The following is a 57,671-nucleotide window of genomic DNA, read 5'->3' on the forward strand; positions in this document are numbered from 1 at the left end:
ACCGCCCCCGCAACTCCCACCCCGCCCCCGCCGATGACTGCCGCGCCGCCGGCCGGTTGGGCCGTCGCCTCGCCCCTCGCGCCGCCCGTCGTCGCGCCCGGGACCCCGTCGGATGCCGCCCCGCCGGCTGTCCCGCCAGCTGCCCCACCGGCTGTCGGCCCGTCTGTCGCGCCGTCGGCTGCCCCGTCGTCGTCTGCCGCGCCGTCGGCTGCCATGCCCGCTGAGCCGCCGGTCGCGCCACTCACCGCCGCACCCGCCGTCGCCCCTGCCGCCTCGGCGGGTGCGCCGCCGACCGGTTGGTCCGTCGCCCCGTCGGCGGTGCCGTCCGCCGACCCGTCCGTCGGCGCGGTCGGGCAGCGGGAGGCGGGGTTGGAGCGGGTGATGGGGTTGTTGGCCGTGCAGGCCGCCTCCTATCGGGCCGGAATTCGGGTGTTGCGGGACGGGGGGCGGGTGATGGCGCTGGTGCCGGTACGGCGGGGGGCTGAGCGGGATGTGCTCGCCCTGGCTCGTGAGCTGGACACCCTGGCGGCGTCGCTGGGAGGTGCGGGGCCGGTGTTCGTGGGGGCGGGCCCGGTCGTGCCGTCTCCACTGCGGGCCGCCGACTCCCGCGCGGACGCCGAGCTGGTCATCCGGGTGCTGCGCGAGCGGGCGGCGAGCGCCGCGCAGGACCCGGCGGCCGGTGGCGGGCCGACTGGTGGCAGGTCGGCCGGTGGTGGGTCGGCAGGCGGCAGGTCGGCCGGTGGTGCACGGGCCGGTGGTGCACGGGCCGGTGGTGGACGGGCCGGTGGTGCACGGGCCGGTGGCGAGTCGGCCGGTAGCGGGTGGGGCGCCGGTGAGCAACGGGCGGCTGGGGAGGGGCCGAGGGTGCGGCGGCATGCGTCGGCGGCTGAGTTGGGGGCGGCTCTGGACGTGCAGCGGGTGTTGGACGCGGTGGGGCCGGTCTGGGAGCGGGGGAGCGGGCCGGTGTACGACCTCGTGCGGGGCGATCTCGCGGCGGGTGGCGAGCTGGTCCGTTCGCTCGCCGCGTACCTGGACGCCTCCTGTGACGTCGGCCGCGCGGCCAAGCGGCTGGTCCTGCACCCCAACACCCTGCGCTACCGCCTGCGCCGCGTCCGCGACCGGTACGGCGTGGACCTGGACGACCCCGACACCCGGCTCATGCTCACCCTCGCGGTCCGCCTGGCCACCCGCCCGCGCTGACCTGATCCTTTGGCCTAACGGACAGAACGGTCCGTGACCTTTGGCCTGCCGGACGAAGACGATCGACGGTCGCATGCCCGAATCTGTTTTCGTACCCATCCGAAAGCCACGCACCCCCCGTGTCCGTCCAGGAGCCCCGTACCGTGATCCACGGCAGTTCCACGCTCTCCCCCGCCCGCACCACCGCCGACCGGGTGGCCGATGTCGTCCGGCACGCGGTCAGGACCGGCGCGGTCGGCCCGGCCCACCCGGTGGCCGGGTTCGTCGACGTCGAGGGGGTGCGCGACTCGGTCGCCGCCCTGCGCGAGGCGTTCGCCCCCGCGCCCCGGGTGCTGCACACGTTCGCCGCCAAGGCCGCGTCCCTGATTCCGGTCCTGCGGCTGCTCGCCGAGCAGGGCATGGGCTGCGAGGTCGCCAGCCCGGGCGAGCTGCGTATCGCGCTCGACGCCGGGTTCGCGCCCGGCGACATCGTCCTCGACTCGCCGGCCAAGACGCGTGCGGAGCTCGCCGAGGCGCTGGCGCTCGGGGTCGCGGTCAACGCCGACAACCTCGACGAGCTGCGCCGCATCGACGAGCTGCGCGCGCCCGGGTCCGCGTCGGTCGTCGGGCTGCGGGTGAACCCGCAGGTGGGCGGCGGCTCCATCGGCGCGATGAGCACGGCGACGGCCACGTCCAAGTTCGGGGTGACGCTGCGCGACCCCGGCAACCGCGAGCGCGTGGTGCGCGCCTTCGCCGAGCGTCCCTGGCTGACCCGGTTGCACGCGCACGTCGGCTCCCAGGGCTGCCCGCTGGAGCTGATCGCGGCGGGCATCGCGGAGACGTACGCGCTGGCCGAGGAGATCAACGCCGTCCTGGGCGAGCGCCGGATCACCAGCCTTGACATCGGCGGCGGCCTGCCGGTGAACTTCGCCGACGACGAGACCACCCCCACCTTCGCCGAGTACGTGGCCGCGCTCCAGGCCGCCGTCCCCGGGATCCTCGACGGCCGGTACGCGCTGGTCACCGAGTTCGGCCGCTCCCTGCTGGCCAAGAACGGCTTCATCGCCGCCCTGGTCGAGTACACCAAGGACGCGGGCGGGCGGCGGATCGCGATCACGCACGCGGGCGCGCAGGTCGCGACCCGGACGGTGTTCATGCCGGAGGCGTGGCCGCTGCGGGTGGCCGCGTTCGACGCCGACGGGCTGCCGAAGGACGGCCCGCTCCTGGCGCAGGACGTGGCCGGGCCGTGCTGCTTCGCCGGGGACGTGGTCGCGCACGCCAGGGAGCTGCCGGAGCTGGCGGAGGGCGACGTCGTCGTGCTGCGCGACACCGGGGCCTACTACTTCTCGACGCCGTGGGCGTACAACAGCCTGCCGTACCCGGGGGTGCACGGCTTCACGGTCGCGGACGGCGGTGAGGTGCGCCTGGCCACCGTACGGCCCGCGCAGACCCTCGACGAGATCGCGGCGACCAGCGGCCTGGCGTACGCGGGCGCACTGGGCGGCCTCCTGGAGCCGGCCGTCTGACCTAGGCTGGCAGCCGTGGCCGAGTTGATCTCCGTCGATGTTCCTGAGGCGTTCGCCGCTTCCTACGGCACGCAGGGCGCCGAGGCGCGGGCGTGGCTCGCCGAGCTGCCCCGGGTGGGCGGCGAGTTCCTGGACCGCTGGGAGCTGCGGCCGGACGGCCCGCCCGCTCACGGCATGGCGTCGCTGGTCCTGCCCGTGCTCCGGGCCGACGGGACGCCCGCCGTGCTGAAGCTGCAGCAGCCGCGGGAGGAGACCGCCGGCACCGCAGCCGGGCTGCGGGCGTGGGACGGCGACGGGATCGTACGCCTGCTCGACCATGACGAGAGCAGCGCCACGCAGCTGCTGGAGCGGCTGGACGCGGCCAGGCCGCTGTCCTCGGTCGCCGACGACGCCAGGGCGCTGCGGATCCTGGCCGAGCTGATGGCACGGCTGACCGCGGTGCCCGCCCCACTAGGGCTGCGGCGGCTGTCGGACATCGCCGCCGCCATGCTCGACCAGGTCCCGGAGGCGGTGCGGGCCCTGCGTGACCCCGCCGAACAGCGGCTGGTGCGCACCTGCGCGTCCGCCGTGGCCGAGCTGACGGGTGAGCCCGGCGACCGCCTGCTGCACTGGGATCTGCACTACGACAACGTGCTCGCCGGGGAGCGGGAGCCCTGGCTGGCGATCGACCCCGAGCCGCTGGCCGGCGACCCGGGGTTCGAGCTGCTGCCGGCGCTCGACAACCGGTGGGACGAGGTGGAGGCCACCGGTGACGTGGCTCGCGCGGTGCTGCGGCGCTTCGACCTGCTGACCGAGGTCCTCGGCCTGGACCGGGACCGGGCGATCGGCTGGACGCTCGGCCGGGTGCTGCAGAACGCCCTGTGGGACGTCGAGGACGGCAAGGCGACGCTGGAACCCGCCCAGGTCGCCATCGCCGACGTCCTACTGAGCCGGCGGTAGGAGCTCACGACGTGGCGGCCTCCCACGTCCGCAGGTACGACTCCGCGCCCGCCGCGAGGTCGCGGACCAGGTCTGGGCCGGCGAGGCGCCGCATGTCCTCGATCCAGTCGGGGACCAGGCCGTAGTGGGCCACCCCGTCCACGTTGACGTCCCAGACGCGTTCGCCGGTGCGCGGCCGGTCCAGCACCACGCTCCCGTCGTAGGAGGTGAACGGGTACGTCACCGGGTTCGCGGCGTTGCCGGCGCGCGGTCCGGGCAGCCGGCCCATGCCGTTGACGTCGAGCCCGTAGCCGTAGCCCGGCACCTGGTAGCGCTGCCGCAGTGGTGCCGTGCGCCGCCACTCGGCGACGAACTCCGTGGCGTCGTGGCCGTACTGGGTGACCATGCCGCCGAGGGCGTAGATGCGGGGGAGGAAGTTCGGGTCGGCCCAGCTGTGCGAGGAGACGACGCCGGGGTAGCGGGCCGCCTCCAGCAGGTCGAGCGTGCGGCCGGCGGCCTTGACGCTCATGTGGTCGAGCTCGATCAGCATGCCGCGCCTGATCATGCCCTGGACCATGTACTCGCCGAGCGCGGTCAGGCCGCGGGTGTTGCAGTGCGGCGCCGGCGGATAGAGCGGCAGCGACACGCCGGGCGGGAGCAGCCGGACGATCTGGTCGGGGAGCACGCCGGCCGGGTCGATCGTGTTGTCGTGCTCGGGGCCGGTGCAGGTGCGGGCCTGCCAGAACGAGCCGGTGCCGAGCAGGTTGCCGACGTTGACGATCGCGCCCTGGGTGCCGGAGTCGAAGCGCACGCCGCACAGCGCGTTGTCGTACTTGTGGCAGACGAACATGGTGCGCACGCCGAGCGCCCGCATCTCGTCCAGACCTTGGTCGATCTGGGCCTTGGTGCACTGCGCGATGCCGAGGATCTGGCGGCAGCCGAACGGCTCGGAGGTCTCGACGCCGAGCACGACGGCCAGCTTGCCGGCCCCGATCACCTGCCTGGCCTCGGCCGGATCGGCGACGATGCGGAACCAGCCCCGTCCGGGGCCGCCCGACTCGGCGTCGATGTGGGCCTGCAGCTCGCGGGCGCGCTGCGCCTGGAGCCTGATGGAGGTCATCTCGTCGCAGGAGTACTTCTTCAGCGGATAGATGGCGCAGAGCTGCCGGTTGGCCACCAGGTGGTTGACCAGCACCCGCAGCCCGCCCCGCCAGGCGCGCTCGACCCAGGTGTAGTACGCCTGCTGGTGGGTCAGCGAGTCGTGTGCCGGCCAGTCGCGGAAGGTGGGCCAGCCGACGGGGTCGTGGGTGCCGGTGGGGGAGCCGGTGCGGGTGAAGTTCTCGTACCAGGCGAGTCGGCCGTCCGGGTAGTGGTCGGGGCAGTCGGCCAGGGCGCGCGCGATGCCGCCGGGATCGAACGGCTTGCCGCACATCAGCATGCCGCCGAACGTCTCGTACGAGAACAGGTGGCTGTGGCCGTCCACGAAGCCGCTCACCGGAGCGGGGGCGGCGGCGGCGGGAGCGGGGGAGGCCGGCGCGACCAGCGCGCCGGCCAGGAGGAGGACGGCCGCGGCCGTCCTGAGCGGGTGGAACACGGGGACCACCTCCCAGGCGGGGTGACCGGGGTCGCCGTCAGCATCCATCGCGCTCGCGGGCTCGGCAAGACGAACATGAGCCTCACTCGTCTAACGGTTCGGCAACTCAGCCGTCCTCACGGGGGCGGTGGTCGGTCCAGGCCGACCAGTGGGCGGCGTACCGGCCGCCCGCGGCGCGCAGGTCGTCATGCGAGCCGCGTTCCACGACCCGGCCGTCCTCCATCACCACCACGCTGTCCGCCGTGGCGGCCTGGGTGAGCCGGTGGGCGACGATGAGCGCGGTACGCCCGTCCACGGCCCGCTCGACCGCCCGCTCCAGCACGCGGGCGCCGACGCTGCCCGCCTCGGCCGTGGCCTCGTCGAGCACCGCCACCGCCGGGTCGGCCAGCACCAGCCGGGCCAGCGCGAGCTGCTGCCGCTGGGCGCCGGTCAGCCGGTGCCCGCCCGCGCCGACGACCGTCGCGAGGCCGTCGGGCAGCGCCTCCGCCCAGGCGAGGGCGTCCACGGTGGCGAGGGCCGCGCGCAGGTCGTCGTCGGTGGCGTCCGGGCGGGCGAGGCGCAGGTCGTCGGCCAGCGTGCCGGCGAAGACGTGCACCTCCTGGGTCACCATGGCGACGCCGGGCGGCGTCTCGACGGTGCCGGCGGTGGGCTCGTGGACTCCGGCGACCAGCTTGGCCAGCGTGGTCTTGCCCGCGCCGCTCGCCCCGACCAGCGCGACCCGCTCGCCGGGGCGGATGTCGAGGTCAACGTCGTGCAGCACCGGGTCGCCGGGCTCGTACGCGTGGGCGAGGCCGCGCACGCTCACCCCGCCTCCGTTCTGGTCCCGGACGGGTACGGGGCCGGCGGGTGCGGCGGCGGCCACGCCGACGACGCGGGCCAGGCTGGCGGTGGCCGCCTGGGCATCGTCCAGCAGGGCCAGGGCGGTGTTGATCGGGCCGAAGAGGTTGTGGAAGTACAGCGCGGCGGCCGTCGCGGTGCCGATCGTGGCCGAGCCGTCGCGGACCAGCAGCACCCCGGCCGCGAGCACCGCGGCCAGGCCGACGTACTCGGCGACGTGCAGGCGGCTGTAGAAGCGCAGCATCAGCCGCACCCCGCGCATCGTCAGCTCCACCGCGGCCCGCGAACGGCCGGCGACCCGCTCCAGGTGCTCCGGCTCGGTGCGGAAGGCCCGTACGGTGGACGCCCCCGCGATCGTGTCGAGCAGTTGCTGCTGCTGCTCGCCGGTCGCCACCCGCTGGGCCGCGTAGAGCGGCACCGCGTTGCGCACGTACCAGCGGGCGGTGTGCGCCTGCACCGGCACGGCGAGCAGCGCCGCGACCAGGAACCGCCAGTCGAGCAGCGCGAGGGCGGCCAGCGTCAGGACGATCGACAGCAGCGACTGGGCCAGCGCGGGCAGCGCCGAGCGCACGGCCTCGGCGACCCGCGCCACGTCGCCCGTGACGCGGGCGGTGAGGTCGCCGGAGCCGGCCCGTTCCACGCGGTCGAGCGGCAGGGCGAGGGCCCGCTCGACGAAACGTTCGCGCAGGTCGGCGAGGGCGGTCTCGCCCAGCCTGGCCACCAGCGTCAGGCCCCAGGCGGTCAGCGCCCCCTGGACCAGGCCGACCAGCACCAGCAGCGCGGCGGGCACGGCCAGCGCCGCCGCCCGCTCGCGGCCGGCCACCAGGTCGACGATGTGGCCGAGCAGCGGCTGGATGAGCAGGCCCACGGAGGTGGCCACGATCAGCAGGCCGAACCCGGCCACGGCGGTCCGCCGGTGCGGGCGCACGATCCGCAGGACGGCCGCCCGGGTACGGGCCGGCGTCGCGGTCGGCAGCAGCTCCCTGGTCATGCGAGCGGTCATGCGAGCACCGCCGCCCGGTAGCCGGGGTTGCGGCGCAGCAGGTCGGCGTGGGGCGCCTCGTCGGCGACGCGGCCCTCGTGCAGCAGCAGCACCCGGTCGGCCACCGCGAGCAGGGCGGGGCTGGTGGTCACCAGCACGGTGGTGCGGTCGCGGCGCAGGCGGCTGATGCCGTCGGCGATCCTGGTCTCGGTGACGGCGTCCACGGCGGTGGTGGGGTCGTGCAGGACGAGCACCGGGCGGGCCGCGGCGAGCGCCCGCGCCAGCGCCACCCGCTGGCGCTGGCCGCCGGAGAGCGAGCCGCCGCGTTCGCTGACCGGGGTGCCGGGCGGGATGTCCCCCGCGCCCGCGGCCTCCAGGGCCTCGGCGACGGCGGCTTCCGGGGCCTGGCCGACGTTGGTGGCGACGGTGCCCTCGAAGAGGACCGCGTCGTGCTCGGCCACCAGCACCGACTCCCGTAGCCGTCCGGGGTCGAGGTCGCGCAGCGGCACGCCGTCGAGCTCCACCGTCCCCGCCTCGGGGTCGGCCTGCCGCGCCAGGCAGCGCACCAGGGACGTGGCCGCCGCGGGATCGGTGGCGGCCACCCCCACCAGCTCGCCGGCCGCGATGTCCAGGTCGAGGTCCCGCAGCGGCCCGTAGCTGACCGAGCGCAGCCGGAGCGCGCCCGCCACGTCCCCGGGCGGCTCGCGGTCGCCGGCGGGCACGGCGGGCGGCGCGGACAGCAGCGCGGCGACCCGCGCGGCCGACGCCCTGGCCTGCGCGAAGTCGGCGTTCACCCAGGCGAAGAGCTGCAGCGGACCCTGGAGGAAGAGCGCCAGCCCGACCGCGGAGACGAGCTGCCCGAGCGTGATGTCGCCGGCGGTGGCGAAGTAGCCGCCGGCCAGCGCGATCAGCGCGATGAAGGCCCCGGTGAGCGCGAGCACCACGCCGTTCTGCAGGGCCTCGGCGCGGGAGGCGCGCAGCGTGGCGGCGAGGGATTCGCGGCTGGTCCGCCGGTAGCGTTCGATCCCGGCCCGTTCGGCGCCGATCCCCTTGAGCACCCGCAGCCCGGTCACCAGGTCGGCGGCCATGCCCGAGGCGCGCGCGGCGTGCTCCTGCTCGACGGCGCTGCGGCGTTCCAGGGGCTTGCCGAGCAGGTGCCCGAGCCACAGCAGCGCGGGCGTGCCGGCCAGCACGATCAGTCCGAGCTGGACCGAGGTGTTGAGCAGCAGCACCCCGGCCACGACCAGGCCGGTGAGCCCGGCGAAGCCGGCCAGCACCGCCATCAGGACCGCGCCGACCCGCCGTACGTCCTCGGTGGCGATGCCGGTCAGCGCGCCGGGCAGGCGGTCCTCGGCGCCGCCGCCGGGGTGCAGCACCCGGGCGACGACGGCGATGCGCAGCTCGTGCGCGGCCTCCTCGGCGGCGCGCTCGCCCACGAGGGCGCCGAAGCGGTAGCTGAACGACAGGCCGACGTAGACGGCGGCGAGCACCGCCAGCCACAGGAGCAGTCGCCCCCAGTCGCCGCCCGCGACGGCCTGGTCGATGGCGACCCCGATGAGGACGGGCACCAGGGCCTCGCCCGCCTGGTGCCCGGCGCCGAGCAGCGAGCCCCCGGCCAGCCTGCGCCATTGGCTCGCGACCGTGCGCAGCAGTACGTCCCGCCCGGTGTGCAAGCGGCGCTCCCCGAAGATCGACAGTAAGGCGAGCCTAACCTAACATGTCCGACTCGTGGCCTGAAGAGGGGAGATGTCGGCTCTGGCCGGGAAGCGACACGGAATCCACCTTCGCCGCGTCTTGACGGTCGCACTTCATCCGTGATGTGTTGTGCGTGGCCGTGAGCTTAGGTAAGGCAAACCTAACTTGGAGGGTGTGTGGACGTGCATGTGGAGGAGGAGGTCGGCGCCCCGCCGATCCCCTCGCTGACCGGCGGATGGCGGGTGGCCCCGATCGAGCCCGGCGCCGACGGCGTCGCCGTGGTCCACGACTGGATGAACCGGCCGCACGTGGCCGGCCCCTGGGACCAGGCCTGGCCGTACGAGCGATGGGCCGACGAGATCGCCCGCCAGGCGGCGGGGCGGCACTCCCGGCCGTGCCTGGCCTACCGGGACGGCGAACCGGTCGCCTACCTGGAGCTGTACCGGGTGCTGCGGGACCGGCTGGCGCCGCTGTACCCGTACCGGCCGCACGACCTCGGCGTGCACGTCGCGATCGGCGACGAGCGCGACCTCGGCCACGGCGTCGGCCGCCGGCTGCTGCGCGCGGTCGCCGAGGGCCTGCTGGCGGCCGACGAGCGCTGCACCCGCGTCGTCGCCGAGCCGAACGTCCGCAACGAGCCCTCCGTCCGGGCCTTCACCGCGGCCGGGTTCGTCCGCGTGGGAGAGGTGACGATGCCGCACAAGACGGCGGCGCTGATGGTGTACCCGCGTGCTCAGGAGGACCTTCCTCAGTGGTGACCCCGGCCTACGACCTCGTCGGAATCGGCTTCGGCCCCTCCAACCTCGCCCTGGCCGTCGCGCTCGCCGAGTCGCGCACGCCCGCGCCGTCCGCCGTCTTCCTGGAGCGGCAGCCGTCGTTCGGCTGGCACCGCGGCATGCTGATCGACGGCGCGACCATGCAGGTGTCCTTCCTCAAGGACCTGGTCACGATGCGGAACCCGGCGAGCCCCCACAGCTTCGTCAGCTACCTGCACGCCAAGGGCCGGCTGGCCGACTTCATCAACCAGAAGACGATGTACCCGACCCGCCTGGAGTTCCACGACTACCTCGAATGGGTCGCGGCCCGCTTCGAGCACCAGGTCGTCTACGGAGCCGAGGCCGTCACCATCCGGCCCGTCACGGACGACGGCACGGTCACCCACCTCGACATCGTGGCCCAGCATGGCGAGCTGACCACCTACCGGGCGCGCAACGTCGTGCTCGCCGCCGGCCTCCAGCCCGTGCTGCCGCCCGGCGTCGTCGCCGGCGAGCGGGTGTGGCACAGCCAGGAGCTGATGCACCGGCTGGCGGAGCTGCCGGACGACCGGCCGCGCAGGTTCGTGGTCGTCGGGGCCGGCCAGAGCGCCGCCGAGGTGACCGAGCACCTGCACAGCCGCTTCCCCTCCGCCCAGATCTGCGCGGTCTTCTCCCGGTACGGCTACAGCCCCGCCGACGACAGCCCCTTCGCCAACAGCGTCTTCGACCCCGCCGCCGTGGACCACTTCTACGACGCGCCGCACGAGGTCAAGCGCATGATCCTGGACTACCACGCCAACACCAACTACTCCGTCGTGGACCTCGACCTGCTGAAGGAGCTGTTCGGGCGGACGTACCGGGAGAAGGTCGCCGGCGTCGAGCGGCTGCGGATCATGAACCTGTCGCGCGCCGTCGGCCTGGAGACCCGCCCCGGCGAGGTGAGCGTGCACGTCAGGTCGCTGGTCAGCGGCGAGGTCGAGGCGCTGCGCGCCGACGTGGTCGTCTACGCCACCGGCTACCGGCCCGTGGACCCGCTCGACCTGCTCGGCGCCGCCGGGCCCTACTGCCTGCGCGACGACGACGGCGCGCTGCTGGTCGGCCGCGACCACCGGGTACGCACCACGCCCGAGCTGACCTGCGGCATCTACCTCCAGGGCGCGACCGAGCACACCCACGGGCTGACCGCCACGCTGCTGTCCACGACGGCCGTACGGGCCGGCGAGATCGCCGACTCGCTCGCCTCGCCGGTCCTGGAGCCCGCTCGATGACCCGCCCGCTCACTCTGGCCGGGCTCATCGACGAGCAGGCCGCCGCCACCCCCGGGCGGCCCGCGCTGCGCTTCCGCGACCGCACGCTCACCTACGCCGAGCTGGACGCGGCCGCCTCCGCGCTGGCCGCCCGGCTCCGGGAGCGGGGGGCGGGACCCGAGCGCGTGGTCGCGGTCGCGCTGCCGCGCTCGGCCGAGCTGGTGGTGGCGCTGGTCGCGGTGCTGAAGACCGGGGCCGCGTACTTGCCGGTGGACCCCGAGCAGCCGGCCGGGCGGACCGCGTCCATGCTGGCAGACGCCGCGCCCGTGGTCACACTGCGCGAGGTGGAGCTCGAACCGGGCGGGCGGCGCGAGCCGGCCACGCCCGTCGATCCGCGCAACCCCGCGTACGTGATCTACACCTCCGGCTCCACCGGCCGGCCCAAGGGGGTCGTGATCGCCCACGAGGCCATCGTCAACCGGCTGCGCTGGATGCAGGCCGAGTACGGACTCACCCCCGAGGACCGGGTGCTCCAGAAGACCCCGGCCGGGTTCGACGTGTCGGTGTGGGAGTTCTTCTGGCCGCTGATCGCCGGGGCCACGCTCGTGGTGGCCGAGCCGGGCGGGCACCGCGACGCGGCGTACCTGGCCGGGCTGATCCGGCGGGAACGGGTCACGACCGTGCACTTCGTGCCGTCGATGCTGCGCGCGTTCCTGGCCGATCCTGACGCGGCGCGCTGCACCGGGCTGCGGCGGGTGATCTGCAGCGGCGAGGAGCTGCCCGCCGGGCTGGCCGCCGAGTTCCACGCGGCGCTGCCGGGGTGCGGGCTGCACAACCTGTACGGACCGACCGAGGCGGCCGTGGACGTCACGTACTGGGCGTGCCGGCCGGGGGAGGACGGACCGGTGCCGATCGGCCGCCCGGTCTGGAACACCGCCGTCCACGTGCTGGACCGCGACCTGCGGCCGGCGGCCGCAGGTGAGCTCTATCTCGCCGGCGTGCAACTGGCCCGCGGCTACCTGGGGCGGCCGGGGCTGACCGCCGGGAGGTTCGTGCCCGATCCGTACGGGCCGCCCGGCAGCCGGATGTACCGGACCGGCGACCTCGCCCGCCGCCGCCCTGACGGGGTCGTCGAGTACGCGGGCCGCGCCGACGACCAGATCAAGATCCGCGGCTTCCGGGTCGAGCCCGGCGAGGTCGAGGCCGTCCTGAACGCCCATCCCGACGTGCGGCAGGCCGTGGTGACCGCCCATGAGGTGCGTCCGGGCGTCACCCTGCTGACCGGGCACGTGGTGCCGGTTGAGGGGGCGGCCGTGGACCCGGACGCGCTGCGCGCCCACGCCGCCGCCCGTCTGCCCGGCCCCATGGTGCCCGCCCTCTTCGTCCCCCTGACGTCGGTCCCCTTGACGGCCAACGGCAAGCTCGACCGCCGCGCTCTCCCGTCTCCGGCGGGGGACGTGGTGGCGGGAGCGGGCGCAGAGAGGGAAAGCTCCGCAGGAGAGGGCGCCGGGGAAGAGGGGGCCGCGAGGGAAGGCGCCGCTGGGGAGAGCGCCGAGGGGTTGCTGGCCGCGCTTGTCGCGGAGGTGCTGCGGTTGCCCGATGTGCGGCCCACGGATGACTTCTTCGCGCTCGGCGGCGACAGCATTCTCGCGCTGCACCTCGTCGGCCGGGCCCGTCGCGCCGGGCTGGCCATCACCGCCCGCCAGGTGCTCGAACTCGGCACCGCCCGCGCCCTGGCCGCCGCCGCAGCGCCGGAGGGCGCGGCCGAGCCTCCGGAGGCGGCGCTCGGCGACGTGCCCGCCACCCCGATCATGGGCTGGCTGCGCGAGCGCGGCGACGGCGCGACCGCCGAGCACTTCGCCCAGTCGATCACCCTGCGCCTGCCCCGCGACGTGGACCGTGACCGCCTGATCCGGGCCCTGCGCGACCTGCTGGACCACCACGACCTGCTCCGCGCCCGCCTCACCGGCACCGGCCTGCACGTGCCGCCGCCCGGCGCCGCGCCCGCCGAGGGCCTGCTGCGCGAGGTGACGGACGACGCCCTCCTGCCGCAGGCGCTCGCGGCGGCCCGCGCCGCCCTCGCCCCGCGCGACGGCGTGATGCTGCGCGCCGTACGGCACCGCGCCCCCGAAGAAGACCTGCTGCACCTGGTCGCGCACCACCTCGTCGTGGACGGCGTCTCCTGGCGGATCCTCGCCGAGGACCTGGCGCAGGCGTACGCCGCCACGACGCCCCTCACCCGCTCCACCTCCTTCCGGACGTGGGCCCGCGCCCTGCCCGCCCTCGACCGCCGCGCCGAGCTGCCGTACTGGACGGACACCCTCACCGCCGAGGAGCCCTGGCGGCTCGACCCGGCGCGGGACACCGCCGCGACCGCCGCCCGGCTCACCGTGAGCGCCCCGCTGGACGTCACGCTCGACCGGGTGCTCGCCGCGCTCGCGCTGGCCGTCGCCGGGCACCGGGCCCGCCACGGCCTGCCGGGCGGCCGCGAGGTCCTGTTCGACGTCGAGGCGCACGGCCGCGAGGACCTGGTGCCCGGCGCGGACCTGTCGCGCACCGTGGGCTGGTTCACCGCCATCTGGCCGGTCCGCCTGGACCCCGGACCGGCAGGCGGGGCCGACGCGCTCGCCCGGGTCTCCGCCCGGCTGCGCGAGGTGCCCGGCAAGGGCGTCGGTTACGGCCTGCTCCGCCACCTCGACCAGGACGCCGGCCCGCGCCTGGCCCGCCTGACCAGACCGGCGGTCTGCGTCAACTTCCTGGGCCGCTTCCCCGAGGAGCCGGGCGACTGGGGGATGGTCCTGGAGCCGGAGAGCTTCCTGGACCTGGCAGACCCCGGCCTGCCGCTCGCGCACGTCCTGACCGTGGACGCGTTCGTGGCCGAGGGCCCGGACGGCGCGCGACTGGAGTCCACCTGGACGTGGGCGTCCCGCGTGCTGGCCGAGCCCGCCGTCCGCGAGCTGTCCGGGCGGTGGCTCGACGCGCTGCGCGCCACCGCGCCGGCCGGCGCCTTCCTGGTCGCGCTCGACCAGGCCGAGCTTGACGAGTTCGAGGAGACCCTGGCGTGACCGGCCCCGAGGCCAAGAAGATCAAGGACGTCTGGCCGCTCACCCCTCTCCAGGAGGGCCTGTTCTTCCACGCCCTGCACGGCGAGGACGACCCGTACACCGTCCACACCACCGTAGAACTGCGCGGCCCGCTCGACGCGGCGGCCCTGCGGGGCGCGGCCGAGCGCCTGCTGGCCCGCCACGACCCGCTGCGCGCGGCCTTCCGCAGCCGGCGGAACGGCCGGCCGGTGCAGGTCATCGCGGCCCGCGCCGCGCTCCGCTGGCAGGAGGCGGACCTGACCGGCGGCGGCTCGGCGGCCGAGGTCGTGGAGCGGGACCGGCGGACGCCGTTCGACCTGCAGTCGCCGCCGCTGCTGCGGTTCACGCTGGTCAAGCAGGCCCCGGACCGGCACCTGCTGCTCGTCGCCAACCACCACCTGGTGCTGGACGGCTGGTCGCTGAACCTGGCGCTGCGCGAGCTGTTCGAGCTGTACGCGGGGGCCGAGCCGCCGCCCGCGCCGCCGTACCAGGACTACCTGGCCTGGCTGGGCGGACGGGACGTCGCGGCGGCGCGTGACGCCTGGCGGGAGCACCTGGCGGGGCTCGGGGAGCGCACTCTGGTGGCCCCGCGAGCGGGCGCGCCCGGCGCGGCCCGCGAGGTCGTGACCGAGCTGAGCGCCGAGCTGACCGGGCGGCTCGCCGCGCTGGCCCGCGGATCGGGCGTCACCATGAGCATGGTCGTGCAGACCGCGTGGGCGCTCGTGCTGGGCGTGCTCACCGGCCGGGACGACGTGGTGTTCGGCACCACGGTCTCCGGCCGGCCGCCCGAGCTGCCCGCCGCCGACCGCATGATCGGCCTGTTCATCAACACCCTGCCGGTACGGGTCCGGCTGCGCCCGCAGGAGCCGGTCACCGCCTGCCTCGCCCGGCTCCGCGACGCCCACGCCCGGCTCGCCGACCACCAGCACCTCGGGCTGGCCGAGATCCAGAGGCTCGCGGGGAGAGGCGAGCTGTTCGACACGCTGGTGCTGTTCGAGAACCATCCGGCAGGCCCCGTCGGCCCGCTGGTCGAGAGCGTCGAGGAGCGCGACGCCACCCACTACCCGATCACGCTCTGCGCCCGCCCGGGCGAGCGGCTGCGGCTGGAGCTGGCGTACCGGGAAGGCCGGGTGAGCACCGCCGAGGCCCGGCAGACGCTGGACCGGACGGTCCGCGCGCTGGAACGGCTGGCCGCCGCACCCGAACGCCCGATCGGCCTGATCGACCTGCTGGACGAGACCGAACGCGCCCAGGTGCTCGGCGCACAGGCGGGCATGGCCGGCCCGTACCCCGCCCGGACCCCGGCCGACGCCTTCGCCGAGCGCTGCGCGGCCACGCCGGACGTGACCGCCGTGGTGGACGCCGCAGGGAACGCCCTCACCTACGCCGAGCTGGCCGCGCGGGCCGACCGGCTGGCCGGGGCGATCGGAGCGGGCCCCGAGGACGTCGTCGCCCTGGCGTTGCCGCGCGGCCTCGACCTGGTCGCGGCCATCCTGGCGGTCTGGCGGTCCGGCGCGGCGTACCTGCCGGTCGACCCCGGCTATCCGGCGGACCGGATCGCGCTCATGCTCGGCGACGCGCGGGCCGCCGTCGTGGTCACCGACTCCGCGACCGCGCCCGGCCTGCCCCTCGCCGGGGACGCCAGGATCGTCCTGGCCGACGACCCGGCACCGGGAACCGCTCGCCGCGAAGCCGCCCGGCCGGAAAATCCCGCGTACGTGATCTACACCTCCGGCTCCACCGGCCGCCCCAAAGGCGTCGTGGTGCCGCACGGAGCCGTCGCCAACCTGCTGGCCGCGCACGAGGCCGACACCGTCGCGGCGGCGGTCGCCGCCGTCGGCGGGCGGCGGCTGCGGGTCGCGCACAGCGCGTCGTTCTCGTTCGACGCCTCGGTGGACCCGCTGCTGTGGATGCTCGCCGGGCACGAGCTGCACGTGCTGGACGACGCCACGTACCAGGATCCCGAGCTGCTCGCCGGCTACCTGGCCGAGCACCGGATCGACTACGTGGACGTGACGCCGTCGTACCTGGCCTCGCTCGTCACCGCCCTGGAGGACGGCCCGCACCGGCCCGTCGTGGTCGCGGTCGGCGGCGAGGCGGTGCCCGGCCCGCTCTGGCGGCGGCTCGGCGCGCTGCCGGGGGTGATCGCCAGGGACCTGTACGGCCCGACCGAATGCACGGTGGACGCCTACGTGCGCAGGCAGGACGGCACCGCGGGCCCCGTGCCCGGCGTCCGCGCGCTGGTGCTCGACCCGATGCTGCGCCCGGCGCCGCCCGGCGTGACCGGCGAGCTGTACCTGGCGGGGGCCGGGCTGGCCCGCGGCTACCTGGGGCGGCCCGGGCTGACCGCCGAACGCTTCGTGCCCTGCCCGTACGGGCCTCCAGGCGCGCGCATGTACCGCACCGGCGACCTCGCGCGGTGGCGGGAGGGCCGGCTGGAGCTCGCCGGGCGGGCCGACGACCAGGTGAAGATCCGCGGGTTCCGGATCGAGCCCGGCGAGGTGGAGGCCGCGCTGACCGGCTGCCCCGGCGTCGAGGAGGCCGCCGTCGCGGTGCGCGCGGACGGCGCGGGCGGGCCTCGGCTCGTCGCCTACGTACGCGGCCGGGCGAGCGAGGATGAGGTGCGCGCGTACCTGCGGGGCGTGCTGCCCCGGCCGCTGGTGCCCTCGGCGGTCGTCCGGCTCGCCGAGCTGCCGCTGCTGCCCAACGGCAAGGTGGACCGGCGCGCCCTCCCCGAACCCGCCGGGACGCGGGCGGCGGGACGTGCGCCGCGCGGCCCGCTGGAGGAGCGGCTGTGCGCGCTGTTCGCCGAGGTGCTGGGCGTGGACCGGGTCGGCGCCGACGACGACTTCTTCGAGCTGGGCGGCCACTCGCTGCTCGCCGCCCGGCTGGTGAGCCGGCTCCGGAGCGAGCTCGGCGCGGCGGCCGGCGTCCGCACGCTGTTCGACGCGCCGACCGTCGCCGAGCTGAGCGGCCGGCTCGGCGTGGCCGCCGCGCGCCCGCCGCTGGTAGCGCGCCCGCGCCCGGAACGGGTGCCGGCCTCGCACGCCCAGCGCGGCCTGTGGCTCCAGCACCGGCTGGAGGGCGGCTCGGCCACCTACAACATGCCCTTCGCGCTGCGGCTGGACGGCCCGCCCGACGTGCCAATCGACGTCGCTGCGCTGGAGCTCGCGCTGGCGGACGTGGTGGAGCGGCACGAGGTGCTGCGGACGGTGTTCGGGGAGGAGGACGGCGAGCCGTACCAGATCGTGCTGGAGCGGGCGGACGTCCGCGTCGAGACCGGGCCCGCCGACCTCGGGCACGTCTTCGACCTGGCCGCCGAGCCGCCGCTGCGGGCGTGGCTGGACGGCGACCGGCTGACCGTGCTGCTGCACCACATCGCGGGGGACGAGCTGTCGCTGCGCCCGCTGGTCGCCGACCTGACCGCCGCCTACCGGGCCCGCGTCGAGGGCCGCGCGCCGGACTGGGCGCCGCTGCCCGTCCAGTACGCCGACTACGCCCTGTGGCAGCGCGAGCTGCTGGGCGACCGGGACGATCCGGCGGGGCGGCCCGCGAAGGAGCTGGCGTACTGGCGGGGCGCGCTCGACGGCCTGCCGCCCGAGCTGCCGCTGCCCGTGGACCGGCCCTTTCCCGACGAGCCCGGCAGACGCGGCGCGACGATCGCCTTCGACCTGCCGCTCGACGCGATCGACGAGCTGGCGGGGCGGCACGGGTGCACGCCGTTCATGGTGCTGCACGCGGCGGTGGCGGCGCTGCTGACCCGGCTCGGCGCCGGCACCGACATCGTGCTCGGCACGCCGGTCGCGGGGCGGGCGGACGAGGCGCTGAACGACCTGGTGGGGCTCTTCGTCAACACCGTCGTGCTGCGGGTGGACACCGGCGGCGAGGTCACGTTCGCCGGGCTGCTCGATCGGGTGCGGGCCGTCGACCTGGCCGCGTTCGACCACGCGGAGACGCCCTTCGACCTGCTGGTGGAGGAGCTGCGGCCGGTGCGCGTGCCCGGCAGGCATCCGCTGTTCCAGGTGATGATCGCGTACGAGCGCGACTCGGGGCTGCCGGTCGAGGAGGTCGGCGGGCCTGGCGTGTCCAAGTTCGACCTGACGTTCGTGCTCGGGCCGGGCGGGGGGCAGGTGGAGTACCGCACGGACCTGTTCGACGCCGCCACCGCCGAAGGGCTCGGGGCGCGGCTGGCGGAGATCGTCCGGCAGGCGGCGCTCCGGCCCGAGCGGCCGGTCGCCGAGCTTTCCGTCGCCCCCATGCGGGCGCCCGCCATTCGCGGCCTGCCCATGGGGACGGGCGGGGCGGAGCCGCGTACGGAGGCCGAGCGTGTGCTGTGCCGGCTGTTCGGCGAGGTGCTCGGGGTCCGCGAGGTGGGCGCGGGCGACGACTTCTTCCTGCTGGGCGGGCACTCGCTGCTCGCCGGGCGGCTGGCCGCGCGGATCAGGGCCGTCACGGGTGCGGAGGTGGCTCTCGCCGACGTCTTCGCCGCCCAGACCCCGGCCGGCCTGGCTGCTCGCCTCGCCCTCCCGACCGCCCGCTCCGCCGCCTCGGACGGGCGCGCCCGGCCCTCGCCGGCAGGCGGGACGCCGCCGTTGGTGGTGCGGGAGCGGCCCGAGCGGGTGCCGTTGGCGGCGGCGCAGCGGCGGTTGTGGTTCCTGGACCGGCTGCACGGACCGTCCGACGCCTACACCGTGCCGCTCGTCCTGCGCCTGCGCGAGCCGCTGGACCCGGCGGTGCTCCGCCGGGCGGTCGGCGACCTGATGGAGCGGCACGAGGCGCTGCGGACCGTGTTCGGGGAGGAGGACGGCGAGCCGTACCAGATCGTGCTGGACCGGGTGGACCCGCCCGTCACCGACGGGCCCGCCGACCTCGGGCACGTCTTCGACCTGACGGCCGAGCCGCCGCTGCGGGTGTGGCTGGACGGCGACCGGCTCACGGTGCTGCTCCACCACCTCGCCGCCGACGAGTGGTCGGTCGGCCCGCTCTGGGACGACCTCGCCACCGCCTACGGGGCCCGCGCCGAGGGTCGCGCGCCGGACTGGACGCCGCTGCCCGTCCAGTACGCCGACTACGCCCTGTGGCAGCGCGACCTGCTCGCCGGCGGTCTCGCCGACCGGCAGCTCGCCCACTGGACCGGCGCGCTCGCCGACCTTCCCGGACGCCTGGAGCTGCCCGCGTGGACCGGCGGGGACGCCACCGCCACCGCCTCGCGCCCCGCCGCGCCCCTGCGGGAGCTGGCCCGCCGTACCGGGACGACCATGTTCATGGCGGCCCACGCGGTCGTGGCGGCCCTGCTGACCAGGCTCGGCGCGGGCACCGACGTCCCGGTGGGCGCGGCCGTCGCGGGCCGTACGGACGAGGCGCTGACCGGCCTGATCGGTTTCTTCGTCAACACCGTCGTGCTGCGCGTGGACACCGGCGGCGATCCGACGTTCGCCGAGCTGCTGGCGCGGGTGCGGGCCGCCGACCTGGCCGCGTTCGAGCACGCTGACGTCCCCTTCGACCAGGTCGTGGAGGCGGTCAACCCCGAACGCGGCGACGGCGACCCGCTGTTCCAGGTGACCGTGGCCTACCACCCGGCCACCGGGTCGCTCCCCGGATTCGCCGCCGAGGAGGAGCCCGCGCCGCCCGGACCGGCCAAGTTCGACCTCTCCGTCACCTTCACCGAACGACCGGGCGCGACCGACCTGGACGTGCTGGTCGAACACCGGGGCGGGGCGGCCGGACGGTACGCCGCGCACCTGCTCCGCCTGCTCGACGCGGTGACCGCGGATCCGGGGAGACGGCTGAGCGAATACCCGCTCCTCGCCCCCGCCGAGCTGGAGACCGTGCTCACCACCTGGAACGACACCGGCTCCGCCGAGCCGTTCCTGACCCTGCCCGAGCTGTTCGAGGCCCAGGTCAGGGCGACGCCGGACGCGGTCGCGGTCCGGTGCGAGTCGGAGTCGCTGACGTACGCGGAGCTCGACGCGCGGGCGGACCGCCTGGCCGCCTCGCTCGCCGCCGCCGGCGCGGGCCCCGAACGCCTCGTGGCCGTGGCGCTGCCGCGCGACCCGCGGATGGTGGTCGGCGTGCTGGCGGTGGCCAAGGCCGGGGCCGCGTACCTGCCGATCGACCCGGCGCAGCCCGCCGGGCGGATCGCCGCCATGCTGGACGACGCGCGGCCCGTCCTGCTGCTCGCCACCCGCGAGACCGCCGGGCGGGTGCCCATGACGCCCCTGCTCATGGACGACCCGCCCGCCCCCGCCGGGCCGCCGGTCCGGCCGCTGCCCCGCCACCCCGTCTACGTGATCTACACCTCCGGCTCGACCGGCCGCCCCAAGGGGGTGGTGCTGGAGCACGCCGGGGTGCGGGCGCTGGTGGACACCGCCGTGCGCCGGTTCGGCGTCGGCCCGGGCAGCCGGGTCCTGCAGTTCGCCTCGATCTCCTTCGACGTGGCGTTCTGGGAGCTGACCATGGCGCTGTGCACCGGCGCGACGCTCGTCGTCGTGCCCGCCGAGCGGCGGGTCGCCGGCCCCGAGCTGACCGAGTACGCCACCCGCCACGCCGTCACCCACCTGGCGCTGCCGCCCGCGCTGCTGTCGGCCCTGCCCGCCGAGTGCACGCTGCCGGAGGGATCGACGCTGCTGGTCGGCACCGAGACGGTGACGCCCGAGCTGGTACGCCGCTGGGCCGGCCGGCACCGCGTCGTCGACGCCTACGGGCCGACCGAGGCCATGGTGAACTCCACCCTCTGGCCCGCCGACGGCGACCTCGACGCCCTCACGACCGTGCCCATCGGCCGCCCTGACGTGGGCAAACGCGTCTACGTCCTGGACCGCGCGCTGCGTCCCGCGCCGCCCGGCGTCATCGGCGAGCTGTACGTGGCGGGCGCGGGCCTCGCCCGCGGCTACCTCGACCGGCCCGCCCTGACGAGTGAGCGCTTCGTGCCCGACCCGTACGGGCCGCCCGGCACCCCCATGTACCGCACCGGCGACCTGGCCCGGTGGCGCGACGACGGCGCGGTGGAGTTCGCCGGCCGCGCCGACGGCCAGGTCAAGATCCGGGGCTTCCGCATCGAGCCGGGCGAGGTGGAGTCGGTGCTGGCCGGCTGCCCCGGCGTCCGCGAGGTCGCGGTGGTCGCCCGCGAGGACCGGCCGGGTGAGCGCCGGCTCGTGGCGTACGTGACCGGGGCCGAGACCGACCCCGCCACCCTGCGGGCGCACGTCGCCGCGCGGCTGCCCGACTACATGGTGCCCGCCGCGTTCGTGGCGCTCGACGCGCTGCCGCTCATGGTGAACGGCAAGGTGGACAGGAAGGCGCTGCCCGCTCCCGGCGCCCCCGCCGCCGGGCGGTCGCGGGGGCCGCGCACCCCGGCGGAACAGGCGCTGTGCGCGATCTTCGCCGACGTGCTGGGCGCCGAGGGTGTCGGCGTGGACGACAACTTCTTCCACCTGGGCGGGCACTCGCTGCTCGCGGTCAAGGTGCTGGCGCGGGTGCGGAGCGGGCTGGGCGCGGACCTGCCGCTGCGCGCCCTGTTCGACACGCCCACGGTCGCGGGCCTCGCGGGCGCGCTCGCCGCCTCGCCGCCGGCCCGCGCCGACGGCCTCGTGGCGGCCGTGCGGCCGGAGCGGGTCCCGTTGTCGTCGGCGCAGCTCAGGCTCTGGTTCCTGGGGGCGCTTGAAGGCCCGTCGGCGACCTACAACGTGCCCCTGGCCGTGCGGCTGCCCGGCCCGGTGGAGCCGTCCGTGTTCCGGGCGGCGCTCGGCGACGTGGTACGCCGGCACGAGGTCCTGCGCACGGTCTACCGCGAGCAGGACGGCGTCCCGTACCAGGTGGTCCTCGATCCCGCGGACCCCGAGGTCGCGGACGGGCCGCCGGACCTCGGGCACGTCTTCGACCTGGCCGCCGAGCCGCCGCTGCGGGTGTGGCTGGACGGTGACCGGCTCACGCTGCTGCTGCACCACATCGCCTGCGACGAGTGGTCCGTGACGCCGCTGCTCGCGGACCTGGACACCGCGCTGCGGGCGCGGGCCGCCGGACGCGCGCCGGACCTCGCGCCGCTGCCCGTACAGGTGGCCGACCACGCCCTGTGGGAGCGCGACCGGCTCGACGCGACCCTGCCCGAGCACCTGGCGTACTGGACGAAGGTCCTCGCCGCGCTGCCGGAACGGCTCGCGCTGCCGCCGGCCGGGCCCGGCGGGGCGGTCGTCCGCCAGGCGTCCGCCGGGGTGCGGGACGCGCTCGCCGCGCTCGCCGCCCGCGCGGGCACGAGCCTGTTCATGGTGCTGCACGCCGCCGTGGCGGCGCTGCTGACCAGGCTCGGCGCGGGCACCGACATTCCTCTGGGCACGCCGGTCGCCGGGCGGCCGGACGACGCGCCGGCCGATCTGGTGGGCTGCTTCGTCAACACCCTCGTGCTGCGGTTGGACACCGGCGGCGACCCCGCCTTCGCCGAGCTGCTGGAGCGGGTGCGCGAGGTGGACCTGGCCGCGTTCGAGCACGCCGGGGCGCCGTTCGAGCGGGTGGTGGAGGCGGTCAACCCCGGCCGTTCGGGCGCGGGGAACCCGCTGTTCCAGGTCATGGTGACGTACCAGCGGAGCGGGCCGGCCGCGCTGGAGGTGCTGCCGGAGCCCGGGCCGCCGGCTCCCAAGTTCGACCTCGCCTTCGCGTTCACCGAGACGAGCGGGGCGGCCGGGCTGGAGGTCGCCGTCGAGCACCGGCTCGCGCCTGACGTGGCCGAGCGCGTCACCGACGCTCTCCTGCGCCTGCTGGACCAGGTCGCCGCGACCCCCGCCGCGCCGATCGGCGCCCTCGATCTGCCGGCGGTGGGTCTCGGCGGCCGGGACCCCCGTCCCGCCGCCGTCCGTCGCGAGGTCGCGCGGCGGGAGCTCGAAGGGCCCGTCGAGCACTGGCTGGCGGCGATCTTCGAGGAGGTGCTGGGCGTGGCCGGGGTCGGGGCCGGCGACGACTTCTTCCACCTCGGCGGCCACTCGCTGCTCGCGGTCCGGCTGATCAGCAGGATCAGGGCCGAGCTGGGCGCGGCGGTCACGGTCAGGGACGTGTTCGACGCCCCCACCGTCGCCGGGCTGGCCGCCAGGCTCGCCCGCGTCCCCGGCCCCGCCCCCGCGATCCGGCCGCGAGCGCGCGGCGAACGGGTGCCGCTGTCGTCGGCGCAGCGCCGGCTGTGGTTCCTGCACACGCTCGACGGACCGTCGGCCGCCTACAACGTGCCGCTCGCCGTACGGCTGCGCGGCCCGCTGTCCGCCGACGCCCTCCGCGAGGCCGTCGGGGACGTCGTGGCCAGGCACGAAGCGCTCCGCACGGTCATCGCCGAGGACGAGCTGGGGCCGTACCAGGTCGTCCTCGACCCGGCGCCGGTGCAGGTCATGGACGGGCCGGGGGATCCCGGCCACCGGTTCCGCCTCGACGGCGAGCCGCCGGTCAAGGTCTGGCTGCACGCCACGGCCCCCGGCGAGCACCTGCTGCTCGTCCTGCTGCACCACATCGCGGCGGACGAGTGGTCGGTCGGCCCGCTGTGGGACGACCTGGCCGCCGCCTACCGGGCGCGGGCGGCCGGGCGGGCGCCGGACTGGGCGCCGCTGCCCGTCCAGTACGCCGACCACACCCTCTGGGAACGCGAGAACCACGACCCGGGCCGGCTCGCGTACTGGCGTCGGGCCCTCGCCGGGCTCCCCGAACACCCGACGCTCCCGCACGACCTGCCCCGTCCGGCCGCCGCGACCGGCGACGGCGACGTGGTGGAGTTCCGCCTGCCGCCCGGCACGAGGGAGGGCCTGGCCCGGCTCGCGGCGGACGGCGGCGCGACCATGTTCATGGTGGTGCACGCCGCCGTGGCGGCGCTGCTGACCAGGCTCGGCGCGGGCACCGACGTCGCGGTGGGCACGCCCGTCGCGAACCGGCCGGACGACGCGCTGGCCGCCCTGGTGGGCTTCTTCGTCAACACGGTCGCGCTGCGGGTGGACACCGGCGGCGACCCCGACTTCGCCGAGCTGCTGGCCCGGGTCCGCGACGCCGACCTGGCCGCGTTCGAGCACGCCGACGTGCCGTTCGACCAGGTGGTCCAGGCGGTCGCGCCGGCCCGGTCGCCGGCCTGGCACCCGCTGTTCCAGGTGGCGGTGGCCTACCATCCCGCCAGCCGGTCGCTCGGGCCGCTGGGGGAGGCGGCGGCCGAGATCGAGGAGATGGCCACGGGCACGGCCAAGTTCGACCTCGCGGTGTCGCTGGCGGAGGAGGGCGACGGGGCGGTCGAGTACCGTACCGACCTGTTCACCAGGGGCACGGCGGAGCGGATCGCGGCCGGGCTGGCGGAGTTGCTGGCCACGGTGGCCCGCGCCCCCGGCACCCGCCTGAGCGAGCTGGACGTGCCGCCCGTGACGCGCGCGGACTGGACGCCGGTGCCCGCCACGGCGGTGACGACAGGGCCGGCGGTGGACGTGCGGCGGATGGCGGAGCTGTTCGCTGACGTGCTCGGCGTTCCCGTCCCGGGCCCGGACGAGGGCTTCTTCGAGCTGGGCGGCCACTCGCTGCTGGCGGGCCGGCTGATGACCGCCGTCGCCGCCGAGTTCGGGGTGCGGCTGCCGGTCAGGACGCTGTTCGAGGCGCCCACGCCCGCCGCGCTCGCCGCGCGGGTACGCGCCCCGCACCGCCCCGGACACGCCCTCGACGTGCTGCTGCCCATCAGGACGGGCGGGGAGGGGCCGCCGTTGTTCTGCGTGCACCCGCTGTTCGGGCTCGCCTGGTGCTTCACGGGCCTGGCGGGGGCGCTGGACGTGCCGGTGTACGGGCTGCAGGCGCGCGGCCTGGCCGGTCCTGAGCCGCTGCCACGCACCCTGGACGAGATGGCCGCCGACTACCTGGCCGCCGTCAGGGCGGTGGCGCCGGCGGGGCCGTACCGGCTGCTCGGCTGGTCCTTCGGCGGCGTCGTCGCGCACGCGATGGCCGCCCGCCTGCGCCGCGAGGGCGAGGAGGTGGCCCTGCTGGCGCTGCTCGACTCCTACCCGCTGCTGCCCGGCGAACGGCCCGAGACCGGCGACGACGAGCAGGACGCCCTGCGCTTCCTGCTCCGCCTGGCCGGGCACGACGCCCGCGGGCCGCTCGACCGGCGGCGCGTGGTGCGGTACCTGCGGGCGGGGGGAGGGGCGCTGGCCGAGATCGAGGAGACCACGATCGGCGCGATGATCGACGTCGCGGTCAACGCCGAGCGGCTCATCACCGGCGACCCGCACCCGTTCTACGACGGGGACCTGCTGTTCGTCACCGCGGGCGCGGACAAGGCCGGCTCGGGGCTCGAACCCGGCCGCTGGCGTCCGTACGTGGGCGGCGCCGTCGAGGAGCACGTCATCGACTGCGAGCACTACCAACTGGCCGATCCTGGGCCGCTCGCCCAGGTGGCCCGCATGCTGAAGGAGCGACTGCGATGACCAACCCGTTCGAGGACCCCGAGACCGACTACCTCGTGGTGGTCAACGACGAGGCCCAGCACGCGCTGTGGCCCGCGTGGATCCCGCTGCCCGAGGGCTGGCGGGACGTGTACGGTCCCGGCGCCCGCGACCTGTGCCTCCAGTACGTCGAGACCCACTGGACGGACATGCGCCCGGCCGGGCTCGCCCGCGCCATGGACGCCTGATCAGGCCATCGCCCCGGCGCGGGCCGCGGCCAGGGCCGCCGTCGCGGCCCGGTCGGCGGCGGCCTCGTCGAGGGGTTCGCCGGTGTTGAGCAGCGCGTAGTACAGGGGCGCGGAGACGGCGGCGATCACCCGGCGCGCGTCGGTGCCGGGCGGCAGTTCACCCCGCTCGACGGCGTCGGTGACGCAGCCGGCCCACTCCTCGACGCGTACGGCGTAGAAGCGGTGCAGCGCCCGCGCGGCCTGCTCGTCGCAGAGCGCGGCGGCGATCAGCGCCTTGAACAGTCTCCCCTGGCGGGTGTCGGTGAGGGTCCTGACGACCAGGCGGGCGTTGTCGCGCAGGTCCCGCCCGACGTCGCCGTGGCGGGAGCGGGGGAGCGAGTGCTCGGCCATGTCCTGGAGCAGGTCGGCGGCGAGCGCGCCGGGCGATCCCCAGCGGCGGTAGACGGTGGTCTTCCCGACGCCCGCGACGCGGGCGACCTCGCCGAGGTCGAGCCCGTGGAAGCCGCGCTCGGCCAGGACGTCGCCGGCGGCCCGGAGCACGGCCTCGCGCACGCGAGCAGTACGCCCACCAGGCCGGACGGCACCCGGCTGGACATCGTCCGACATGCCGGACTCTCCCTTCCCCTCAGCCCTTATCGGGACTGGAGTTCCCTTAAGGCGGTAGCTGGTGCTACTGTTCCCTCATCTTAACGGAACTCCAGACCCATTTAGAGGGCTCTCTCATGTCCATCACCCAAGCCGTCCCGGCGCCCGCCCGCCTCCTGACCGGCCGCCACCGGGTCACCCTCGCGGTCCTCCTGGTCGCCCAGTTCATGCTGGCCGTCGACTTCTCGATCCTGAACGTGGCGCTCCCCGCCATCGGCGACGACCTGGGCTTCTCCCTGGGCGGCCTCCAGTGGATCGCCACCGCCTTCGCCCTGTGCGCGGCCGGGTTCACCCTCTTCTTCGGCCGCATCGGCGACCTGCTCGGCCGCAAGCGCATCTTCCTCGGCAGCCTCGCGCTCCTCGGCGTGGCCTCCCTCGTGGGCGGGCTCGCCCCGACGCCCGAGCTTCTCATCGCCGCCCGGGTCGCCCAGGGGCTCGCGACCGCCGCCGCCACCCCCTCCGGGCTGGCCCTGCTGACCACGTCCTTCCCCGAAGGCCCGCTGCGGCAGAAGGCGCTCGGGCTCAACGGCGCCCTCATGTCCGCCGGGTTCACGGCGGGGGCGGTGCTCGGCGGCGTGCTCACCGACGTGCTCTCCTGGCGCTGGGCGTTCTTCGTCAACGTGCCCGTCGCGCTCGCCGTGCTCGTCGTCGCGCCCGCCGTCATCGCCGAGTCCCGGCCCGCCGACCGGCCCCGGCTCGACCTGCCCGGCGCGCTCAGCGTCACCCTCGGCCTGCTCGGCGTCGTCTACGGCCTCACCCAGGCGGGCGAGCACGGCTGGACGCACCCGCGGGCGGTGGCGGGGCTGCTCGCCGGCGCGGTCCTGCTCGCCGTCTTCCTCCTCGTCGAACGCCGGGCCGCCCAGCCCCTGGTCCCGCTGAAGGTGCTGGCCAGGCCGACCGTGGCCTGGGGCAACCTGATCGGGCTGCTCGCCTTCGTCACCGAGACGTCCCTGGTGTACCTGCTCACCCTCTACCTGCAGAAGACCCTCGGCTTCTCGGCCCTCGCCGCCGGGCTCTCCTTCGGGGTGCTCGGGCTCGGCACCGTGGCCGGCGGCCTGCTCGCGCCGAAGGCCATCGCCCGCACCTCCACCATCGCCGTACTGGTCGGGGGCGGGCTGCTGCAGGCCGTCAGCACCGCCGCCCTGCTGCTGCTCGGCGACACGGCGGCGGCCCTGGCGCTGCTGCTGCCCGCCACGTTCCTGGGCGGCGTGGGCAACATGCTGGTCATCGTCGGCTTCATGGTCACCGCCACGGCGGGCCTGCCCGACCACCAGCAGGGCCTCGCCACCGGGCTGGCGTCGATGTCACAGCAGGTCGGCATCACCATGGGGACGCCGATCATGTCCGCGATCGTCACCGCGGTGACCGGCGGCGCGGTCTCGGCCGGCGCGATCCGGCACGGCGTCCTCGTCGCCGTCGCGGCCAACGCCGGCCTCGTCCTGCTCGGCGTGCTCGTCGCCGCCGTCCTCCTGCGCGTGCCGGGCATAATGATCGCCATCCCCCGGAGAAGGAGCAGAAGGTGACCATCGAGTGGGCCCCGTTGTCCGCCGCCGACCTGCCGGCGATCGCCGAACTCGCCCGGCGCTGCCTCGACCACGACGGCGGGCTCCCGGCGACCACGTCACCGTCCTTCCTGGAACGCAGGTACGCCGCAGGACCGGGGGTGGGCGCGTACGACGGCGGCCGGCTCGTGGCCTGCGCCGCCGCCCGCCCCGCCGGCCCGGCGACGGCCGTGACCGGCCTGGTCGACCCGGCCCACCGGGGGCGGGGGCTCGGCTCCGGCCTGCTGGACCGGCTGGCCGAGGGCCCCGTACGGCTGGAAGTCGAGTCGCTGACGCCCGAGGCCGACGCGCTCTTCCGCGCCCGCGGCTTCCGGCGGACGTTCGCCGAGGACGTCTTCCGCCGCGACCTGGCCCTGCCGCTGCCGGACGTCCCGCTGCCGGCTGAGCTGGCCGCCGAGGAGTGGTCGCCCGCCACCGAGGAGGTCTTCCACGCGGCCTACTCCGCGTCGTTCGCCGACCGGCCCGGCTTCCCCGGCTGGTCCCGCCAGGAGTGGGTGGACTGGCTGGTGGACGACGACTTCCTGCCCGGCTGCTCCCTGGTCGCCCGTACGGCGGACGGCGCCGCCGCCGGCTTCGTCGCGTGCGCGGAGGGCTTCCTCATCCAGGTCGGCGCGGTGCCCGGATGGCGCCGGCGCGGCCTGGCCCGGGCGCTCGCCGTCGCCGCGCTCGGCCGGATGCGCGCGGCCGGCGCGACGGAGGTCTTCCTGGACGTCAACGAGAACAACCCGGCCTCGGCCGCGCTCTTCCGCGGCCTCGGGTTCGAGGCGGTCGCCCGCCGGGCCCGCTACGAGAACTGACGGCCTCCCGGAGGCCGTCAGCGTCACCTACGGCTGGCTGTCTTCGCGTGGGCCGTCAGCGGCCGGGTGTCGTCCCGGGCACCGTCGGCGTCACGTTCGGCCGGGTGCCGTTCCGGGGGCCGTCAGCGTCTCGTGCAGGTGGCGGGCCTCGTACAGGACGCGGCTCGACCCCTTGCGCGCGGCCATGTCGGCCAGCCCGGCGACCTCGCCGCGCGCCCCCGCGAGCGCGGCGGCCCGCGCCGCGACCGCCAGCAGCTCGCCCAGCCCCGCGCGGGGCCGCTCGCCGGACCGGGGCAGCAGGGCGGGCAGAGCCTCGGCCAGCACCGCCCACACCTCGGCGTGCGCCCCCGCCGCCGTCAGGCCGTCGAGCGCGGCGGTGATCCGCTTGAGCACCACGAACTCGACGTCGATCAGCCGCGCGACGGCCCGCCCGAGGTCGGCGGCCGGAAGCTGCCCGCGCGCCGCGAGCGTGAGCGCCGCCTCGGCCGCCGCCGCCCGCTGCGCGTCCCGCCGGTGCCCCAGCCCGCCCGCGATCAGCATCGCGGTGGCGGCCCCCACGGGCCCGTCGCCGTGGGCCAGGGCCGCGAGGGCGGTCATCCTGGCGTCATTGCCGTCGGACACCCAGGGCCGGCAGCGCAGCAGGGCGGCGGCCACGAGCTCGCGGTGCGACGGCAGCACCAGCGGCCCCCACAGAGGGTCGTCCGAAGACGACAGGTAGTCGGGGCCCCGATGGTCGACGCCCCATGACGCGGCGAGCCACGCCGGCAGGCCCTCGGGGGCCACGATCTCCACCCGCACCCGGCGCGACCAGCTCCGCGGGCTGTAGCTGTACTGCGACCGCTCCTCCTCGTACGGCGTCACGCGCACGGCAGGATCCGGCCATCCGCCGTCCCGCAGCCAGGCGGCCAGCGTCCGCCCCGCCTCGCCCGGCAGCTTCTCCGCCCGTACGACCAGCTCGGGATCGCAGCGCCGGGGCAGCCGCAGCAGCGCCTGCTCGAAGTCGGCCGGCAGCGGCTCGCCGCCCTCCAGCCGCTCCATCCGCTCCACCAGGACCGCCGCGTCGACGTGCCCGGTGGCCGAGGTCGGCGTGGCGAGCAGCGCGGGCACCGTGCGCCCGTCCTCGAACAGCGCGATCACCTCCGCCAGCCGCCGCCGGACGAGCCGCTGGCCGACCCACTCCGAGGAGTCGTGGTAGCCCTCCAGCACCTGGTTCAGCTGCCGGCTCCGCTTGGGGGCGATGATCGCCAGCGCGCAGCGGAGCACCAGGAAGGGAATCCTGCTGCCTCCGAACACGTACAGGTGGTGCTGGGCGGGCTCCCCGTCCGGCAGGGTCTCCTCCAACCACGGCCGCAGCGCCGCCACCACCGCCGCCCGGTCGCTATGGGTCAGCTCGACGAGCCCGCCCAGGACCCGCTCGCACCGCGCCGGCTCGCTCCGCCAGTTGAGCGCCCGCAGCTCCGCGACCAGCTCGTCCGGCGAGGCGATCGGCGGCGCGAGAGCGGGCGGCGCGGGCGCGCGCAGCACGGAGGCGACCGGCCGCTCCGGCTCGGCCGCGGCGACCTCGCCGTAGCCGGCCGCGACGCGCTCGCGCAGGTCGGCGGGCAGCCGGGCGGCGGCCTCGCGGACCGCGTCCCGGCCCGCCTCGCCGGCGTAGGGGGCCAGCCGGACCGCCAGCCGCACCGCCCGCCCCCGCAGGGCGGGATCGTCCAGGTCGAACACGGCGGCGAGCGCGGGCACCGCCCCGCCGCCGCGGGGGCCGGACGCCCGCGCCGCCCACCGCACCGCCTCCTCGACCAGCTTCTTCTCCGGCCGGTACGCCAGCGCCCCCACAGCCTCGGCGAACAGCTCGTCGTCGAGCAGCCCCGCCTCCTCGGCCCGCCGCAGCTCCTCCACCGCCAGCTCGGTCACCGTCGGACCGGCCGACGGCAGCAGGCGTACGAGATCGAGCACCGGGATCTCCGGCGGCTCCGGCGCGAGCAGCCGCCAGAGCCACACGAACGGCATCATCTCCGCGTCCGGGCCTCCGCCCAGGAACCGGGAGGCGCACCCGTCGACCAGCGTCGCGCGCGGCACCCGGCCCGTACGCGCCAGCGCGGCCAGCTCCGTCATGGCCGTGCTCCGCCCCAGCGGCTCGGCCACGCCCTGCGCCTGGAACAGGCGCGGCAGCAGGGCGTCGAGCAGCGGATCGCGGTCGAGCTCCAGGTCCTCCCCGGGCCGCCGCCTGGCCAGCCGCCAGGCCCACCCGACGACGAAGGCGTCACCGCCGGGCGGCTCCAGGCCGGTGTCGGTGACCAGCGCGGCGACGAGGTCCCAGCCGGGCACGCCCTCCGCGCGCTGCCACCGCCGCCGGCCGGTCGCCGGCCGGAGCCGCGCGGCCAGCCGTACGGCGAGGTCGCGCCGCCACTCCAGGGGGCGGCGGCGCAGCAGGGGGAGGAGGAGGGCGGCGTCCAGCTCGGGGTCGCGCGGCCGGCGCAGCTCCCTGCGGTCGAGCCAGGCCGCGACCTGCTCGGCGCCGGTGAGGCAGGCCGCTCCGGCCAGCCGGAAGCCGGTCGCCAGGCCCTCGATGTCGGCCCGGGCGGGGAACCCGCCGCGCAGCTCCTCGGTCATGTGCCCGGGGAGCTGCACGGCGATCGCCCGCCGGCCGAGGTCGCTCAGGCCGTCCAGGAACGTCGCGAGGTCCCGGTCATCGCCCGCCTCGATGCGGTCGAGGGCCTCCTGCCAGGGATTCATGCGGCCACCTCGCCGCGCCGCGCTGCCAAAGAAGCGATCATGGGCGCGACGGTAACGACCGCCACCGACAGATCGCGAGAGCCCCGGTCAGGCCAGGGCGGGCTCCGGCGCGGCGGCGGGACCCGGTCAGGCCAGGGCGGGCTCCGGTGCGGTGGCGGCGGGGCGGGTGGGGTCGCCGGCGAGGCGGCGGGAGGCGTACTGGGCGATCTGGCCGTGCGCTGCCACGACGACGCCGAAGCCGACGACCAGGACCGCGATGAGCGTCATGCGCGAGTCGGGCGCCAGGATGATGGCCGCGCCGTCGGAGAACCCGGTGCTCGCCACGCCGAACCCGGTCAGGGCCGCGGTCACCCACCGGCCGCCCACCCGCACCACCGCCGGGGCGGTCGCGGTCAGCGCCGCCGGCGCGGCGAGCACGGCGAACACCATCAGGACGCCCAGCGTGCCGCCCAGCGTGAACGTGCTCTCCTCGGCCGCCGCGATCGTGATCAGGCTCATCAGCAGCCGCGCCGCTCCGCCGCCCACGACTCCGGCCACGACGGCGCCCCCCACGGCCGCCGCCAGCACCCGGATCACGCGCCGGCCCGTCATTCCCGCCATACAACCCCTCCAGTCTTCTGAAGGGGTTGTAGTGGTACGAATCCCCCCAAAGCAATGCCGGAAATGCAATGCAATGAGGCTGTTATTGATGATTCGTCGGGAAAAGCATGACTAAACCTGTCCAATACGGGTGTCAGGCCGCCGTGGACAGCATGCCGTTCGGATCGAGGACGTACTTGCGTGCCGCGCCCTCGTCGAACTCGTGGTACCCGCGCGGCGCCTCCTCCAGCGGGATCGGCGTGGCGTTGACCGCCTTGGCGATCTGCACCCGGTCGTGCAGGATCGCCTGCATGAGCTGCCGGTTGTAGCGCATGACCGGGCACTGGCCGGTGGCGAAGCTGTGCGACTTGGCCCAGCCCAGGCCGAAACGGATGGACAACGACCCCTGCTTGGCCGCCTCGTCGGCCGCGCCGGGGTCGCCCGTCACGTACAGGCCGGGAATGCCGAGCTCGCCGCCCGCCCTGGTGACGTCCATGAGCGTGTTGAGCACGGTGGCGGGGCGCTCCTTCTCCGCCTCGCGGCCGTGGCCGCGCGCCTCGAAGCCGACCGCGTCCACGCCGCAGTCCACCTCCGGCTCGCCGAGTATCTGCTCGATCTGGTCCTTCGGGTCGCCCTTCGAGACGTCCACGGTCTCGCAGCCGAAGCTGCGGGCCTGGCCGAGGCGCTGCTCGTTCAGGTCGCCGACGATGACCACGGCGGCCCCGAGCAGGAACGCCGACGCCGCGGCGGCCAGCCCGACCGGGCCCGCGCCGGCGATGTAGACCGTCGAGCCAGGCCCCACCCCGGCGGTCACGCAGCCGTGGAAGCCGGTCGGGAAGATGTCGGCGAGCATGGCCAGGTCGAGGATCTTCTCCATCGCCCGGTCCTTGTCCGGGAACTTCAGCAGGTTCCAGTCCGCGTACGGGACGAGCACGTACTGCGCCTGCCCGCCCACCCAGCCGCCCATGTCGACATAGCCGTACGCCGAGCCGGGCCGGTCGGGGTTGACGTTCTCGCAGATGCCGGTCTTGCGCTCCTTGCAGTTGCGGCAGCGCCCGCAGGCGATGTTGAACGGCACGGACACCAGGTCGCCGTTCTTGATGAACTCCACGTCGGAGCCGGTCTCGACGACCTCGCCGGTGATCTCGTGGCCGAGGACGAGGCCGGGCGGCGCCGTGGTGCGCCCGCGGACCATGTGCTGGTCGCTGCCGCAGATGTTGGTGGCGACCGACTTGATGATCGCGGCGTGCGGCAGTTTGCGGCCTACGTTGGCCGGGTGCACGCCGGGGCCGTCCTGCAGCGTGAATTCCGGATAGTCGATGTCGTGGACCTCGACCTTGCCTGGGCCTTCGTACTTGACTCCTTTGTTGCCAGGCATGAGGATTCTCCCTCCTCGGGGCTTTTGTCCCCCTTTCTGAATATAGCCCGACCCGGCATCCGGCGTTCAGGGAGCGAGGGCGAGCTCGGCCAGCTCCCGCCAGTCCCGCCGCCGGCCCTCGCCGGACGCCTCGGCGAACGCCGCCTCCCCGAGCCGGTCCCGCGCGGCCGTGGCGATCCTGGAGGCGTCCGGCCGCGAGTGGTCCTGCGTGCCGCGTACGCCCTCGCTCGCCGCGAGCAGCCACGCGGCCTGCTCGTGGCGTCCCCGGCGCAGCGCGAGATCCGCGATCCCGACCAGCGCACCGGCGATCAGCGGCGGGTACGCCGCCTCCACGGCCGCGTCCAACGCCGTACGGCGGCACGCGCGGGCCTCCTCGAGGTCCTCGGCGAGATAGCCGTACAGGTCCATGACCGAGGCCCGGGTCGAAACGGTGAGCTCCGGATCCGTGGCCTCCAGAAGGCGGCGCGCCCGGTCCGGTTCGCCGCGCCAGCGGGCCAGGTGCGCCTTGGCGAGCGTCAGGTCGGCGAGCACGTCCGGCCAGGCGATCCCGCCCGCGCGCCGCTCCGCCTCGGCCATCGCGGCCGCGCTGGACCGTTCGTCGCCGAGCAGCCAGTAGAGCTGCGCCTGCCGCGCCCGCAGGCCGATCACGTCCTCGGCCGCGCCCACCTGCTCCAGGGCTGCGCTCGCCTCCTCGTAGTGCTCGCACGCGCGGCCGAACTCGCCGCGCATGCCGAGCCGGTCGCCCAGATAGCTGTGCGCCAGCGAGATCCCCCACCGGTCGCCCAGCGCGCGGAACTCGGCGAGCGCGGTCTCGATGTCGGCGTCCACGTCGGTCTCGTCGCCGCCGAGCGTGAGCCGCAGCCGGCCGCGCGAGAGCCGGGCCTGCGCGCGTACCCACGGGTCGTCGCCGGCGATCAGCGGCTCGAACGCGGGCAGGAACCCCGCCGGCTCCCGTACCAGCCGCTCCAGCGGCTCGACGAACCCGACCAGGGGGTGGCGCCGGCCGAGCCGGCCGAGCCGGTGCGCCCCCTGGATCCACTCCGCCGCCTGGAACTGGTCGCGGCCGGGCCCCGAGGTCACGAAGATCGCCACGATCGTGTACGCCATCGCCCGCACCTCGTCCGGCACCTCACCGGGCAGGGAGGCCGCCGCGACGCTCAGCTCGATGGCCTCCATCCGCTGCCCGCGCAGGAACCAGTACCAGCCCACGGCCCCGACCAGCCGCATCGCCTCCTCGGCCCAGCCCTCGGCGATCGCGCCGCGCAGGGCCGTACCGATGTTGTCGCGCTCGGCGTCCAGCCGGGCCAGCCACTCCAGCTGCCCGGCCCGGCGCAGGTGCGGGTCGGCGGTCTCGGCCAGCTCGGTGAAGTACGCGAGATGCGCCCGGAGCGTCCGCTCTCCCTCGCCGGCCTCGGCGAGCCGGTGGGCGGCGTACTCCCTGATGGTGCCGAGCATCCGGTAGCGCGGAGTGCCCTCGGCGTCCGCGTCGGCGAGCAGCAGCGACTTCTCCACGAGCGCGCTGAGCAGGTCCAGTGCCGGCTCGCCGTCGGGACCGTCGCCGCATACGGCCTCGGCCGCCTCCAGGCTCGCCCCGCCCGCGAACACCGAGAGCCGCCGCAGCACCCCGCGCTCGGCCTCGCTCAGCAGGTCCCAGCTCCAGTCCACGACCGCGCGCAGCGTCCGGTGCCGGGGCAGCGCCGTACGGCTGCCGCCGGTCAGCAGCCGGAACCGGTCGTCCAGCCGGTGCGCGAGCTGCTCGACGGACATGGTGCGCAGCCGCGCCGCCGCCAGCTCGATCGCCAGCGGTATGCCGTCGAGCGCGCGGCAGATCCTGGCCATCGCCGCCAGGGTGCGCGGGTCGCCGCCGAGGTCCTGGCGTACCAGCTCGACGCGGTCCCGCAGCAGCCGCACCGCGGGCGAGGCCCCGGCCCCGGCGGGGTCCTCGGGCAGCGCCAGCGGCTCGACCTGCCACAGCACCTCGCCGGTGATGCCGAGCGGCTCCCTGCTCGTGGCGAGGATCCGCAGCCCGCGGCACTCGCCCAGCAGCCGGTCCGCGAACGCCGCGGCCGCCTCGATCACGTGCTCGCAGTTGTCCAGGACGAGCAGCATCGCCCGCTCCCGCAGCGCGACGACGAGCCGGTCCATCGGCTCCCCGGCCCGCGCCCCGCCGAGCAGCGCCTGGTCACGCAGGCCGATCGCGGTGAGCGCGGCCTGGGCGAGGTCGCCGCCCGCCCGTAACGGGGCCAGCTCGACCAGCCACGCGCCGTCCGGCAGCTCGCCGAGCACGGCCCGCGCGGTCTCCGCCGCCAGCCTGGTCTTGCCGGAGCCGCCCGGTCCGGTCAGCGTGACCAGCCGGTGCCTGGCGGTCAGCCCGGCGACGGCGGCGAGGTCGTCGTCCTTGCCGACGTAGCTCGTCAGCTCGGCGCGCAGGTTCGTCCGGCGCGTGTCCGCCCGCCCGCCCAGCTCGCCCCGCAGCAGCGCGGTGTGCAGGGCGGAGAGCTCGGCCGACGGATCGGCGCCCAGCTCGTCGGCGAGCCGCTCGCGGGTGCGCTGGTAGACGGTCAGCGCTTCGTTCCCGCGCCCCGCCTCGGCGAGCGCCCGCATCAACGCCGCCACGAACCCCTCACGCAACGGGTAGGTGGCGACCAGATCGGTCAGCTCGGACACCAGCTCCGCGCCCCGCCCGAGCTTGAGGTCCGCCTCCACCCGGTCACCGAGCGCGGCCACGCGCAGCTCGTCCAGGCGCGCGACGGCGGCCTCGAACAGCTCGCTGTCCCGTGGCCCGATCTCCGCCATGGCCGCCCCGCGCCACAGCCCGAGAGCCGTACGCAGCAGCTCCGCCCGCTCCGCCGGCTCGGCGGCCCGCGCCCGCCCGACCAGGCCCTCGAACCGGCACACATCCACGGCCTCGGCGCTCAGGACCAGCCGGTAACCGCCGGCGTCCGCCTCGACCACACCGTCCGGCAGCATCCTGCGCAGCCGGGACACCAACGCCTGCAGAGCGTTGACCTCGTCCGCAGGCGGCCGCTCCCCCCAGATCCACTCGACCAGCCTCGACCGAGCGACGATCTTTCCGGGTTCGAGCGCGAGCGCCGCCAGCAACGCCCGCAACCGAACCCCGGGAACCTCCACGAGGCCCCCGTCACCGCCCCTGACCTCGAACGGCCCCAGCAATCCCACGCGCACACAAGCATTCTGCCGAACCCCAGACACACCCGGCTCACCGCCCACCCTCGCCCCGAGGACGATCCGTCGCCCCCGTAAGCGCCCGATGACTCGGTTTCTAATTTGTGATGATCGTCCGGCTTGTTGGGCGGGCCGGACTTTCCTACGTTGATCGTCGGGTGTCGATCGGCTCCCAGTCGCCCGCCCGGCGGAGCGCCTTTCGGAGGTGATTGTGTCTGTTGAGATGCAGGCATTCACGGTTTCTGGACATGAGCCAGGCGCGGCTGGTCGCGTGTGGAGCGCCATATCCGACGTCGGAGAGGAGTTTGAGGACGGCACGCTGTCGATGTCCACATATCTGCAGGCCGAGGACAGGCTCTTGCGGGCTCTCGATATCTTGCTGGCCTCGGTCGAGGCTCGACACATTGATATCCGACACCCTTCGGCGTGGGCCCCTCTGCCGCGATGGCTTGGAGGCATTTACCACGGTAAGCGTTTGGCCGTACAGGAAGTTGAAAGCCTGGCGAGGACGATGCTTCGAGAATATCGCATCTATGTCCAGCTTGAGTTTCAGGGGAAGCTGAAGATTGCGTTCAACCAGGACATGTGCATGCATGTAGCGTTGGAAAATCCGAGTGAGGACATTCTCTCCGAGATCGAAGGCTTGGGGCTCAAGGTGTCCTGGTCGGATTACGAGTCGGCCTTCGGGACAGATATCGATGATGTCCCTGGCGCCACCGCTCGTCCTGTCGGCCCAGGCTTTTGGAGCGAGGTCAGGGAGATGGGGGCAAGAGAGGGTGTGCCTGATGTGATAATTCAGGAGAAATGGGCTTTCGGTACGTATGGCACAACGTGGTACCGTGTGCCCGCCGATTCTCCCGAAGCGGTAGCACGATATCTGTCTCCTTGCTCGATGGTCAGCGCTTTCGCGGACGTCTCCATGTTCGAAGTGGCGCCCGGCCCTGACGCCCTTGTCGCGATCTGCAACGCGATGGCGGTGCCGCTGGACGAGCGGGCGCTGATTTGCGTGAGCAACCCTGGTGCCGCCGGTGTGCGACTCGAAGCTCGGCCCTTCACGGGGTTCGCTTCCCTGCAGGCGATGCTGGCCGCGCAGAGTGAGACGATCACCTGCTTCTTCGATCCGGAGGATGGGCCTGCTGTCCCTAGGATCTCTGCTGTGCAGCCGGATCGTGACGGCGTGCTGCAGAACATCTGGGGCGATGTAAGCGTCTGAACGGATATCGGCATGGCGAGATTTATTGAGTTGGAGCCATTTTCGACATGGCCTGAAATAGATTTCGAAACAGCTGGCGGGCTTATAGATCTTCATAACATGGCCGACCTGGGGGAGCTGATCATCTCTCCCCAGAGGTCCACCCTGACGATCCGTTTCGTTCACTATGGAAAGTTGCGGGGGTCCGAGGCCGAGTCGCATGCCGTGGAGTTGGAATTCAGCGGAATAAGAGATCTCAAGATGGAGCTTCCCGCTGATTATGAACCCCGGGCGGCGGAGACCTTGGAAGGCATCGCCCATCGGGAAGTCTCCGGCCAATCGTACTTCGACGTGGACATGGGCGATGTCAAATGCACGCTTGCCGCGGAAACCCTCACGCTCAGGGTGTCATGATAGCCAGTCGTGGCTTGACCGAGGCCTCGACGGGGAGTGTCGCGCCGGACAGCATGGTTGTCCGGTTTGGTGGGTGGGGATACTCTCGCCGTGTTTGAGACGATGTGCGTCTGCAAATGGCGGGAGCAGGTGGATGACTTACCAGGATCTTGATCCGCGCACGCCGGTGCTCGTGGGCGTGGGGCAGGCGTCGGAGCGGATCGGAGAGCCCGGTTACCGTCGTCTGTCGGCCGTCGAGCTGGCCGCCGCGGCGGCGCGCGAGGCGCTCGTCGACACCGGGGCGGACCCCGGCGAGGTGGCCGCCGCTGTGGACACGGTCGCGGGTGTGCGGCAGTTCGAGATCTCGGCGCCCGGCATTCCGTCGCCGCTGGGCAGGTCCACCAACTATCCGCGTTCGGTCGCCGCACGGGTGGGGGCCGCTCCTCGGCGGGCGATCCTCGAAGTTGTCGGGGGGCAGGGGCCGCAGCATCTGGTGAACGAGATGGCGGCTGCCGTCGCGGACGGCGAGGCGCAGGTGGTGCTGCTCTTCGGGTCCGAGGCGATCTCGACCGCGCAGCATCTGGCGAAGGCCGAGGACAAGCCGGACTTCAGCGAGAGCGTCGAAGGGGACCTGGAGGACCGTGGCTACGGGCTCAAGGGGCTGGTCTCGCGGCAGCAGGCGGCTCACGGGCTGACGGACGCGCCCAGCCAGTACGCCCTCTTCGACAACGCCCGCCGCGCCCGACTCGGCCAGACGCGGGAGGAGTACGCGGCCGGCATGGGCGCGCTGTTCGCGCCGTTCACGAAGGTCGCGGCGGCCAACCCGCACGCCGCCGCCCCCGTCGAGCGCACGGCCGAAGAGCTGGTCACGCCCAGCGAGAAGAACCGCTACATCGCCGAGCCCTACACCCGCTACATAGTGGCCCGCGAGAAGGTCAACCAGGGCGCGGCCGTGCTGCTGATGTCCGTGGGCGAGGCCCGGCGGCTGGGGGTGCCACCCGAGCGGTGGGTGTTCCTGCACGGCCACGCCGACCTGCGCGAGCGCGGCCTGCTGGAGCGCGCCGACCTGAGCGGCAGTCCCGCTGCCGTGCTGGCCGTACGGCACGCGCTGGAGCAGGCCGGGATCGGGGCGGACGAGCTGGCCGTGATCGATCTTTACTCCTGTTTCCCGATCGCCGTGTCCGCCGTCTGCGACGGCCTCGGCCTGCCCGCCGACGGTTCGCGCGAGCTGACCGTGACCGGCGGGCTGCCGTTCTTCGGGGGCGCGGGCAACAACTACTCGATGCACGCCATCGCCGAGACCGTGCAGCGGCTGCGCGCGCAGCCGGGCGCGTACGGGCTGGTCGGCGCGAACGGCGGCTCGCTCAGCAAGTACTCGGCCGGCGTCTACTCCACCACGCCCGCCGAATGGCGGCCGGACCGCAGCGCCGCCCTCCAGGCCGAGCTCGACTCCCGGCCCGGCGTCGAGCAGGCGTTCCAGGCCGACGGCTGGGCCACGATCGAGACCTACACGGTCAAGCACGGCAGGGGTGGGAAGCGCACCGGGATCGTCGTGGGCCGGCTGGAGGCCGACGGCCGCCGGTTCATCGCCACGAGCGACGACGAGCGCACGCTCGGCCTGCTCACCACCGGCGAGCCGATCGGGCGGCGGGTCTACGTCCGCTCGTTCGGGTTCGGCAACCGGGTGGCGGTGGACGACGCCCTCATGGACGAGCTGTTCCCGCCCAGGGCCGCCGTGCTGCGCGACGACTACGAGCACGTGCTGGTACGCCGCGACGGCCACGTCCTGGAAGTCACGATCAACCGCCCGGACAGCCGCAACAGCCTCCACCCGCCCGCGAACGACGAGCTGGACGCGGTCTTCGACGCCTACTTCGCCGACCCCGGCCTGTGGGTGGCGATCATCACGGGCGCGGGCGGCAAGGCGTTCTCGGCGGGCAACGACCTGCTCTACTCAGCCTCCGGCAAACCGATGTGGGTGCCGAAGAACGGCTTCGCCGGCCTCACGAGCCGCCGGAACATGACCAAGCCCGTCATCGCGGCGGTCAACGGCTTCGCCATGGGCGGCGGGTTCGAGATCGCCCTCGCCTGCCATCTGGTCGTGGCGGACGAGACGGCCCGCTTCGCGCTGAGCGAGGTCAAGGTGGGTCTGGTCGCGGCGGCGGGCGGCCTCGTACGCCTGCCCAGGGCGCTGCCCGGCAAGCTGGCCACCGAGATGATCCTCACCGGCCGCCGGCTGACCGCCGCCGAGGCGCTGGAGCACGGTCTGGTCAACCGGGTGACCGAGCCGGGGCAGGCCCTGGCCGGCGCGCGGGAGCTGGCCAGGGAGCTCCTGGAGAGCTCGCCGACGTCCGTACGGGCGTCCCTGCAGATCATGGCCGAGACGCAGGGCATCCCGGACGTCGTGGACGCGGTCACCCACCCGTCGCCCGCGCTGGACGACCTCATGGTCAGCGAGGACGTCACGGAGGGCCTGACCGCGTTCGCCGAGAAACGCCCGCCGCGCTGGCGCAACCGCTGAGAAATCATGGAACCGCCGGCCCGGCTCGTGCCAATTACTCCTGTCAGCAGGATGACATGAGAGGCACGAGATGCGACATGAGAGCTGGACGGACGCGCCCGCGCGGCCACTCTCCGACCGGTTCGCCGAGCTGTTCACCCAGCACGGACCGGGGCTCAAGCGGTACGTCATCCGGCGGCTCGGCGTCGAACCTGCCGACGACGTCGTGGCCGAGACGTTCGCGCAGGCGTTCCAGCACCTGGAGTCGTACGACGTGGCGCGCGGCGACGAGCGCTCCTGGCTGTACGGCATCGCCACCAACCTGATCGGCCAGCACCGCCGCAGGGAGATCGCGCTCTACCGGGCCCTCAGCCGTACGGGGGCGGACCCGGTGGTGGAGCCGTTCACCGACGAGGTGGAGCGGCGGGTGATGGCGGGCGCGACGCGGCAGCGGCTGGCCAAGGCGCTGGCCGGGTTGTCGCGCGCGCACCGGGACACGTTGCTGCTGGTCATGTGGGCGGAGCTGACGTACGAGGAGGCGGCGGGAGCGCTCGGGATCCCGGTCGGGACGGTGCGCTCGCGGATCAACCGGGCCCGGTTCGCGCTGCGCCGGGCGCTGCGCGGGCTGGACCCGGCGGCCGAGGACGAAGGAGCGGGCTGGTGACGAAGGACCACGACGAGTTCGACCTGGTGAAGCGGATGCGCGCGGAGGTGCCCGCGCGACAGGACCTGAGCGGCGTGGAACGCCGCCTCGCCGAGCTCCGTACTCGCCGCCGGCCGGTGAAGTCGCGCCGCCTGCCCCGGCTCCGGTGGGGGCTCGCGCTGGCCACCGCGTGCGTCGTCGGCCTGGGCGGCTGGCAGCTCACGCGGGGCGGCGCCGAGCAGGGCGTCCGGCCCCCCGTGGCGCACCGCCCGACCGCGACCGCGACCGTGCTGGAGCGGGCCGCGCTCGCCGCCGCGTCCAGCACGGCCGCCGAGCCCAGCCCGGACCAGTGGTACTACCGGCAGCAGTCGCAGCACATGCCCGGCGGCGACCTGCCGACCTACGAGAGCTGGGACAAGCTGGACGGCACCCGGACGGCCATCCGCACGGAGGGCGGAAAGCTGAAGGTCGCCGCCGCCGAGCGGGGCCCCACACACCCGGGCAAGACCATGGCGGAGCTGCGGCGGCTGCCCACCGACCCCGACGCGCTGCTCCGGCACTTCCGCTCGCTGCCACGCGAGCTGACGCCGCTGTCGATCTGCGCCCCCGCGTGCCCGGCGGGAACCGAGCAGGACGTGAAGGCGTTCGGCGCGATCGGCTGGTACATGAGCTACGGCCCGCTGGTGCCCCCGGACACGGCGGCCGCGATGTACCGGGCGCTGGCCAGGATCCCGAACGTCAGGATCGAGCAGAACGCGACCGACGGCGACGGCCGCACCGGCATCGGCGTCGTGCTCGACCTCGGCGAGGCCGGCAAGGGCTCTTACATCCTCGACCCCGAGGACTACCACTACCTGGGGGTCGTGGTGGGGCAGGGCGAGGACGCCGCGGCGATGTCCGTCCTCTTCTCCGGCATCGTGGACGAGCCCGGCCAGCTCCCCTGACCGCAGCCCCGCCCGGGGAGTGACCACCCGGGCGGGGCGTTCCGCGGGCGCTAGCTGTCACACTCCTGGTAGACGCGTTTGCCGGTGCTGGCGTCCGTGCAGACCTTGCAGGTGCGGTTCGGGCTGTTCGTGGTCGGCTTCTTGGTGGTCACGCATTCGAGGTCCATCGGCTTGCGGGACTGGCTGCCCTGCTTCTGGGACTCGCCGCGCCGCCGCTCGCAGTACTGCCTCTTGTATCCGCTGCCTTTCTTGGCGCGGCAGTAATAACATCTCCTGTCGCCCTCCTGGAGCCATTTGCATTTCGGCGCCAGCGAGCTGGAGGAATCGATGGACGAGGTTGTGGCGCCGGCGTTCGCGGCCTGCGCCTGCGAAGGCATCGAAGGGACGAGGGCGGCCGCCACAAGGGCGCTGACAGCGCAGGCTTCCTTGAGCATGGTTCCTCCCGCGGTTCGCGTTCTCCGCTGACCCCTCCATCGTGAACCCCTCTCTCCGAGCGGCGTCAAGACGGGCGGCGGACATTATTGTTCCGGCGCCGCGCGCATATTCTCCGGTCAAACATGCGCAGCACATCTCCTTTATAGGCCGCGATTGTTTTCATGGCCGCCCTTTACGTTCTCCTGCTCCGCAGGGCGGCGGAAGACGGGCCATCGGACGGGTTTCGAGGGACTTTGGTCCCTGCCGACGACCCGGGGGAGGGCGGGATCTTGGGGTTCATGACGAACGCACCAGCCTCTCCTCACGCGCGCGTACCCGCGCTGATGCTCGGCATGGCGACCCTCGGCTTCGCGGTGAACTTCTGGGCGTGGGCGCTGCTCAGCCCGCTGGGGCCGCGTTTCAAGGAGCTGCTCGGGCTGTCGGCCGGGCAGCAGGCGCTGCTGGTCGCCGTACCCGTGATCGTCGGCTCGCTCGGCCGCATCCCGGTCGGCGCGCTGACCGACCGCTTCGGCGGGCGGGCGATGTTCCCGATCGTCTCCGCCGCCACCATCGTGCCCGTGCTGTTCATCGGCGTCGCCGGGCAGACCTCGCTGGCCGCGCTGCTGGTCGGCGGGTTCTTCCTCGGCGTCGGCGGGACCGTCTTCGCCGTCGGCGTGCCGTTCGTCAACGCGTGGTTCCCGCCGCACCGCCGCGGTTTCGCGGTGGGCGTCTTCGGCGCGGGGATGGGCGGCACCGCGATCAGCGCGCTGACCACCGTGCCCCTGGTGCGCGCCGGCGGCGCGGCCACGCCGTTCCTGATCACCGCCGGGGTTCTCGCCGCCTACGCGATCGCCGCCTGGCTGGTGCTGCGGGACGCGCCCGGCCGCAGCGTCGCGACCCAGCCCCTGATGACGCGTATGGCGGCCACGCTGAAGCTGCCGATCACGTGGCAGGCGTGTGTGCTGTACGCGGTCGCGTTCGGCGGCTACGTCGCCTTCTCCGTCTACCTGCCCGCCTACCTCCAGACCGGCTACGGCCTCGAACAAGCCGACGCCGCCAACCGCATGGCCGGGTTCGTGGTGCTGGCGGTGCTGGCCCGGCCGCTCGGCGGCTGGCTGTCCGACCGGGTCGGTCCCGTGCCCGTGCTGACCGGGGTGTTCGTCGTCATCGCCGTCTCGGCCGGGGTGCAGGCGCTGACGCCGGGGCTGATGCCGGTGGGCACGGTCGCCTTCCTGACCATGGCCGCCGCGCTCGGCGCGGGCAGCGGCGCCACCTTCGCCCTCGTCGCCCAGGTCGCGCCGGCCGACAAGGTCGGCACGGTGACCGGACTGGTCGGCGCGGCGGGCGGGCTCGGCGGGTTCGTCCCGCCGCTGCTGATGGGCTTCGTCTACGGGCGGCTCGGCTCGTACGGGCTCGGCCTGGGCCTGCTGGCCGTCACGGCCGCGCTCACCCTGGCACTGACGGTGACCGTGATCCGTTCGGTGGCCGTCCGCCGCACGGCCGGCGCCCGATAGGAGGTCGGTGACGTGGGTCCGGTCGACATCCGGGTGGAGCGCGGCGGACCGCCGCGTCCCCGTGCCTCGTGGCACCTGCGCGCGAACGCGGTCGTCGTCGGCTGGCTCGCCCTCACCGTCGTGGCGGCCCTGGCGGGCGGCGTGCTGCCGGCGCCGCGCTGGCTGCTGGTCCACGTCTTCCTGCTGGGCGCGATCAGCACCGCCATCCTCATCTGGAGCGAGCACTTCACCGTCGCGCTGCTGCGCGTCCGCACCCCGCCGCGCCGCGGCGGCCTCGCCAGGCTCGGCCTGCTCAACGCGGCCACGGTCGCGGTGCTGGCCGGGGTGTCGGTGGGGCCGTGGCAGGTCGCCGCCGCCGGCGCGGCGGTGGTGGCGGGGGTGGTGCTGTGGCACGCCGCCGTGCTGGTCAGGCTGGTACGTCAGGCGCTGCCCGGCCGGTTCGGCCACGTCATCGGCTGGTACGTCGCCGCCGCAGGAGCGCTCGCCACCGGCGGCGTCCTCGGCGGGCTGCTGGCCGCGGACGTCGGGCACGGGGCCGCGCACGAGCGGACGCAGGCCGCGCACACCGTGGTGAACCTGTTCGGCTGGGTCGGGCTGACCGTGCTCGGCACGCTGTTCACGCTCTGGCCCACGGTGCTGCGCACCCGGATGGCGGACGGGACGCGCCGGGCCTCGCGCCTGGGGCTGCGGCTGGCCGCTCCCGGGCTGGCGGTCGCGACCGGCGGGCTGCTGGCGGGCTCGCGGTGGGCGGCCCTGGCCGGGCTGGTGGCGTACGCGATGGGAGTGCTGGCGGCGCTCGTGCCGCCGGCTGACGCGCTGCGGCGCAGGCGGCCGCACAGCGGGGCCGCCTGGATGCTGGGCGCGGCGATCGGCTGGTTCGAGGTGGCGCTGGCCGCGAACGCGGTGGTCGTCGCCACCCGCCCGGCGGCCGGGGTGGCGGCGGCGCTGGAGCCGCTGCTGCCGCTGGTGCTCGTCGGGTTCGTCGCCCAGGTGCTGTTCGGCTCGCTGCTGCACCTGCTGCCCGCGGTGCTGGGCGGCGGGCCGGCCCGGTTCAAGGAGAACGCGGCGCTGCTGGAGCGCGGCTGGGCCGTGCGGCTGGCGGCGCTCAACGTGGGGGTGCCGCTGCTGGTCCTGCCGGTGCCGTCCCCGGTGGTGCTGCTGGGCTGGGCGCTCGTCCTGGGCTCGGCCGTGGCGTTCGTCGCGCTGGCGGTCACCGCCCTGGTCCGCGCCCGCCCGGCGTCGTGGCGGCCGTCGCCGGCCGTGGCCGGGGTCGTCGCCGGTTGCCTGCTGACGGCCGCCGCGGTCGTCGTCGCCACGACGGGCGGATCCGGTCCTGCCTCCGTGACCGTGACCGGCTCCCGTACGGTCGAGGTGACGCTGTCCGGGATGAGCGTACGCCCGGCGGTGATCGAGGCGCCCCTGGGGACGGTCCTGACGCTGCGGATCACCAACGCCGACGCCCAGCGCCACGACCTGCGCATGGAGACCGGTGAACGCACTCCGGCGCTCGCCCCCGGCCAGAGCGCCACGCTGAAGCTGGCGGCCCTCGGCGCGGCCGTGGACGGCTGGTGCACGGTGGCCGGGCATCGGGCGGCGGGCATGACGATGCGGATCGTCCCCACAGGAACTTCCGCCCACGCCGCCGCGCACGCGCCCGACCTCGCCGCCCCCATGTCGCCGGGCTGGAAGCCGTATGACGCCAGCCTGCGGCCCGCGCCCGGCGGCACCGAGCACCACGTCGAGATCCGCGCCGACGACAGGGCCGTCCAGGAGGTCGCGCCGGGGGTGCGGCAGCGCGTGTGGACGTTCAACGGGACCATGCCGGGCCCGGTGCTGCGCGGCAAGGTCGGTGACGTGTTCGTCGTGACGTTCGTCAACGGCGGCACGATGGGCCACGGCATCGACTTCCACGCCGGGGCGACCGCCCCGGACGGCCCGATGCGGACGATCCAGCCGGGGGAGCGGCTGACGTACCGCTTCCGCGCCGAGTTCGCCGGGGCCTGGCTGTACCATTGCTCGACCATGCCCATGACGCAGCACATCGCCAACGGCATGTACGGCGCGGTCGTCATCGACCCGCCCGGCCTGCCGCCGGTGGACCGCGAATACCTCCTGGTGCAGGGCGAGCTCCACCTGGGCGAGCCCGGCAGCGAGGCCCAGGTCGCCAAGCTGCGGGCGGGCGAGCCGGACGGCTGGATGTTCAACGGCGCCGCCGCCGGCTACGACCACGCCCCGCTGCGCGCCGAGGCGGGCGAGCGCGTACGCCTGTGGGCCGTGGCCGCCGGGCCCAGCTCGGGCACATCGCTGCACGTGGTCGGAGCGCCGTTCGACACCGTCTACAAGGAGGGCGCGTACGCGCTGCGATCCGGCGACCCCGGCGGGGCACAGACGCTCGACCTCGCCCCCGCCCAGGGCGGCTTCGCCGAGCTGGTCTTTCCCGAGCCGGGCCGTTATCCGGTGGTGGACCACACGATGCGCCGGGCCGAGGCGGGCGCGCACGGGCTGTTCGAGGTGAGCGCGTCATGACGTGGTGGTCGGTGGTGCGGTTCCTGCACGTGCTGGGCGCGGCGCTGTGGGTCGGCGGCCAGCTGTCGGTGTCGCTGGTGCTGCTGCCGCCGGCCCGGCGGCTGCTGGACGAGCAGCGGCGGGGCCAGGTGCTGAGCGCCGTGGGCCGCCGCTTCGGGCTGCTCACCGCCGCGGTGTTCCTGCCGGTGCAGCTCGCCACCGGGGTGGCCATCGCCTGGCACAAGGGCGTGACGTGGGCCTCGCTCGCCGAGCCCGGCTACGGCCGGATCCTGGCGGCCAAGCTGCTGCTGTTCTGCGCCGTCATGGCCGCCGCCGGGGCGCACGGGTGGCTGACCGGCGCGGGCCGGCCGCGGCTCGCCCGGGTGATGGCGGTGACGTCGCTGGTGGGCTCGCTGGGCGTCGTGCTGCTGGCCACCGCCCTGCCCGCCACATAAGGACCTGAGGGCCGATCGGCCCGACAGGCGGGACTTTGGTCCCTGCCCGACATGGCACCTGTGCCGGAAGTCTTTCCTCGTGAGCCCTGTATCCCCTGTGGCGAGGAAGGTTCCATGACCGACATCGATGCGGTTCCCGGGATGGGGCCGTTGCTGGCCGCCCGTACGTTCTTCACCAGGTCGGAGGTGTCGGCCGACGGCCGCACCCTGCACCAGGTCGACCCGAGCGGCTGGGACCGCTTCTACCGGGACCGATGGGCGCACGACAAGGTGGTGCGCTCGACGCACGGCGTGAACTGCACGGGATCGTGCTCGTGGCAGGTGTTCGTCAAGGACGGCCTCATCACGTGGGAGCACCAGGCGACCGACTATCCGTCGGTGGGGCCGGATTCCCCCGAGTACGAGCCGCGCGGCTGCCCCCGTGGCGCGTCGTTCTCCTGGTACACCTATTCGCCGTCGCGGGTGCGGTACCCGTACGTGCGCGGGGTGCTGCTGGAGGCGTGGCGGGAGGCCAGGTCCAGGCTGGGGGACCCGGTGCTGGCGTGGGCGGAGCTGACCGGCGACCCGGAGCGGTCGCGGGCGTACAAGCGGGCCCGCGGCAAGGGCGGATTCGTCCGCGCGGAGTGGGACGAGGTCCTGGAGCTGATGGCGGCCGCGCACGTGCACACGGTCAAGGAGTACGGCCCCGACCGGGTGGTGGGGTTCTCGCCCATCCCGGCGATGTCGATGGCGTCGTTCGCGGCAGGGACGCGGTTCCTGTCGATGATCGGCGGCACGCTGCTGTCGTTCTACGACTGGTACGCCGACCTGCCGATCGCCTCCCCGCAGGTGTGGGGCGACCAGACGGACGTGCCCGAGGCGGCCGACTGGTGGAACTCCCGTTACCTGATCATGTGGGGCTCCAACATCCCGGTCACCCGCACCCCGGACGCCCACTTCATGACCGAGGCCCGCTACCAGGGCACCAAGGTGGTGGCGGTCAGCCCCGACTACGCCGACAACGTCAAGTTCGCCGACGACTGGCTCGCGCCGCATCCGGGCACGGACGGCGCGCTCGCGATGGCGATGGGGCACGTGGTGCTGACGGAGTTCTTCCGCGAGCGGCAGGTCCCGTACTTCACCGACTACGTACGCAAATACACCGACCTGCCGTTCCTGGTGACGCTGGAGCCGCGCGGCGGCGCCTACGTGCCGCGCCGCTTCCTGACCGCCGCCGACCTGCTCGACGACGGGGGCGACGAAGGCGAGAACCCTGCGTTCAAGACCGTCTTCCTGGACGAGGAGACGGGCGAGCCGCGCGTCCCGAACGGCTCGCTCGGCTTCCGCTGGGGCGAGGAGGGCGCGGGCCGCTGGAACCTCGACCTGGCCGGCGTCACCCCCGCCCTGACCCTGCTCGGCCGCGCCGGCCGCGCCGTCGAGGTCGACTTGCCGCGCTTCGACGAGGGCGCCACCGAGGGCGGCTCGGTCATGCGCCGCGGCGTGCCCGCGACCGAGGTGGGCGGCAGGCTCGTCACCACGGTGTTCGACCTGCTCATGGCCCAGTACGGCGTGCCGCGCGGCGACCTGCCCGGCCAGTGGCCGCGGGGCTACGAGGACGCGGCGCAGCCGTACACGCCGGCCTGGGCGGAGGAGATCACCTCGGTCCCCGCGGCGACGATCGCCAGGATCGGCCGGGAGTTCGCCCGCAACGCCGAGGTCACCGAGGGCCGGTCGATGATCGCGATGGGCGCGGGCACCAACCACTGGTTCCACTCCGACCAGATCTACCGCGCCTTCCTGACGCTGGTGCTGCTGACCGGCTGCCAGGGCGTCAACGGCGGCGGCTGGGGCCACTACGTCGGCCAGGAGAAGGTCCGCCCGATCACCGGCTTCCAGCACCTGGCCTTCGCCTTCGACTGGCAACGGCCGACCCGGCACATGGCGGGGACGGCGTTCTGGTACCTCGCCACCGACCAGTGGCGCTACGAGCAGATCCAGGCCGACGAGCTGTCCAGCCCGCTCGGGGACGGCCTGTTCGCGGGGCGCTCGTTCGCCGACTGCAACGCCCAGGCGGCCCGGCTGGGCTGGCTGCCGTCGCACCCGACGTTCAACAGGAACCCGCTCACGCTCGCCGACGAGGCCGCCGCGAAGGGCGTCGGCGCAGCCGAGCACGTGGTGGACGAGCTCAGGTCGGGCCGGCTGCGGTTCGCCGCCGAGGACCCGGGCGACCCGGCGAACTTCCCGCGGGTGCTCACCGTCTGGCGGGCCAACCTGCTGGGCTCGTCCGGCAAGGGCAACGAGTACTTCCTGCGGCACCTGCTCGGCGCGGACGCCGAGACCCGCAACCGGGAAGGCGTCCACCCCACCGAGGTGCGCTGGCGGGAGGAGGCCACCGAGGGCAAGCTCGATCTGCTGACCACGATCGACTTCCGCATGACGTCCACGGCGCTGTTCGCCGACGTCGTGCTGCCGGCCGCCACCTGGTACGAGAAGCACGACCTGTCCTCGACCGACATGCACCCGTTCGTCCACGCGTTCAACCCGGCCATCGCCCCGCCGTGGCAGACCCGCGCCGACTACGACGTCTTCCTCGGCCTCGCCGACGCCTTCTCCGAGCTGGCCGCCCGCCACCTCGGGAGGCGGACCGACGTCCTCGCCGTCCCGCTCGCCCACGACACGCCGGACGAGCTGGCGCAGCCCGGCGGCCGCGTACGCGACTGGAAGCACGGCGAGTGCGAGCCGATCCCGGGGAAGACCATGCCGAAGATCGTCACGATCGAGCGCGACTACGCCGCCGTCGGCGCGCGGATGCGCGGCATCGGGCCGCTCTTCGCCGAGCTGGGCCTGACCACCAAGGGCGTCACCTACCGGGTCGGGCCCGAGCTGGACGACCTGCGCGCCAGGAACGGCACGACCCCCGAGGGCCGCGTCTCCCTGGCCACGGCCGACCGCATGTGCGAGGCCATCCTCGCGCTGTCCGGCACCACCAACGGCCGCCTGTCCACGCAGGGCTTCGAGACGCTGGAGCGGCGCACCGGCACCCGGCTCGCCGACCTGGCCGCCGAGCACGAGGGCAAGCGGATCACGTTCGCCGACACCCGGTCCAGGCCGCAGCCCGTCATCACCTCGCCGGAATGGTCCGGGTCGGAGACCGGCGGACGCCGCTACTCCGCCTTCGTCATCAACGTCGAACGCGACAAACCCTGGCACACGCTGACCGGCCGCCAGCAGTTCTTCCTCGACCACGACTGGATGATCGAGCTGGGGGAGCAGCTGCCCGCCTACCGGCCGCCGCTCAACATGCGCCGCCACTACGGCGAGCAGGGCGACGGCCGGGACGGGGCCGAGGTCACCGTGCGCTACCTGACGCCGCACTCGAAGTGGTCCATCCACTCGGAGTACCAGGACAACGCCTACATGCTGGCGCTGTCGCGCGGCGGGCCGACGATCTGGATGAGCGTCGAGGACGCCGCCAGGATCGGCGTGGCCGACAACGACTGGATCGAGGCGTACAACCGCAACGGCGTGGTCGTGGCGCGGGCCGTCGTCTCGCACCGCATGCCCGCCGGGACCGTGTACATGTACCACGCCAAGGACCGCAACGTGAACGTCCCCCTGACCGAGAGGTCGGGCCGGCGCGGCGGCGTGCACAACTCCCTCACCCGGCTGCTGCTCAAGCCCAGCCACCTCATCGGCGGGTACGCGCAGTTCACCTACGCCTTCAACTACTACGGGCCCACCGGCAACCAGCGTGACGAGATCACGGTGATCCGCCGCCGGGGCCAGGAGGTGACGTACTGATGCGCGTCATGGCACAGGTCGCGATGGTCATGAACCTGGACAAGTGCATCGGCTGCCACACCTGCTCGGTCACCTGCAAGCAGACCTGGACCAACCGGGACGGCGTCGAGTACGTCTGGTTCAACAACGTCGAGACCAAGCCCGGCGTCGGCTACCCCAAACGCTACGAGGACCAGGAACGCTGGCACGGCGGCTGGCAGCTCGACGGGCGCGGCCGGCTCAAGCTGCGCGCGGGCGGCCGGGTCAAGCGCCTGCTCAACCTGTTCTCCAACCCCGACCTGCCCGCCCTGGACGACTACTACGAGCCGGCCACCTACGACTACGACACCCTCATCAACGCCCCCGCCGGCCCCCACACCCCGGTCATCCGCCCCAAGTCCGCCATCACCGGCCGGGACATGGCCATCACCTGGGGCGCGAACTGGGAGGACGACCTCGGCGGCGCCCCCGAGCACGCCACGGCCGACCCCAACCTCGTGGCCATGGCGGAGAAGGTGGCGATGGAGTTCGACAAGACCTTCATGTTCCACCTGCCGCGCATCTGCGAGCACTGCCTCAACCCGGCCTGCGTCGCCGCCTGCCCGTCCGGCGCCATGTACAAGCGCGAGGAGGACGGCATCGTCCTCGTGGACCAGGAGCGGTGTCGTGGCTGGCGCATGTGCGTCTCGTCCTGCCCGTACAAGAAGGTGTACGTCAACCACAGGACCGGCAAGGCCGAGAAGTGCACCTTCTGCTTCCCCCGCATCGAGGCCGGCCAGCCGACCGTGTGCGCCGAGACCTGCGTCGGCCGGCTGCGCTACCTCGGCCTCATCCTGTACGACGCCGACGCCGTGCTCGACGCCGCCCGCGTCGCCGACCCACGCGACCTGCTGGAGGCGCAGCGCCGGGTCTTCCTCGACCCCGAGGATCCCGCCGTGGCCGCCGCCGCCCGCGCCGGTGGCATCAGCGAGGACTGGATCGAGGCCGCGCGGCGCTCGCCGATCTACCGGCTGGCCATGCGGTACCGGGTCGCGCTGCCGTTGCACCCGGAGTACCGGACGCTGCCGATGGTCTGGTACATCCCGCCGCTCTCGCCCGTCCTCGACGCCGTCACCGGCGTGGGCGCGGACGCCGACGACCCCGACAACGTCTTCCACGCGATCACCGACCTGCGCATCCCGCTGGAGTACCTGGCGAGCCTGTTCTCGGCGGGCGACACCGAGGTGGTGGCCGGGGTGCTGATGAAGCTGTCGGCGATGCGGGCGTACATGCGGGCCCGCACCATCGACGGCACCGTCGCCACGGACCTGCTGGAGTCGGCCGGGATGACGGCCGCCGACATGGAGGACATGTACCGGCTGCTCGCCATCGCCAAGTACGACGAGCGCTACGTCGTGCCGGCCGCCCACCGCGAGGACGCCGCCGCCCTGTCCGCGCAGGCCGGCGGGTGCAGCCTCGACGGCGACGGCGGGCCCGGCATGAGCGACTTCCACCCCACCGGCGTCACCGGCCGGCGCGGCGACGGCCGACTGGGCCTGAAGCTCTTCGTCGGCAAGGGAGGCCCGGCATGAACCACGTCCCCCGGCAGCGCGCGACCCTGCTCCGGCTGGTCTCCCTCCTGCTCCAGTACCCCGACCCCGCCCTGCTCGCCGCCCGCGACGAGCTGGCCGAGGCGGTACGCGCCCTGCCGGAATCGAGGGCCCGCACGTCGCTGACCGCCTTCGTGGCCTGGTTCGGCGACCAGCCGCCGATGGAACTGGCCCGCCACTACGTCCAGACCTTCGACCTGCGCCGCAGGTCGAGCCTCTACCTCACCTACTACCTGCACGGCGACACCCGCCGCCGCGGCATGGCCCTGCTCACGCTCAAGCAGCGTTACCGGGTCGCCGGGCTCACCCCCCCGGAGGGGGAGCTGCCCGACTTCCTGCCGGTCGTCTGCGAGTTCGCCGCCCTGGCCGGCCCGGCCACCGGCGAGGCCCCGCTCCGGCAGCACCGCAAGGGCCTGGAGCTCATCCGTACCGCGCTGCACGAGGGTGGCTCGCCGTACGCGCTCGTCCTCGACGCGCTCTGCGGCGAGCTGCCGGAGCTGTCGGCGGCCGAGCAGTCCGCCGTCGCCGACCTCGCCCTGGTGGGGCCGCCCGCCGAGGAGGTCGGGCTGGCGCCGTACGGCCCGCCGCTCACCGAACTGGAGGTCAGACCGTGAACGTCGCGCTCTGGGTCGTCGTCCCCTACGTCGCGCTGACGGTGTTCGTCGTCGGGCACGTCTGGCGCTGGCGGGTCGACCAGTTCGGCTGGACGACGCGCACCACGCAGGTGCTGGAGAGCCGGCTGCTGCGGCTCGGCTCGCCGCTGTTCCACCTCGGCGCGTTCGCCGCGATCGGCGGGCACGTGCTCGGCCTGCTCGTCCCCAAGTCGTGGACCGCGGCCGTCGGGATCGACGAGCACCTCTACCACCTGGTGTCGGTGGTCGCCGGCACCGTGGCCGGGCTCATGGTGGTCGCGGGCCTGGCGCTGCTGCTGGCCCGCCGCTTCACCAGCCCGCGGGTGCGCCGGACGACCACCCGCGCCGACAAGGTGCTGTTCGCCGTCCTCGCCGTGGTGATCCTGCTCGGCATGAGCGCGACCATCGGCGCGAACCTGTTCGGCGGCGGCTACGACTACCGCGCCACGATCGCCGTCTGGTTCCGCGGCGTCCTCACCCTCCGCCCCGACCCCTCCCTGATGGCCGACGTGCCGCCGGTCTTCCAGCTGCATGCCCTGTCGGCCTGGCTGCTCGCCGCGATCTGGCCGTTCACCCGGCTCGTCCACGTCTGGTCGGCGCCCGTCGCGTACCTGTGGCGGCCGTACGTCGTCTACCGCCGGCGCGTGCCGCTGAGCTGACGGCTCCAGCCGTGCTCCAGGAGGTCGAAGGCCCGGACGATGGCCTCGCGGGGATTCTCGTGGGTGTAGGCCGCGCGGGGCGCTTCGAGGGCGAAGTGGGCCAGGGCGCCGCAAACAGGGTCGTCCGTGGCGAGGCCGCTCTCCTCCGCGATGACCCGGGCGAGCGCGGCGGCGTGGCGTAGCCACATGTTCTGGGCGTAGTCCCGCAGCGCGGGCGTCCTGGTCACCAGATCGGTGAAGGCGGCGAAACGGGCGTCGCCGCCTTCACCGGCGGCCACCCGGGTGGTCAGGGCGTGCTCGCGCAACGCGGCCGGGATGGACTGTCCCTCGGGCCGCTCGCGTACGGCGGCGAGCAGCCGCGCCTCCTGGCCGGAGTCCTCGTCGAAGACGAGGGCTTCCTTCACCGGGAAGTGCTTGAACAGCGTGGTGGTGGACACGTCGGCGGCGTCCGCGATCTCGCGGATGCCGACCTCGTCGTATCCGCGCTCCAGGAACAGGTGCAGCGCGGCGTCGGCGATGGCCTGCCGGGTGGCGGCCTTCTTGCGCTCGCGGCGCCCCATCGTCGGGTGAGACATGCCCGCACCCTACCAACTCGGTGGTACGACTTCAAAAGTTGAACTGTTGCACTTATTGAGTTGGTGTGCTTTTCTGTGGTGCGGCCGCGACACCGCCACCTTCGGAACGAACGGAGCACCACCATGAACACCACTCGGGCACCCCGCATCGCCATCATCGGAGCCGGCCCCGGCGGCCTGACCTGCGCCCGCATCCTCCAGCGGCACGGCATCGCCGCCACCGTCCACGACCGCGACGCCGGCCCCGCCGCCCGCGACCAGGGCGGCACCCTCGACCTGCACGCCGACAACGGCCAGATCGCCCTACGCGAAGCCGGCCTCCTCGACGAGTTCTTCCGGCTGGCCCGGCCGGAGGGCCAGGAGATGCGCCAGCTGGACCCGGCCGGCACGATGCTCTTCCACCACGTCCCCGACCAGGACGAACGGTTCAAACCGGAGATCGACCGCGGCCTGCTGCGCGGCCTGCTGCTCGACTCGCTTCAGCCCGGCACCGTGCGCTGGGGCCACACCCTGCGGGCCGTCACCGGCCCCGCCGAAGGACCCCGGCAATTGCACTTCACCGACGGCACCACCGTCGAAGCCGACCTCGTCATCGGCGCCGACGGCGCCTGGTCCACGGTCCGCCGCGCCGTCTCCCCGGCCACCCCCCGCTACACCGGGGTGAGCTTCCTGGAAGCCTGGTTCCACGACGTCGAGACCCGGCACCCCGACGTCGCCGAACTCGTCGGCCAGGGCGGAGCCGCCGCGGCCGACGGCGAACGCGGCCTGTTCGCCCAGCGCAACGGCGGCGACCACATCCGCGTCTACATCATCCAGCGCGTCCCGGCCGACTGGATCACCGCCGGCGGCCTCACCCCCGAGGCCACCGACGACATCCGCGCCCTCCTCCTGGAGCGCTACCGCGACTGGTCGCCCCGCCTGCGCCGGCTGATCGCCGACAACGACGGCGCGTACGTCGACCGCCCCATCTTCGCCCTGCCCGTCCCGCACGTCTGGGAGCACAACCCGACGGTGACCCTGCTCGGCGACGCCGCCCACCTCATGCCCCCGCTCGGCGTCGGCGTCAACCTCGCCCTGCTGGACGCCTGCGAACTGGCCCTCGCCCTCGCCCGCCACGACACCGTCGCCGAGGCGACCCACGCCTACGAGAAGACCATGCTGCCCCGCTCCACGGAAACGGCCCGGCTCCTCGACGGCGCCGCCGAAGGGCTGCTGTCCACCGAGCTGCCCGACTTCGCCACCGCCGCACTGGGCTAGGTTGCTCGGGTGGGCGTCTACGAGGATCTGCCGGCGGAACTGGTGACCGAGCGGCTGCGGTTGCGGCGGTGGGTGCCGTCGGACGCCGAGGACTACCGCGGGTTGTGGCTTGAGCGGGATCCACGAGTACCGCCGGCACGGCGGATCGACGCCGAGGGCCACCCGACGGTCGAGGACATTCGCGGCTGGCTCTCCGACAATCCCCTGTTGGCGGATCCGGGGCTCGGGTTGCTGCCTGTCGAGCTGCGAGCCACCGGTGAGTTCATCGGCTATTGCGGCTTGACCGCCGGCCAGGGGTCCTTCGACGAACCTGAGATCGCGTACGAGCTGGCACAACGAGCTCACGGCCATGGTTACGCGACGGAAGCCGCCCGCGCGGTCATGGAAGCCGCGACTCGAACAGGACGCCGACGACTCTGGGCGACCGTGCGGGAATGGAACGCACCCTCGTTCCGCGTCCTCGAGAAGCTCGGATTCCGCCGAAGCGGCCGCATCACCGAGGACGCCGAACATGGCGACACGATCTGGATGACGCGCGTACTCGACCCGAGGTAGAGGCGTGAGCACCTCCGTCTCCTGTACGCCAAAGTGCACCTTTCGTGAAAATGGGGCATGTGGTGCATCGAGGATAAATACTGTCGAATCTCTGTCTTGTAACGCTTTTGTAGATTGATGAGGGGATTGGCGGATTCCGTGGTGACGCGTGTGGGTATTCCGTGCAAGCCGCACAGGTATGGCGGCAAACGGAATGGATTATCGCAATCCCATACATATACGGAAACAGAATGCCACAAAGCAAAATGCGACTCCGTCGTGGTCGCCTGGGCGGGGCGCTGTTCGCCGCAGCGTCCCTGGCTCTCGCTTTCCCGCTGTTCAGCGGGAACATGTCTGCCTACGCGGTGGACTCACCAGGGACGGGCAACGCCGCTTCGACCCGCCCTGCAGATCCCCGGCCCGACTCCGTCACGCAGTCCCAGTCACTCCCTGGCGGGTGTCTTTCCCAGGGGTGCCACTCGTGCTGCACCCGCAGTCGTTGCATGAAGTGCCCCGGCGGGCCGGCAGGGCCTACCGGCCCTCGTGGGGCGACGGGGCCGACGGGGCCGAGAGGGCCTGCCGGCCTCCCAGGGGCGACCGGGCCGACGGGGCCGGGCGGACCTGCCGGAGCGCCAGGGCCGTCCCAGTCCCTGGACAGCGCGCAGTCCAACAACAAGTACTTCACGCTGTACGTCTCGACCAGCGGCAGCCTCCTGGTGCGGGACTCCAGCAAGAACCCGCCCTGGCAGAACCTGACGTCGCTCGTTCCGACGGGTCAGAGGGTCGTGGCCGCCACGATCGTGGACCAGGGGACTCCGCCGAGCAACGACGTGCACATCTCCATCCTCACCGCCACGGGGAACATCTACCAGACGGCCTGCGTGGTCACGGGCACCTATACCTGGCCCGGCAACTGCACCGCCTTCGCCAACAACACGCCGCCGAACAACTGAACCGGCGCGCGAACAGGCAAACGGACGCCGCGCTCGGCACTCGAGCGCGGCGTCCACGTGCAGGTCTTCGCGCGTCGAGGCGAGCGGGACTGCCCAGAGAACCGATCTGTCGTTAAGGATCACCGTGGCCTCAACCACCGCCGTCACCCCGGCGCGCTCCCTCGTCCCCGATGACAGGGGACGGTTCACCCGCCTGCGGCTGTGGCCGGCCGCGCTCCTGCTCGGCTGGCTGGCCCATGTCGTGCTCCGCGTCCTGCTCGGCATCCAGCACGCCGTCCCGCTGCTGATTCCCGACGAGTCCGGCTACCTCCTGGCAGCGCGGCTCCTGTCCGGGGGAGCCGGCAGCGACATGTCCGGGCGGACCTTCTACCAGGGTGGGTATCCGCTGCTCATCGCGCCCGCGTACTGGTTCAGCGACGACCCCCAGATCGTCTACCGCCTGGCGATCGGCATCAACGCGCTCGTCGGGGCAGGGCTCCTGCTGCTCGCCTACGTCGCGTTCCGCCGCATGGACCTGCCGCGCGGCAAGGCGTACCTCCTCGCCCACGCGACCGCGCTCCTTCCCTCGGCGGTGTACTACTCGCAGTTCGTCCTCACGGACGCCGTTCTGCCGGTGCTCGTCCTCGGCTGGCTGCTTCTCCTGCACCGATGGTTGGCGGGTGGCGGGAGACTCCACGGACTGGCGGCCGGCGCGTTGATCGCCTTCGGCTTCGGCACGCACAGCCGGGGGATCATCCTCCTGCTGGTCCATCTGGGCCTGCTCGCCGTCGTCGCCGTACGGCGCCTTCGACCCGCGCGCGGTGACGTGCCGGCGATGGCCGCCGTCACGGT

36 protein-coding genes (1 of these 36 running past the window's edge) are annotated in these 57,671 nt (G+C 74.2%); 26 read left to right on the forward strand and 10 right to left on the reverse strand.

What is annotated here, in order from left to right:
• The first annotated feature begins 213 nt into the window (after nucleotides 1-213).
• The 3 genes from ACBR40_RS21680 (at nucleotide 214) to ACBR40_RS21690 (ending at nucleotide 3,644) form a co-directional block, all read left to right on the forward strand.
• Nucleotides 214-1,200 carry a helix-turn-helix domain-containing protein gene (locus tag ACBR40_RS21680; RefSeq protein WP_371249908.1) on the forward strand — a complete coding sequence of 329 codons (987 nt, stop codon included), beginning with the start codon at nucleotides 214-216 and terminating at the stop codon, nucleotides 1,198-1,200.
• 143 nt (nucleotides 1,201-1,343) lie between these two features.
• Nucleotides 1,344-2,705 carry a diaminopimelate decarboxylase gene (locus ACBR40_RS21685; protein ID WP_371249909.1) on the forward strand — a complete coding sequence of 454 codons (1,362 nt, stop codon included), beginning with the start codon at nucleotides 1,344-1,346 and terminating at the stop codon, nucleotides 2,703-2,705.
• Nucleotides 2,706-2,720: 15 nt separating this feature from the next.
• Nucleotides 2,721-3,644, forward strand: coding sequence for an aminoglycoside phosphotransferase family protein (locus ACBR40_RS21690; protein WP_371249910.1), 924 nt, complete (start codon nucleotides 2,721-2,723; stop codon nucleotides 3,642-3,644).
• Nucleotides 3,645-3,648: 4 nt separating this feature from the next.
• Here ACBR40_RS21690 and ACBR40_RS21695 read toward each other — a convergent pair whose 3' ends face one another.
• The 3 genes from ACBR40_RS21695 to ACBR40_RS21705 form a co-directional block, all read right to left on the reverse strand.
• Complete coding sequence (locus tag ACBR40_RS21695; protein ID WP_371249911.1) at nucleotides 3,649-5,217, reverse strand: Coagulation factor 5/8 type domain-containing protein; 1,569 nt, start codon at nucleotides 5,215-5,217, stop codon at nucleotides 3,649-3,651.
• A 106-nt stretch (nucleotides 5,218-5,323) separates the two neighbouring features.
• On the reverse strand, nucleotides 5,324-7,057 hold the full coding sequence (locus ACBR40_RS21700; RefSeq protein ID WP_371249912.1) for an ABC transporter ATP-binding protein: 1,734 nt from the start codon (nucleotides 7,055-7,057) through the stop codon (nucleotides 5,324-5,326).
• A complete protein-coding gene (locus tag ACBR40_RS21705) occupies nucleotides 7,054-8,709 on the reverse strand; it encodes an ABC transporter ATP-binding protein (protein WP_371249913.1) in 1,656 nt (551 codons plus the stop codon). The genes ACBR40_RS21700 and ACBR40_RS21705 overlap by 4 nt, the downstream gene beginning before the upstream one ends.
• A gap of 198 nt (nucleotides 8,710-8,907) precedes the next feature.
• Between ACBR40_RS21705 and ACBR40_RS21710 the strand changes: the two genes are divergently transcribed.
• Genes ACBR40_RS21710 through ACBR40_RS21730 form a run of 5 tightly spaced genes read left to right on the forward strand, consistent with a single transcriptional unit; the run spans nucleotide 8,908 to nucleotide 25,445 of the window.
• Nucleotides 8,908-9,489: a GNAT family N-acetyltransferase gene (locus ACBR40_RS21710; RefSeq protein ID WP_371249914.1), complete on the forward strand. Its 582-nt coding sequence runs from the start codon at nucleotides 8,908-8,910 to the stop codon at nucleotides 9,487-9,489.
• Complete coding sequence (locus ACBR40_RS21715) at nucleotides 9,483-10,754, forward strand: lysine N(6)-hydroxylase/L-ornithine N(5)-oxygenase family protein (protein WP_371249915.1); 1,272 nt, start codon at nucleotides 9,483-9,485, stop codon at nucleotides 10,752-10,754. The genes ACBR40_RS21710 and ACBR40_RS21715 overlap by 7 nt, the downstream gene beginning before the upstream one ends.
• Nucleotides 10,751-13,798, forward strand: coding sequence for an amino acid adenylation domain-containing protein (locus tag ACBR40_RS21720; RefSeq protein ID WP_371249916.1), 3,048 nt, complete (start codon nucleotides 10,751-10,753; stop codon nucleotides 13,796-13,798). Before ACBR40_RS21715 ends, ACBR40_RS21720 begins: the two co-directional genes overlap by 4 nt.
• Nucleotides 13,795-25,239, forward strand: a complete 11,445-nt coding sequence (locus ACBR40_RS21725) for an amino acid adenylation domain-containing protein (RefSeq protein ID WP_371249917.1) — start codon at nucleotides 13,795-13,797, stop codon at nucleotides 25,237-25,239. Before ACBR40_RS21720 ends, ACBR40_RS21725 begins: the two co-directional genes overlap by 4 nt.
• Entirely contained in the window at nucleotides 25,236-25,445 is a 210-nt protein-coding gene (locus ACBR40_RS21730; protein ID WP_329584408.1) for an MbtH family NRPS accessory protein, read from the forward strand. Before ACBR40_RS21725 ends, ACBR40_RS21730 begins: the two co-directional genes overlap by 4 nt.
• Here the strand turns inward: ACBR40_RS21730 and ACBR40_RS21735 are convergent, their stop codons facing one another.
• The gene (locus tag ACBR40_RS21735; protein ID WP_371249918.1) at nucleotides 25,446-26,051 is read right to left on the reverse strand and encodes a TetR/AcrR family transcriptional regulator; all 606 of its coding nucleotides are present in this window, start codon (nucleotides 26,049-26,051) and stop codon (nucleotides 25,446-25,448) included.
• A gap of 116 nt (nucleotides 26,052-26,167) precedes the next feature.
• On the opposite strand from ACBR40_RS21735, the gene ACBR40_RS21740 reads away from it, so the two are divergent.
• Nucleotides 26,168-27,613 (forward strand): MFS transporter, encoded by a 1,446-nt coding sequence (locus tag ACBR40_RS21740; protein ID WP_371249919.1) that lies wholly within the window; start codon nucleotides 26,168-26,170, stop codon nucleotides 27,611-27,613.
• Nucleotides 27,610-28,449 carry a GNAT family N-acetyltransferase gene (locus ACBR40_RS21745; protein ID WP_344209870.1) on the forward strand — a complete coding sequence of 280 codons (840 nt, stop codon included), beginning with the start codon at nucleotides 27,610-27,612 and terminating at the stop codon, nucleotides 28,447-28,449. Before ACBR40_RS21740 ends, ACBR40_RS21745 begins: the two co-directional genes overlap by 4 nt.
• 90 nt (nucleotides 28,450-28,539) lie before the next feature.
• Here the strand turns inward: ACBR40_RS21745 and ACBR40_RS21750 are convergent, their stop codons facing one another.
• From ACBR40_RS21750 to ACBR40_RS21765, 4 genes are all read right to left on the reverse strand, one after another.
• Nucleotides 28,540-31,179, reverse strand: a complete 2,640-nt coding sequence (locus ACBR40_RS21750; protein WP_371249920.1) for a DUF6493 family protein — start codon at nucleotides 31,177-31,179, stop codon at nucleotides 28,540-28,542.
• 126 nt (nucleotides 31,180-31,305) lie between these two features.
• Nucleotides 31,306-31,779, reverse strand: coding sequence for a hypothetical protein (locus ACBR40_RS21755; RefSeq protein ID WP_371249921.1), 474 nt, complete (start codon nucleotides 31,777-31,779; stop codon nucleotides 31,306-31,308).
• Nucleotides 31,780-31,912: 133 nt separating this feature from the next.
• Complete coding sequence (gene fdhA, locus ACBR40_RS21760; protein ID WP_344209865.1) at nucleotides 31,913-33,136, reverse strand: formaldehyde dehydrogenase, glutathione-independent; 1,224 nt, start codon at nucleotides 33,134-33,136, stop codon at nucleotides 31,913-31,915.
• A 66-nt stretch (nucleotides 33,137-33,202) separates the two neighbouring features.
• A complete protein-coding gene (locus ACBR40_RS21765) occupies nucleotides 33,203-36,322 on the reverse strand; it encodes a BTAD domain-containing putative transcriptional regulator (RefSeq protein WP_371249922.1) in 3,120 nt (1,039 codons plus the stop codon).
• A 211-nt stretch (nucleotides 36,323-36,533) separates the two neighbouring features.
• Between ACBR40_RS21765 and ACBR40_RS21770 the strand changes: the two genes are divergently transcribed.
• From ACBR40_RS21770 to ACBR40_RS21790, 5 genes are all read left to right on the forward strand, one after another.
• Nucleotides 36,534-37,535, forward strand: coding sequence for a hypothetical protein (locus ACBR40_RS21770; protein ID WP_371249923.1), 1,002 nt, complete (start codon nucleotides 36,534-36,536; stop codon nucleotides 37,533-37,535).
• A 12-nt stretch (nucleotides 37,536-37,547) separates the two neighbouring features.
• Nucleotides 37,548-37,928: a hypothetical protein gene (locus ACBR40_RS21775; RefSeq protein ID WP_371249924.1), complete on the forward strand. Its 381-nt coding sequence runs from the start codon at nucleotides 37,548-37,550 to the stop codon at nucleotides 37,926-37,928.
• 133 nt (nucleotides 37,929-38,061) lie between these two features.
• The gene (locus ACBR40_RS21780; protein WP_371249925.1) at nucleotides 38,062-40,428 is read left to right on the forward strand and encodes an acetyl-CoA acetyltransferase; all 2,367 of its coding nucleotides are present in this window, start codon (nucleotides 38,062-38,064) and stop codon (nucleotides 40,426-40,428) included.
• Nucleotides 40,429-40,498: 70 nt separating this feature from the next.
• On the forward strand, nucleotides 40,499-41,071 hold the full coding sequence (locus ACBR40_RS21785) for an RNA polymerase sigma factor (protein ID WP_371249926.1): 573 nt from the start codon (nucleotides 40,499-40,501) through the stop codon (nucleotides 41,069-41,071).
• Nucleotides 41,068-41,994: a CU044_5270 family protein gene (locus ACBR40_RS21790; RefSeq protein WP_371249927.1), complete on the forward strand. Its 927-nt coding sequence runs from the start codon at nucleotides 41,068-41,070 to the stop codon at nucleotides 41,992-41,994. Before ACBR40_RS21785 ends, ACBR40_RS21790 begins: the two co-directional genes overlap by 4 nt.
• 50 nt (nucleotides 41,995-42,044) lie before the next feature.
• Here the strand turns inward: ACBR40_RS21790 and ACBR40_RS21795 are convergent, their stop codons facing one another.
• Nucleotides 42,045-42,428 (reverse strand): hypothetical protein, encoded by a 384-nt coding sequence (locus ACBR40_RS21795; protein WP_344209840.1) that lies wholly within the window; start codon nucleotides 42,426-42,428, stop codon nucleotides 42,045-42,047.
• A 279-nt stretch (nucleotides 42,429-42,707) separates the two neighbouring features.
• On the opposite strand from ACBR40_RS21795, the gene ACBR40_RS21800 reads away from it, so the two are divergent.
• From ACBR40_RS21800 to narI, 7 genes are all read left to right on the forward strand, one after another.
• Entirely contained in the window at nucleotides 42,708-43,922 is a 1,215-nt protein-coding gene (locus tag ACBR40_RS21800) for an MFS transporter (protein WP_371249928.1), read from the forward strand.
• Nucleotides 43,923-43,934: 12 nt separating this feature from the next.
• Nucleotides 43,935-46,448 carry a multicopper oxidase domain-containing protein gene (locus tag ACBR40_RS21805; protein ID WP_371249929.1) on the forward strand — a complete coding sequence of 838 codons (2,514 nt, stop codon included), beginning with the start codon at nucleotides 43,935-43,937 and terminating at the stop codon, nucleotides 46,446-46,448.
• Nucleotides 46,445-46,882, forward strand: coding sequence for a hypothetical protein (locus ACBR40_RS21810; RefSeq protein WP_371249930.1), 438 nt, complete (start codon nucleotides 46,445-46,447; stop codon nucleotides 46,880-46,882). The genes ACBR40_RS21805 and ACBR40_RS21810 overlap by 4 nt, the downstream gene beginning before the upstream one ends.
• A 114-nt stretch (nucleotides 46,883-46,996) precedes the next feature.
• Nucleotides 46,997-50,662: a nitrate reductase subunit alpha gene (locus ACBR40_RS21815; protein ID WP_371249931.1), complete on the forward strand. Its 3,666-nt coding sequence runs from the start codon at nucleotides 46,997-46,999 to the stop codon at nucleotides 50,660-50,662.
• Nucleotides 50,662-52,212 (forward strand): nitrate reductase subunit beta, encoded by a 1,551-nt coding sequence (narH, locus tag ACBR40_RS21820; protein ID WP_371249932.1) that lies wholly within the window; start codon nucleotides 50,662-50,664, stop codon nucleotides 52,210-52,212. Before ACBR40_RS21815 ends, narH begins: the two co-directional genes overlap by 1 nt.
• Entirely contained in the window at nucleotides 52,209-52,844 is a 636-nt protein-coding gene (gene narJ, locus ACBR40_RS21825) for a nitrate reductase molybdenum cofactor assembly chaperone (RefSeq protein ID WP_371249933.1), read from the forward strand. Before narH ends, narJ begins: the two co-directional genes overlap by 4 nt.
• Nucleotides 52,841-53,521: a respiratory nitrate reductase subunit gamma gene (narI, locus tag ACBR40_RS21830; RefSeq protein ID WP_371249934.1), complete on the forward strand. Its 681-nt coding sequence runs from the start codon at nucleotides 52,841-52,843 to the stop codon at nucleotides 53,519-53,521. The genes narJ and narI overlap by 4 nt, the downstream gene beginning before the upstream one ends.
• Here narI and ACBR40_RS21835 read toward each other — a convergent pair.
• On the reverse strand, nucleotides 53,494-54,096 hold the full coding sequence (locus tag ACBR40_RS21835) for a TetR/AcrR family transcriptional regulator (protein WP_371249935.1): 603 nt from the start codon (nucleotides 54,094-54,096) through the stop codon (nucleotides 53,494-53,496). The genes narI and ACBR40_RS21835 overlap by 28 nt on opposite strands.
• A gap of 123 nt (nucleotides 54,097-54,219) precedes the next feature.
• Between ACBR40_RS21835 and ACBR40_RS21840 the strand changes: the two genes are divergently transcribed.
• The 4 genes from ACBR40_RS21840 to ACBR40_RS21855 all read left to right on the forward strand — a co-directional run.
• Nucleotides 54,220-55,353, forward strand: a complete 1,134-nt coding sequence (locus ACBR40_RS21840; RefSeq protein ID WP_371249936.1) for an FAD-dependent oxidoreductase — start codon at nucleotides 54,220-54,222, stop codon at nucleotides 55,351-55,353.
• Between the two features lie 9 nt (nucleotides 55,354-55,362).
• Nucleotides 55,363-55,908: a GNAT family N-acetyltransferase gene (locus tag ACBR40_RS21845; protein ID WP_371249937.1), complete on the forward strand. Its 546-nt coding sequence runs from the start codon at nucleotides 55,363-55,365 to the stop codon at nucleotides 55,906-55,908.
• Between the two features lie 695 nt (nucleotides 55,909-56,603).
• The gene (locus ACBR40_RS21850; RefSeq protein ID WP_344209818.1) at nucleotides 56,604-56,840 is read left to right on the forward strand and encodes a hypothetical protein; all 237 of its coding nucleotides are present in this window, start codon (nucleotides 56,604-56,606) and stop codon (nucleotides 56,838-56,840) included.
• Between the two features lie 124 nt (nucleotides 56,841-56,964).
• Nucleotides 56,965-57,671, forward strand: the beginning of a protein-coding gene (locus ACBR40_RS21855; protein ID WP_371249938.1) for a hypothetical protein. The gene runs 1,090 nt beyond the window's last position; only the first 707 of its 1,797 coding nucleotides appear in the window; the start codon lies at nucleotides 56,965-56,967; the stop codon falls past the right edge of the window.

This window comes from Nonomuraea sp. AD125B, assembly GCF_041402765.1.
Taxonomy (GTDB): Bacteria; Actinomycetota; Actinomycetes; order Streptosporangiales; family Streptosporangiaceae; genus Nonomuraea; species Nonomuraea bangladeshensis.

Coding starts and splice junctions, on each gene's coding strand:
- ACBR40_RS21785 (WP_371249926.1), top strand. CDS start 40,499: ATGCGACATGAGAGCTGGACGGACGCGCCCGCGCGGCCACTCTCCGAC.
- ACBR40_RS21800 (WP_371249928.1), top strand. CDS start 42,708: ATGACGAACGCACCAGCCTCTCCTCACGCGCGCGTACCCGCGCTGATG.
- ACBR40_RS21840 (WP_371249936.1), top strand. CDS start 54,220: ATGAACACCACTCGGGCACCCCGCATCGCCATCATCGGAGCCGGCCCC.
- ACBR40_RS21680 (WP_371249908.1), top strand. CDS start 214: ATGCCCGCTGAGCCGCCGGTCGCGCCACTCACCGCCGCACCCGCCGTC.
- ACBR40_RS21720 (WP_371249916.1), top strand. CDS start 10,751: ATGACCCGCCCGCTCACTCTGGCCGGGCTCATCGACGAGCAGGCCGCC.
- ACBR40_RS21750 (WP_371249920.1), bottom strand. CDS start 31,179: ATGAATCCCTGGCAGGAGGCCCTCGACCGCATCGAGGCGGGCGATGAC.
- ACBR40_RS21835 (WP_371249935.1), bottom strand. CDS start 54,096: ATGTCTCACCCGACGATGGGGCGCCGCGAGCGCAAGAAGGCCGCCACC.
- ACBR40_RS21780 (WP_371249925.1), top strand. CDS start 38,062: ATGACTTACCAGGATCTTGATCCGCGCACGCCGGTGCTCGTGGGCGTG.
- ACBR40_RS21740 (WP_371249919.1), top strand. CDS start 26,168: ATGTCCATCACCCAAGCCGTCCCGGCGCCCGCCCGCCTCCTGACCGGC.
- ACBR40_RS21755 (WP_371249921.1), bottom strand. CDS start 31,779: ATGGCGGGAATGACGGGCCGGCGCGTGATCCGGGTGCTGGCGGCGGCC.
- ACBR40_RS21795 (WP_344209840.1), bottom strand. CDS start 42,428: ATGCTCAAGGAAGCCTGCGCTGTCAGCGCCCTTGTGGCGGCCGCCCTC.
- ACBR40_RS21735 (WP_371249918.1), bottom strand. CDS start 26,051: ATGTCGGACGATGTCCAGCCGGGTGCCGTCCGGCCTGGTGGGCGTACT.
- ACBR40_RS21810 (WP_371249930.1), top strand. CDS start 46,445: ATGACGTGGTGGTCGGTGGTGCGGTTCCTGCACGTGCTGGGCGCGGCG.
- ACBR40_RS21700 (WP_371249912.1), bottom strand. CDS start 7,057: ATGACCGCTCGCATGACCAGGGAGCTGCTGCCGACCGCGACGCCGGCC.
- ACBR40_RS21730 (WP_329584408.1), top strand. CDS start 25,236: ATGACCAACCCGTTCGAGGACCCCGAGACCGACTACCTCGTGGTGGTC.
- fdhA (WP_344209865.1), bottom strand. CDS start 33,136: ATGCCTGGCAACAAAGGAGTCAAGTACGAAGGCCCAGGCAAGGTCGAG.
- ACBR40_RS21815 (WP_371249931.1), top strand. CDS start 46,997: ATGACCGACATCGATGCGGTTCCCGGGATGGGGCCGTTGCTGGCCGCC.
- ACBR40_RS21775 (WP_371249924.1), top strand. CDS start 37,548: ATGGCGAGATTTATTGAGTTGGAGCCATTTTCGACATGGCCTGAAATA.
- narH (WP_371249932.1), top strand. CDS start 50,662: ATGCGCGTCATGGCACAGGTCGCGATGGTCATGAACCTGGACAAGTGC.
- narJ (WP_371249933.1), top strand. CDS start 52,209: ATGAACCACGTCCCCCGGCAGCGCGCGACCCTGCTCCGGCTGGTCTCC.